Annotated in this window: 44 protein-coding genes and 7 pseudogenes; 21 read left to right on the plus strand and 30 right to left on the minus strand. The window is 72.5% G+C overall.

Features of this window, described 5'->3' with window-relative positions:
- The first annotated feature begins 95 nt into the window (after window positions 1-95).
- The 3 genes and pseudogenes from BM536_RS20745 to BM536_RS20755 all read left to right on the plus strand — a co-directional run bounded on the left by BM536_RS20745 (window position 96) and on the right by BM536_RS20755 (window position 5,129).
- Window positions 96-1,827, plus strand: a pseudogene (locus BM536_RS20745) (tetratricopeptide repeat protein).
- Window positions 1,824-3,449 (plus strand): HoxN/HupN/NixA family nickel/cobalt transporter, encoded by a 1,626-nt coding sequence (locus BM536_RS20750; protein WP_094103317.1) that lies wholly within the window; start codon window positions 1,824-1,826, stop codon window positions 3,447-3,449. Before BM536_RS20745 ends, BM536_RS20750 begins: the two are co-directional and overlap by 4 nt.
- Before the next feature lie 39 nt (window positions 3,450-3,488).
- Window positions 3,489-5,129, plus strand: a complete 1,641-nt coding sequence (locus BM536_RS20755) for a serine/threonine-protein kinase (RefSeq protein ID WP_170109937.1) — start codon at window positions 3,489-3,491, stop codon at window positions 5,127-5,129.
- Between the two features lie 4 nt (window positions 5,130-5,133).
- Here BM536_RS20755 and BM536_RS20760 read toward each other — a convergent pair whose 3' ends face one another.
- Window positions 5,134-5,940 carry an SGNH/GDSL hydrolase family protein gene (locus BM536_RS20760; protein ID WP_073494561.1) on the minus strand — a complete coding sequence of 269 codons (807 nt, stop codon included), beginning with the start codon at window positions 5,938-5,940 and terminating at the stop codon, window positions 5,134-5,136.
- A gap of 307 nt (window positions 5,941-6,247) precedes the next feature.
- Between BM536_RS20760 and BM536_RS20765 the strand changes: the two genes are divergently transcribed.
- From BM536_RS20765 to BM536_RS20790, 6 genes are all read left to right on the plus strand, one after another.
- Window positions 6,248-7,453 (plus strand): S8 family peptidase, encoded by a 1,206-nt coding sequence (locus tag BM536_RS20765; RefSeq protein WP_073494563.1) that lies wholly within the window; start codon window positions 6,248-6,250, stop codon window positions 7,451-7,453.
- Window positions 7,454-8,003: 550 nt separating this feature from the next.
- Window positions 8,004-8,834, plus strand: a complete 831-nt coding sequence (locus BM536_RS20770) for a glycosyltransferase family 2 protein (RefSeq protein WP_073494565.1) — start codon at window positions 8,004-8,006, stop codon at window positions 8,832-8,834.
- A gap of 47 nt (window positions 8,835-8,881) precedes the next feature.
- Entirely contained in the window at window positions 8,882-9,898 is a 1,017-nt protein-coding gene (locus BM536_RS20775) for a glycosyltransferase family 2 protein (RefSeq protein WP_073494595.1), read from the plus strand.
- Window positions 9,895-10,695: a polysaccharide deacetylase family protein gene (locus tag BM536_RS20780; protein WP_211362917.1), complete on the plus strand. Its 801-nt coding sequence runs from the start codon at window positions 9,895-9,897 to the stop codon at window positions 10,693-10,695. The genes BM536_RS20775 and BM536_RS20780 overlap by 4 nt, the downstream gene beginning before the upstream one ends.
- Before the next feature lie 152 nt (window positions 10,696-10,847).
- Window positions 10,848-11,942: a DUF5925 domain-containing protein gene (locus tag BM536_RS20785; protein WP_094103504.1), complete on the plus strand. Its 1,095-nt coding sequence runs from the start codon at window positions 10,848-10,850 to the stop codon at window positions 11,940-11,942.
- 15 nt (window positions 11,943-11,957) lie between these two features.
- Complete coding sequence (locus BM536_RS20790) at window positions 11,958-12,725, plus strand: DUF72 domain-containing protein (RefSeq protein ID WP_094103318.1); 768 nt, start codon at window positions 11,958-11,960, stop codon at window positions 12,723-12,725.
- A gap of 58 nt (window positions 12,726-12,783) precedes the next feature.
- On the opposite strand, the gene BM536_RS20795 is transcribed toward BM536_RS20790, so the two are convergent.
- Window positions 12,784-13,149 (minus strand): GntR family transcriptional regulator, encoded by a 366-nt coding sequence (locus tag BM536_RS20795; RefSeq protein WP_170109938.1) that lies wholly within the window; start codon window positions 13,147-13,149, stop codon window positions 12,784-12,786.
- Between the two features lie 70 nt (window positions 13,150-13,219).
- Between BM536_RS20795 and BM536_RS20800 the strand changes: the two genes are divergently transcribed.
- Both BM536_RS20800 and BM536_RS20805 read left to right on the plus strand, forming a co-directional pair.
- On the plus strand, window positions 13,220-14,149 hold the full coding sequence (locus tag BM536_RS20800) for a GNAT family N-acetyltransferase (RefSeq protein ID WP_073494571.1): 930 nt from the start codon (window positions 13,220-13,222) through the stop codon (window positions 14,147-14,149).
- Window positions 14,130-14,633, plus strand: coding sequence for a ribonuclease FAU-1 family protein (locus tag BM536_RS20805; protein WP_073494573.1), 504 nt, complete (start codon window positions 14,130-14,132; stop codon window positions 14,631-14,633). Before BM536_RS20800 ends, BM536_RS20805 begins: the two co-directional genes overlap by 20 nt.
- Window positions 14,634-14,673: 40 nt before the next feature.
- Here the strand turns inward: BM536_RS20805 and BM536_RS20810 are convergent, their stop codons facing one another.
- Window positions 14,674-15,288, minus strand: a complete 615-nt coding sequence (locus BM536_RS20810; protein WP_094103319.1) for a class I SAM-dependent methyltransferase — start codon at window positions 15,286-15,288, stop codon at window positions 14,674-14,676.
- Window positions 15,289-15,428: 140 nt separating this feature from the next.
- Between BM536_RS20810 and BM536_RS44005 the strand changes: the two genes are divergently transcribed.
- The gene (locus tag BM536_RS44005) at window positions 15,429-15,563 is read left to right on the plus strand and encodes a hypothetical protein (protein WP_094103320.1); all 135 of its coding nucleotides are present in this window, start codon (window positions 15,429-15,431) and stop codon (window positions 15,561-15,563) included.
- A 19-nt stretch (window positions 15,564-15,582) separates the two neighbouring features.
- Here BM536_RS44005 and BM536_RS20820 read toward each other — a convergent pair whose 3' ends face one another.
- Window positions 15,583-16,056 (minus strand): GNAT family N-acetyltransferase, encoded by a 474-nt coding sequence (locus tag BM536_RS20820; RefSeq protein WP_073494599.1) that lies wholly within the window; start codon window positions 16,054-16,056, stop codon window positions 15,583-15,585.
- 141 nt (window positions 16,057-16,197) lie between these two features.
- Here BM536_RS20820 and BM536_RS20825 point away from each other — a divergent pair, with 141 nt between their 5' ends.
- Window positions 16,198-17,229, plus strand: a complete 1,032-nt coding sequence (locus tag BM536_RS20825) for a lytic polysaccharide monooxygenase auxiliary activity family 9 protein (RefSeq protein WP_094103321.1) — start codon at window positions 16,198-16,200, stop codon at window positions 17,227-17,229.
- Between the two features lie 65 nt (window positions 17,230-17,294).
- On the opposite strand, the gene BM536_RS20830 is transcribed toward BM536_RS20825, so the two are convergent.
- On the minus strand, window positions 17,295-18,164 hold the full coding sequence (locus tag BM536_RS20830; protein WP_073494575.1) for an esterase/lipase family protein: 870 nt from the start codon (window positions 18,162-18,164) through the stop codon (window positions 17,295-17,297).
- A gap of 172 nt (window positions 18,165-18,336) precedes the next feature.
- On the minus strand, window positions 18,337-18,780 hold the full coding sequence (locus BM536_RS20835) for a MarR family winged helix-turn-helix transcriptional regulator (RefSeq protein WP_073494577.1): 444 nt from the start codon (window positions 18,778-18,780) through the stop codon (window positions 18,337-18,339).
- A 98-nt stretch (window positions 18,781-18,878) separates the two neighbouring features.
- Between BM536_RS20835 and BM536_RS20840 the strand changes: the two are divergent.
- Window positions 18,879-19,252: pseudogene (locus tag BM536_RS20840) on the plus strand (cupin domain-containing protein).
- 143 nt (window positions 19,253-19,395) lie between these two features.
- Here the strand turns inward: BM536_RS20840 and BM536_RS20845 are convergent.
- Both BM536_RS20845 and BM536_RS20850 read right to left on the minus strand, forming a co-directional pair.
- Window positions 19,396-20,394, minus strand: coding sequence for a DNA polymerase Y family protein (locus BM536_RS20845; protein WP_073494579.1), 999 nt, complete (start codon window positions 20,392-20,394; stop codon window positions 19,396-19,398).
- Window positions 20,391-23,857, minus strand: a pseudogene (locus BM536_RS20850) (DNA polymerase III subunit alpha). Before BM536_RS20850 ends, BM536_RS20845 begins: the two are co-directional and overlap by 4 nt.
- A gap of 186 nt (window positions 23,858-24,043) precedes the next feature.
- On the opposite strand from BM536_RS20850, the gene BM536_RS20855 reads away from it, so the two are divergent.
- A complete protein-coding gene (locus BM536_RS20855) occupies window positions 24,044-25,075 on the plus strand; it encodes an ABC transporter permease (RefSeq protein WP_073494582.1) in 1,032 nt (343 codons plus the stop codon).
- A 121-nt stretch (window positions 25,076-25,196) separates the two neighbouring features.
- Here the strand turns inward: BM536_RS20855 and BM536_RS20860 are convergent, their stop codons facing one another.
- The 6 genes from BM536_RS20860 to BM536_RS20885 all read right to left on the minus strand — a co-directional run bounded on the left by BM536_RS20860 (window position 25,197) and on the right by BM536_RS20885 (window position 32,222).
- Window positions 25,197-26,279 carry a S1 family peptidase gene (locus BM536_RS20860; RefSeq protein ID WP_073494583.1) on the minus strand — a complete coding sequence of 361 codons (1,083 nt, stop codon included), beginning with the start codon at window positions 26,277-26,279 and terminating at the stop codon, window positions 25,197-25,199.
- 300 nt (window positions 26,280-26,579) lie between these two features.
- Window positions 26,580-27,485: a S1 family peptidase gene (locus tag BM536_RS20865; protein WP_073494585.1), complete on the minus strand. Its 906-nt coding sequence runs from the start codon at window positions 27,483-27,485 to the stop codon at window positions 26,580-26,582.
- A gap of 392 nt (window positions 27,486-27,877) precedes the next feature.
- Complete coding sequence (locus BM536_RS20870) at window positions 27,878-28,753, minus strand: LLM class flavin-dependent oxidoreductase (protein WP_094103505.1); 876 nt, start codon at window positions 28,751-28,753, stop codon at window positions 27,878-27,880.
- A gap of 52 nt (window positions 28,754-28,805) precedes the next feature.
- A complete protein-coding gene (locus BM536_RS20875; RefSeq protein WP_094103322.1) occupies window positions 28,806-29,567 on the minus strand; it encodes an amino acid ABC transporter ATP-binding protein in 762 nt (253 codons plus the stop codon).
- 43 nt (window positions 29,568-29,610) lie between these two features.
- Entirely contained in the window at window positions 29,611-31,368 is a 1,758-nt protein-coding gene (locus BM536_RS20880; RefSeq protein ID WP_094103323.1) for an FAD/NAD(P)-binding protein, read from the minus strand.
- Entirely contained in the window at window positions 31,365-32,222 is an 858-nt protein-coding gene (locus tag BM536_RS20885) for an amino acid ABC transporter permease (RefSeq protein WP_073494587.1), read from the minus strand. The genes BM536_RS20880 and BM536_RS20885 overlap by 4 nt, the downstream gene beginning before the upstream one ends.
- A gap of 412 nt (window positions 32,223-32,634) precedes the next feature.
- On the opposite strand from BM536_RS20885, the gene BM536_RS20890 reads away from it, so the two are divergent.
- Window positions 32,635-33,591, plus strand: a complete 957-nt coding sequence (locus BM536_RS20890) for an ABC transporter substrate-binding protein (protein WP_073494589.1) — start codon at window positions 32,635-32,637, stop codon at window positions 33,589-33,591.
- 233 nt (window positions 33,592-33,824) lie between these two features.
- On the opposite strand, the pseudogene BM536_RS43035 reads toward BM536_RS20890, so the two are convergent.
- Window positions 33,825-35,014: pseudogene (locus tag BM536_RS43035) on the minus strand (DUF5685 family protein).
- A 345-nt stretch (window positions 35,015-35,359) separates the two neighbouring features.
- Between BM536_RS43035 and BM536_RS20900 the strand changes: the two are divergent.
- Window positions 35,360-35,800, plus strand: coding sequence for a cell division protein SepF (locus BM536_RS20900; protein ID WP_073494593.1), 441 nt, complete (start codon window positions 35,360-35,362; stop codon window positions 35,798-35,800).
- 36 nt (window positions 35,801-35,836) lie between these two features.
- Here the strand turns inward: BM536_RS20900 and BM536_RS20905 are convergent.
- Both BM536_RS20905 and BM536_RS20910 read right to left on the minus strand, forming a co-directional pair.
- Window positions 35,837-37,032: pseudogene (locus tag BM536_RS20905) on the minus strand (acyl-CoA dehydrogenase family protein).
- A 218-nt stretch (window positions 37,033-37,250) separates the two neighbouring features.
- Window positions 37,251-38,846, minus strand: coding sequence for an MFS transporter (locus tag BM536_RS20910; protein WP_094103324.1), 1,596 nt, complete (start codon window positions 38,844-38,846; stop codon window positions 37,251-37,253).
- A gap of 257 nt (window positions 38,847-39,103) precedes the next feature.
- On the opposite strand from BM536_RS20910, the gene BM536_RS20915 reads away from it, so the two are divergent.
- Both BM536_RS20915 and BM536_RS20920 read left to right on the plus strand, forming a co-directional pair.
- The gene (locus BM536_RS20915; RefSeq protein ID WP_073499982.1) at window positions 39,104-40,270 is read left to right on the plus strand and encodes a glycosyltransferase family 39 protein; all 1,167 of its coding nucleotides are present in this window, start codon (window positions 39,104-39,106) and stop codon (window positions 40,268-40,270) included.
- A gap of 238 nt (window positions 40,271-40,508) precedes the next feature.
- Complete coding sequence (locus BM536_RS20920; RefSeq protein WP_094103325.1) at window positions 40,509-41,507, plus strand: phosphatase PAP2 family protein; 999 nt, start codon at window positions 40,509-40,511, stop codon at window positions 41,505-41,507.
- A gap of 49 nt (window positions 41,508-41,556) precedes the next feature.
- Here the strand turns inward: BM536_RS20920 and BM536_RS20925 are convergent, their stop codons facing one another.
- Window positions 41,557-41,772: an I78 family peptidase inhibitor gene (locus BM536_RS20925; protein WP_073497842.1), complete on the minus strand. Its 216-nt coding sequence runs from the start codon at window positions 41,770-41,772 to the stop codon at window positions 41,557-41,559.
- 553 nt (window positions 41,773-42,325) lie between these two features.
- Window positions 42,326-43,039 carry a LysM peptidoglycan-binding domain-containing protein gene (locus BM536_RS20930; RefSeq protein WP_073497844.1) on the minus strand — a complete coding sequence of 238 codons (714 nt, stop codon included), beginning with the start codon at window positions 43,037-43,039 and terminating at the stop codon, window positions 42,326-42,328.
- A 515-nt stretch (window positions 43,040-43,554) separates the two neighbouring features.
- Here BM536_RS20930 and BM536_RS20935 point away from each other — a divergent pair.
- A complete protein-coding gene (locus BM536_RS20935; RefSeq protein WP_073497846.1) occupies window positions 43,555-44,337 on the plus strand; it encodes a hypothetical protein in 783 nt (260 codons plus the stop codon).
- A 432-nt stretch (window positions 44,338-44,769) separates the two neighbouring features.
- Here the strand turns inward: BM536_RS20935 and der are convergent, their stop codons facing one another.
- The 5 genes and pseudogenes from der to aroH form a co-directional block, all read right to left on the minus strand.
- Entirely contained in the window at window positions 44,770-46,275 is a 1,506-nt protein-coding gene (der, locus tag BM536_RS20945) for a ribosome biogenesis GTPase Der (RefSeq protein ID WP_342748831.1), read from the minus strand.
- 124 nt (window positions 46,276-46,399) lie between these two features.
- On the minus strand, window positions 46,400-47,062 hold the full coding sequence (locus BM536_RS20950; protein ID WP_073497852.1) for a lysophospholipid acyltransferase family protein: 663 nt from the start codon (window positions 47,060-47,062) through the stop codon (window positions 46,400-46,402).
- The gene (gene cmk / locus BM536_RS20955) at window positions 47,059-47,745 is read right to left on the minus strand and encodes a (d)CMP kinase (RefSeq protein ID WP_073497854.1); all 687 of its coding nucleotides are present in this window, start codon (window positions 47,743-47,745) and stop codon (window positions 47,059-47,061) included. The genes BM536_RS20950 and cmk overlap by 4 nt, the downstream gene beginning before the upstream one ends.
- Window positions 47,746-47,902: 157 nt before the next feature.
- Window positions 47,903-48,987, minus strand: a pseudogene (locus tag BM536_RS20960) (prephenate dehydrogenase).
- Window positions 48,984-49,346: a chorismate mutase gene (aroH, locus tag BM536_RS20965; protein WP_073497856.1), complete on the minus strand. Its 363-nt coding sequence runs from the start codon at window positions 49,344-49,346 to the stop codon at window positions 48,984-48,986. Before aroH ends, BM536_RS20960 begins: the two are co-directional and overlap by 4 nt.
- 221 nt (window positions 49,347-49,567) lie before the next feature.
- Here aroH and BM536_RS20970 point away from each other — a divergent pair, with 221 nt between their 5' ends.
- Window positions 49,568-49,972, plus strand: coding sequence for a Rieske (2Fe-2S) protein (locus tag BM536_RS20970; RefSeq protein WP_073497858.1), 405 nt, complete (start codon window positions 49,568-49,570; stop codon window positions 49,970-49,972).
- A 6-nt stretch (window positions 49,973-49,978) separates the two neighbouring features.
- Here the strand turns inward: BM536_RS20970 and BM536_RS20975 are convergent, their stop codons facing one another.
- From BM536_RS20975 to BM536_RS21000, 6 genes and pseudogenes are all read right to left on the minus strand, one after another.
- Window positions 49,979-51,001 carry an ADP-ribosylglycohydrolase family protein gene (locus tag BM536_RS20975; protein WP_073497860.1) on the minus strand — a complete coding sequence of 341 codons (1,023 nt, stop codon included), beginning with the start codon at window positions 50,999-51,001 and terminating at the stop codon, window positions 49,979-49,981.
- Window positions 50,998-51,720, minus strand: a complete 723-nt coding sequence (locus BM536_RS20980) for an NUDIX hydrolase (protein WP_073497862.1) — start codon at window positions 51,718-51,720, stop codon at window positions 50,998-51,000. Before BM536_RS20980 ends, BM536_RS20975 begins: the two co-directional genes overlap by 4 nt.
- Window positions 51,721-51,828: 108 nt before the next feature.
- Window positions 51,829-52,961 (minus strand): annotated as a pseudogene (locus BM536_RS20985) (pseudouridine synthase).
- The gene (gene scpB / locus BM536_RS20990) at window positions 52,961-53,626 is read right to left on the minus strand and encodes an SMC-Scp complex subunit ScpB (RefSeq protein WP_073497863.1); all 666 of its coding nucleotides are present in this window, start codon (window positions 53,624-53,626) and stop codon (window positions 52,961-52,963) included. Before scpB ends, BM536_RS20985 begins: the two are co-directional and overlap by 1 nt.
- The gene (locus tag BM536_RS20995; protein WP_094103326.1) at window positions 53,623-54,669 is read right to left on the minus strand and encodes a segregation and condensation protein A; all 1,047 of its coding nucleotides are present in this window, start codon (window positions 54,667-54,669) and stop codon (window positions 53,623-53,625) included. Before BM536_RS20995 ends, scpB begins: the two co-directional genes overlap by 4 nt.
- A gap of 18 nt (window positions 54,670-54,687) precedes the next feature.
- Window positions 54,688-55,129 (minus strand): hypothetical protein (locus BM536_RS21000; RefSeq protein ID WP_094103327.1); only part of this gene is annotated, 442 nt, incomplete at its 5' end.

The following is a 55,129-nucleotide window of genomic DNA, read 5'->3' on the forward strand; positions in this document are numbered from 1 at the left end:
TGGCGCGGCCCGCGTACTCATCCCCCACGGCGCGGGCCGCGCCACCCCCACGCACCTGAGCAGGACGATCCACCCCAGGCGACCGAGGAGAGGGCATGTCCCCGCGTACGAACGACGGCGAACCGGAGCGTGAGCGGCCGGCCTCCGGGACCGGGACCGCAGCCCCGGCAGAGGAAACGGCGTCCGGGGAAGCCGCGGGCCCGCCCACGGACCGGCCAGAGGCGACCGACGAGATCGAGGACACCGGGACGATCTTCGCGGAGGGCGCGGAGGGCGCGGACGATGCGGACGGCGCGACCGGTGCCGACGGCGCAGACGGCACGGGCGGCGCGACTGGTGCCGACGGCGCAGACGGTGCGGACGGCGCCGACGGCGCAGAGCATGCGACCGGCGCGGACGGCACGACCAGTGTCGACGGTGTCGACCATGCGACCGGTGCCGACGGTGCGGGGGGCGACCGGGTCGCCGCCGTCCGGCCGGGTCGCCGCCGCGGGCCGCCGCTGGCGGTCCGTGCAGCTCGGGGCCTGCGCCGCGATGCTGGCCGTCGGCCTCACCGCCGGGGCGATCGCGCTCGGCGCGGTGCGGGACGGCGGGGACACTCCCGTCGTCGCGGGCGCCGCGGTCTCCCCGGGTCTGCTCGCGAGCGCCGACCTGAGTACCGGCATCGCCTCGCTCCAGGCCCATCTGCGCGACCAGCCGAGGGACTTCGGCGGCTGGGCCACCCTCGGCCTCGCCTACGTCGAGCAGGCCCGCACCCAGGGTGACCCCTCCCGCTACCCGCAGGCCGAGCAGGCCCTCAGGCGCTCCCTCGCCCTGCGCCCGGACAACGACCAGGCCCTGTCCGGCCGTGCCGCGCTCGCCGCGGCCCGCCACGAGTTCGGCACCGCGCTCGCGTACGCCGACCGGGCCCTGAAGCAGAACCCCTACAACGAACGCGCCCTGTGTTCCCGTATCGACGCGCTCGTCGAGCTGGGCCGGTACGAGGAGGCGGCCGGAGCCGCCCGCACGGCCGACGAACGGCGTCCCGGCATACCGGTGTTCACCCGCTACGCGTACGTCCACGAGCTGCGCGGTGACGTCGGCACCGCCCGCCGGGTCCTGGCCCAGGCCCTGGCCGCCTCGACCACGCCCGGCGACATCGCCTACGTGGCCACACAGCTCGGCCAACTGGCCTGGAACCAGGGCGACGACGACACCGCCCTCACCCACTACGCCCGTGCCCTCGCCGCCGACGAGAACTACCTCCCGGCGCTGGAGGGCCGTGCCCGCGCCCAGGCGGCGAGCGGGCGCCGCGCCGAGGCGATCAAGGGCCTGGAGAACGTGGTCGCCCGCTTCCCGCTGCCCGGTCCTCTCGTCGAACTCGGCGAGCTGTACGAAGCCCGCGGCGGCGAGGGCGACGCGGCGAGGGCCGAGGCCCAGTACCGGCTCGTCGACGCCTGGACGGCGCTCGCCCGTGCCAACGGCGTCAACGCCGACCTCGACACCGCGCTCGCGGCGGCCGACCACGGGGACAAGGCGGCGGCACTGCGCGCGGCCCGCGCCGAGTGGGACCGCCGCCGGACCGTGCACACCGCGGACGCCCTCGCCTGGGCCCTGCACGTCAACGGCAGGGACGCCGAGGCGCTCCGCTACGCCCGGCAGGCCACGGCAACCGGTTACCGCAACGCGGCTCTCCTCTACCACCGGGGCGTGATCGAGGACGCCACGGGCCACCCGGACGACGCCCGCACCCACCTCACCGCGGCCCTGGCGCTCAACCCCGGCTTCTCGGTCCTCGGTGCCCGCGAGGCCCGTGCCGCACTCAAGACGCTGGAGGCGGCCGAGTGACGCTCCGCCGTGTGTCCGCCTCCTGCGCGGCCGTCCTGACGGCCGGGTGCGCGCTCGCCCTGATCCCTTCCGCCAGTGCGAGCGCGCACCCCCTGGGCAACTTCACCGTCAACCGCTACGACGGTCTCGTCGCCGCCCCCGGGCAACTGCGCGTCGACCATGTGGAGGACCTCGCCGAGATCCCGGCGACCCAGGCGAAGCCGGACGTCGAGCGGCTCGGTCTCGCCGAGTGGGCCCGGCGGCGGTGTGCCACGGCCGCCGAGGACAGCCGCCTCACCGTGGACGGCCGTACGGTCGCCCTCGCGGCCGGTGCCGCCACGGCGGACCTGCGGCCCGGTCAGGCGGGGCTCGACACCCTGCGCGTGGAGTGCCGGCTGACCGCTCCGCTGCCCGAGGACGCCTCGGTCTCCCTCTCCTTCCGGAGTGCGGGGGCCTCCTCCGGGCCCGGCTGGCGCGAGATCACCGCGCGCGGCGACCGGACGACGCTCACCGACTCGGACGTACCGCAGGAGTCGTTGTCGGACGAACTCAGCGACTACCCGGCCGAGTTGCTGTCCTCCCCCGCCGACACCCCGGCCGCGTCCCTGCGGGTGCGGCCCGGTGGCCCGGCACTGGCCGAGGCGGACGGCGACGCGCCTGCCGCGTCCGTGCTGCCCCGCGGCGCGGACCGCTGGACGCGGGCCCTGGACAGCCTGGTCGCCCGGCAGCACCTCACCCTCGGCTTCGCCGCGCTGGCCCTGGTCCTCGCGGTCGGCCTCGGCGCGATGCACGCCCTCGCGCCGGGCCACGGCAAGACCCTGATGGCCGCGACGGCGGCCGCCCGCGGCAAACGGGCCCGTCTCAAGGACGTCCTGCCGCTGGCCGCGTCGGTCACCGTCACCCACACCCTCGGCGTGGTCGCCCTCGGCCTCCTGGTCACCGCCGGCTCGGCCGCCGCGCCCTCGGTGGTCGCGTGGCTGGGCCTGGCCAGCGGCGCCCTGGTCCTGTTCGCGGGCGCGACCCTCGTACGACGGGCCTGGCACCACCGGGGCCACGGCCCAGGACACGGACACCCGCACCCCCACCCGCACGAGCCGGTGAAGCCGCCCGCCCGTCGGCCGGCCCTCGTCGGCGCGCCCACGGAGCACGCGCACCAGGCCCACGAGCACCCGCGCGACCACGACCCCGGCCACGATCACGACCACCACGATCATGATCACCATCACGATCACAGTCACGATCACGGGCACATCCACACTCACACCCACGGCGGCGTGCCCCACTCCCACCCCACCGCCCCGACCCTGCGCGGCACGATCCTGCTCGGCTTCGCCGGGGGGCTGGTCCCCAGCCCCTCCGCCGTCGTCGTGCTGGTCGGCGCGGCGGCGCTCGGGCACGCCTGGTTCGGGCTGCTGCTCGTCGTCGCGTACGGGGTCGGGCTGGCGCTCACCCTGACGGCCGCCGGGTTCGCCGTCGTCAGGCTGGGCGCGGGCGCGGCCCGGCTGCTGGACCGGGGACCGCGATGGACCCGCCGTCCCGCCGTGGCGCTGGTCCGCCGCAACCTGCCCCTGTGGTCGGCGCTGGTGGTCGTGGCCCTCGGCGCGGCACTGCTGCTCAAGGGAGCCGCATCCGTACTGGTCTGAGCTACGTTGGGGAGGTATTCACCTGGATGCGAAGGGGGAATGGGGTGCACGGTGACCGAAGAACCGGGCAGTGAGCGTCTGATCGCGGGCCGCTACCGTCTGCTGTCCCCGCTCGGTGAGGGCGGTATGGGCACGGTGTGGCGGGCCCTGGACGAGGTGCTGCACCGTGAGGTCGCCGTCAAGGAGGTCCGTGCCCCGGCCGGGCTGCCGGACTCGGACGTCGAGCGGCTGTACGCCCGGCTGGAGCGTGAGGCCTGGGCCGCGGCCCGGGTCGCGAACCGCAATGTCGTGACGGTGTACGACGTGGCCATGCAGGACGGCCGGCCGTGGATCGTCATGGAGCTGGTGCGCGGCATCTCGCTCGCCGAACTGCTGGACGCGGAAGGCCCGTTGGAACCTGCCCGGGCCGCGCACATCGGAGCCGAGGTGCTGGCCGCGCTGCGGACGGCGCACGAGGTGGGCGTGCTGCACCGCGACGTGAAACCGGCCAACGTGCTGATGTCCAACGACGGCCGCGTGGTGCTCACCGACTTCGGCATCGCCTCCGTCGAGGGCACGTCGGCGCTCACCATGACCGGCGAGGTCATCGGCTCGCCCGAGTTCCTCGCGCCGGAGCGGGCGCTGGGCCGCACACCGGGTCCCGAGTCGGACCTGTGGTCGCTGGGCGTGCTGCTGTACGCGGCGGTCGAGGGCAACTCCCCCTTCCGTCACGACACGCCGTTGAGCACCCTGCGCGCGATCGTCGACGAGGAACTGCCGCCGCCGCGCCGGGCGGGCGCGCTGGCCCCCGTGATCGAGGGGCTGCTGCGCAAGGATCCGGCCGAGCGGGTGCCGGCCGAGGTGGCCGAGCGGGACCTGCGGGTCGTCGCCTCGGGCGGGACCGCCCGGTCCGGCGCGCTCCGGGCGACGTCGCCGTATCCACCGACGGGCGCCGGGCGTCCGGCGGCCTCGCGCACCGAGCCGGTTCCGGCGCCGGTCCCGGACCCGGCCGCGTCCTGGTCGGGCCCGCAGGGGGCCACCGGCCGGACCGGGCCCGGTCGTGACCGGCGTACCGCCGGGGTGCTGATCGCCGGCGTGGCGGCGCTGGCTCTGGCGGTGGGCGGGCTGACGTACGCGCTGCTCGACACGGGGGAGGGCGGGGGGCGACGGCGGCGACGGGGGGTGTCGCCGACGGCCAGTCGCAGGGGGGTGACTCCGTCGGCGACGCCGCGGGAGAGCGAGACCGAGGGGAGCGAGGAGCCCTCGACGAGCGCGAGCCCGAGTGCGGGTGAGAGCGCCACGAGCGAGGCTCCGCCGCAGTCCGTCGCGGTCACGGTCACCGGATCCCACACGGACTACTCGGGGTCCTGCCCGCCGCCGGACGCGGAGGCTCCCACCTTCACGGTGACCATCACGGTGGGCCGGCTGCCCGCACAGGTGTCCTACCGGTGGGTGTCGGAGGAAGGCGGACTCGTGGACTCGGACTGGAGGACGCTGGACCTTCCGGCGGGCGGCGGGAAGTCGGGACAGGACCGGGTGGTCGTGACCACACCCGCCGAGAGCGGGACGTACCGCAACGCGCTCGGTGTCGAGGTGCGTGAGCCGGGTCGTGCGACGTCGAACTCGGTGCCGTTCTCGGTGACGTGCGAGACGGAGGCCCCGTCGGGCGAGGCCTCCCCCTCCGCGTCACCCTCGGAGTGACGGCTCAGGCGGCGCTGTTGAGGACCGGCAGGTAGCCGCCCGACTGCCCGGCGGCGGTCGGGTGGTAGGACTCGCCGATGTTGAGCCAGTTGACGCTGTGCAGCCATGAGCTGCCGGAGCAGATCTCGTGGCCGGTGAAGGTGGTGCGGACGTCGCCGAAGGCGAACCCGTGGGCGGCGGCGCGTTTGGCCAGGGCGGTGTTGAGGTGGTCGGAGGCGTTGTTGATGGCGATGCGCTTGGTCTCGGACAGGCCCAGGCAGGTCGTGCCGACCTTGTAGAAGCGGGGGTAGCCGATGACGACGACGTGGGCGGTGGGCGCCTTGGAGCGGATCGCCGAGTAGACGCTGTCGAGCTTGCCGGGGAGCGTGGAGTCGACGTAGGCGCGGGCGGTGTTGATGCGGCTGACGCAGGTGCTGTCGGAGCCGGTGACGCAGGTGGTCATGACGTCGGCGAAGCCGGCGTCGTTGCCGCCGACGGTGATGGAGACGAGGCCGGTGGACGAGTTGAGCGGGGCGAGCTGCCCGGCGAGAACATCACCCGTTCGAGCGCCCGAGCAAGCGGCGAACGAGAACGAGGTGGGGGTGTGGGCGGCGTTCCAGAGGTACGGAAACGCCTTCGTGCTGCGCTTGCAGTCGCCGCTCGAGCTGATGTAGCCGCCGGCTCCGACGCCTGAGGAGTAGGAGTCACCGAGGGCCACATAGCCTCCCTCCGCGGCGAGTTGGGCTCCGTGCGCCGAGCCCGCCCCGGTGAGGGCGGCGCCGGCGGCGAGGAGGAACGAGCTGACGAAGACGGCAATTCGGGAACGTCTCATGGAACCTCCCTTAGCAGGATCTCTGCCACAACCGTCGTAGCAACTACGCGTGTTGACGGGAAGTGTCCATGCCAAATCTTTTCGGCTTGTCAGGCCATTAATCACCCCACCTTTGTTACGTGGCCATGCCAAATTTGTTGACTGTCCTTCAACACCCTTGTTCTACGCAGGTAGATGGCGGAGGCTTTACCCCGGCCGAGAGCGGCACGCCGCGACGCTCGACGCCGTGTGCGCAAACTCCCGCGCGCACACCCCCACTGACGCGCGCACCACCCCGCGCGCGCCGCCTGAGGAGGACTCCCTCGTAATGGCACACCTTCGCAGCAACAAGGTCCGCGTCTCCGCCGCCGCCACCGTCGCGGCCGCCGCCCTCGTCGGCGGGCTCACCGCGCTTCCCGCCCAGGCCGCCCCGGCCGAGGGCAGGGTCCTCGCGGCCGGCTCCCCCACCGCCGTCAAGGACAGCTACATCGTCACCCTGAAGCAGGACGCCGGCTTCAAGGCGTCCTCGGCGACCGGCAAGGACCTCATCAAGAGCTACGGCGGTGCGGTGAAGAAGACGTTCGGCGCCGCGCTGAACGGCTACACCGCGACCCTGTCCGCCACCGAGGCGAAGAGACTGGCCGCCGACCCGGCGGTCGCCGCGGTGGAGCAGAACCAGACCGTCCACGTGGACGCCACGCAGTCCAACGCCCCCTGGGGCCTGGACCGCATCGACCAGACCTCACTGCCGCTGTCCGGCACCTACACCTACCCGGACACCGCCGGCGGCGGTGTGACGGCCTACGTGATCGACACCGGCGTGCGCATCACGCACTCCCAGATCAGCGGCCGGGCCGTCAACGGCTACGACGCCGTCGACGGCGACAACGTCGCCCAGGACGGCAACGGCCACGGCACCCACGTGGCCACCACGATCGCGGGCACCACGTACGGCGTGGCCAAGAAGGCGAAGATCGTGGCCGTCCGGGTGCTGAACAACGCCGGCTCCGGCACCACGGCCGGTGTGATCGCGGGCATCGACTGGGTGACCGCGAACCACTCCGGCCCCTCGGTCGCCAACATGTCCCTCGGCGGCGGCGTCTCCACCACCCTGGACGCGGCCGTGCGCCGCTCCATAGCCAGCGGCGTCACCTACGCCGTCGCGGCGGGCAACAGCAGCACCACCGCCACCTCGTCGTCCCCGGCCCGGGTCACCGAGGCCATCACGGTCGGCGCCACCACCAGCACCGACGCCAAGGCCAGCTACTCCAACTACGGTTCGGTCCTGGACATCTTCGCCCCCGGCTCGTCCATCACGGCGGGCTGGTACACCAGCGACACCGCCACGAACACCATCTCCGGTACGTCGATGGCGACCCCGCACGTCGCGGGCGCCGCCGCGATCTACCTGGCGGGCCACACCTCGGCCACCCCGGCCCAGGTCGCCACGGCGCTCATCAACGGCTCGACCACCGGCAAGGTCACCAGCGCGGGCACCGGCTCCCCGAACCGTCTGCTGAAGATCGTCCCGTGATCCGGCGCCGCTGACACGGCAACCGGTTCCACCCCGTTCCCCGGAGGCACACACCGCCTCCGGGGAACGTTTGTGTCAGGTCCCTGATCACGAATGTCCGTCTCGCTCACGGGACGACCCGTTGTGTAACGGTCAAACGAACAAAAAGGTGAGGCCTCGTTCCAGGTCTTGCCATACGGGTGTATTCGTCAATACCGTCAGACATCTCACCCGCATCGGACCGTCGGTAAGCGGCTCTAGGGGAGGGCTCAAGGACCGCGATGGATTCCGGCGCGGGGCGCGGTAGGGGGGTGCCGTGCCCGGTGGCCGCACATGGCCGACCGGGTCGTGCCGCGCAGTCGGCTGCCGTCTTCTTCCGGTGACCGGCCAGCTTTGCCAGCTCACCCGGCGTGCGCGGAGAGGTCTTCCGCCGTGCCGAGTCGCAGGGTCCGCGGAGAGGTCTTCCGTCATGCCGTGCGGCCGGGGTGACAAAACAACCCCCCTTTCGAACCGGACTTACATCCGGGCCGCCCGGGGGTGGGCGGTCCACCGGACGAGAGGGACCAGACTCATGAGTTCCGTTCTTCAACCGGCGACACCGGGCCAGGAGCGTCAGGCTCCGTCGACCGCCGGAAAGTACCGGCCCATCTCCTCTCACCTGGCCATCACGCCACCGGTGAGCGTCGTCATCCCGGCGATGAACGAGGCCGAGAACCTTCCTTACGTCTTCAAGACCCTGCCGGACTGGATCCACGAAGTGGTGCTGGTCGACGGCAACTCCACCGACGACACCGTCGCGGTCGCGCGGGACCTGTGGCCCGGCGTCAAGGTCGTCGGACAGCAGGGCCGGGGCAAGGGCGACGCCCTGATCACCGGCTTCGAGGCATGCAGCGGCGACATCATCGTGATGGTCGACGCGGACGGCTCGGCCGACGGCAACGAGATCGTCTCGTACGTCTCCGCCCTCGTCTCGGGCGCGGACTTCGCCAAGGGCTCCCGCTTCGCCAACGGCGGCGGCACAGACGACATGACCTTCATCCGCTGGCTGGGCAACCGCGTCCTGTGCGCCATCGTCAACCGCAAGTTCGGCGCCCGTTACACCGACCTGTGCTACGGCTACAACGCGTTCTGGCGGCACTGCCTGGACAAGATCGAGCTGGACTGCACCGGCTTCGAGGTCGAGACGCTGATGAACATCCGGGTCGTCAAGGCCGGGCTGAAGGTGCAGGAGATCCCCAGCCACGAGTACCTGCGCATCCACGGCGTCAGCAACCTGCGCGCCGTACGCGACGGCCTGCGGGTGCTGCGGGTGATCCTCAGCGAACGGTCCAACCGGCGGGCTCTGCGGCGCGGCGGGCGCCGCTCGCCGATGCTCGACTCGGTCCGGGGAGAGGTGTCTTGAGCACGAGCGACGCCTCGGCCGGTGCTCCCGCCGCTGCCTGCGCGGGGATCGCCGCCGGTGTCCCCGTCCGCGTCTCCGTCGTCGTCTGCGTCTACACCGAGGACCGCTGGGAGGACATCCTCGCGGCGGTCTCCTCGGTGCGCGCGCAGAGCAGGCCGGCGTTGGAGACCCTGCTGGTCGTCGACCACAACCCGGTGCTCCTGGACCGGCTGACGAGGGAGTACCAGGAGGTCGCCGAGGTGCGGGTGCTGCCGAACGCGGGCCCGCGCGGCCTGTCGGCCGGCCGCAACACCGGCATCACGGCCTCCCGCGGCGAGGTCGTCGCCTTCCTCGACGACGACGCCGTCGCCGAAAGCGACTGGCTGAGCCGGTTCGCCGCCGCCTACGACGACCCGCGGGTCATGGCCGTCGGCGGCCGGACCGAGCCGGTGTGGGCGTCCGGGCGGCGGCCCGACTGGTTCCCCGACGAGTTCGACTGGGTGGTGGGCTGCTCCTACCGGGGCCTGCCGGCCGGCCTGGTCCGGGTGCGCAACATCCTCGGTGGCAACGCCTCGTTCCGGCGGACGGCGTTCGACCTCGCGGGCGGTTTCGCCACCGGCATCGGCCGCGACGGCGACAGACGGCCGCTGGGCGGCGAGGAGACCGAGCTGTGCATCCGGCTCAGCCGCGCCAGACCCGAGGCGATCCTGCTCGTCGACGACCGCGCGGTCATCCACCACAAGGTGCCCGAGGCGCGTGAGCGGTTCGCGTACTTCCGCACCCGCACCTACGCCGAGGGCCTGTCCAAGGCGCTCGTCGCCCGCAGTGTCGGCGCCGGCAAGGGCCTGGAGTCCGAACGCCGTTACGCCACACGCGTGTTGCCCGCCGGGGTGGCCCGGGGGTTGCGCGACCAGGTGCTGGCCCGCCGCGGCGGAGCCCGGCGCGCGGGCGCGATCGTCGCCGGGGTGCTCACGGCCGCGGGCGGGTACGTGGTGGGCAGCGTGCGGGCGCGGCGCGACGGGACGACGTTCTCAGTCGTACGGATCGACGCGCCCGCGCAGGCGGACCGGGAAGCCGCCGCATGACGGAGGCGCGGATCCCGATCCTCATGTACCACGCGGTCGCCGCCGACCCGAACGACGCGACGCGTGACCTCTCCGTCTCCCCCCAGGCGTTCGCCGAGCAGATGGCGCTGATCGCCGACCGGGGTCTCACCCCGCTCACCATCGCGGACCTCGCGGCCCGCTGGCGCTCCGGCCGGCCGCTGCCCGCCCTGCCCGTCCTGATCACCTTCGACGACGGCTACGAGGGCGTGCACCGCCACGCCCTGCCCGCCCTGGCCGAGCACGGCTTGTCGGCCACCCTGTTCGTGACCACCGGCTGGCTCCGGGGCGCGTACGACACCGGTGGCGGCCTGGACACCATGCTGGGCTGGCGGCAGGTGCGCGAACTGGCCGACGCGGGCGTCGAGATCGGCGGCCACAGCCACTCCCACCCGCAGCTCGACCAACTCGGCGACAGCGCGCTGCGCGCCGAGCTGACCCGCTGCCGGGACATCGTCGCCGGCGAGCTGGGCGCCCCGCCCGTGTCGTTCGCCTACCCGTACGGCTACTCCAGCAGACGGGTGCGCACCGCCGTACGGGAGAACGGGTTCGCCCAGGCGCTGGCGGTCGGCAACGCTCTGGCCCGGCGCGCGCAGGGGCCGTACGCCCTGCGACGGGTGACCGTGCGGCGCGGCACCGGCGCCGAGGAGTTCGAGCGGCTGCTCGACGGCCGCGCGGTCGCCCGCACCTTCGCGCGCGACCGCGCCCTCACCAAGGGGTACGCGGTGGTCCGCGGGACCCGGCGCTTGCACCGCAGGGCCGTCGGGGCCCTGGTCTGAGCCGGAGGGCGCGGGCGGGGTACGTGGCCGGGGGCCCGCTCGCCCCGGCCGCGCACCCCGGCCCCGCCCCGCCGACCGGACAGATCCGACACACCGGCGCGCAGTGCGGAAACCGGGTGCAGACGGGCCGCCGGTGCCGGATCATGGCGGGCATGTCCGCGCACCCACACGACGCCCTGCCGATGCGGCTCAACGTCGACGACTCCGACTCCCCGTCCGACGTCGTCGACGCGCTGTTCCTCGGCCGCTTCGCGACGGGCGAGCAACCGTACTCGCACGCGGTGAACATCGACCGCGTCCGCTCCGGCGCCAACCTGGTCCCGCCCCACGCGCGCGTGCTGCGCGTCGCCCGCGACGACGACCGCAGCGCCACCCTCGCCGAGGGCGACGGCTGGACGCTGCTGGTCTCCCGCTGGAACCGCGGCGCGGACGTCACCGTCACCGCGACCAGCGCCGAACTCGCCGCGAAGGTCCTCGACGAGGCGACCGACGGCGCGGCGGACGAGCCCGAACCCCAGCCGGAGAACGTGACCATGGGCTTCTGGTACGTCTCCCCGCGGCGCGGCCCGCACCGCACCACCCGCCAGATCTCCGCCGGCACCTGGGACGAGATCCGCCCCAACTACACGGCCCCCGTCGCCGAGGCGATGGACCACCTGATGGGGACGACCCCCGACACCATCGCCGGCCGGCTGCTCCTGCTGCACGGCCCGCCCGGCACCGGCAAGACCTCCGCGCTGCGCACCCTGGCCCGCTCCTGGCGGGACTGGTGCCAGGTCGACTGCGTCCTGGACCCCGAGCGTCTGTTCTCCGACGTCGGCTACCTGATGGACATCGCGATCGGCGAGGAGGACGGCCCCGGCAAGGGCCGCTGGCGGCTGCTCCTGCTGGAGGACTGCGACGAGCTGATCCGCGGCGAGGCCAAGCACACCGCGGGCCAGGCCCTCTCCCGGCTGCTCAACCTCACCGACGGCCTGCTCGGCCAGGGGCGCAACGTCCTGGTCGGGGTGACCACCAACGAGGACCTGGAGCGGCTCCACCCCGCGGTCGTGCGGCCCGGCCGCTGCCTGGCCCGGATCGAGGTCGGCCCGCTGACCCGGCGGGAATCGGTGGACTGGCTCGGCACCGAGGAGGGTGTCGGCCGCGAGGGCGCGACCCTGGCCGAGCTGTACGCACTGCGCCGGGGCACCTCCCCGACCTCGCTGCCGGAGCCCCGCGGCGGAGTCGACGCGGGGCTCTACCTGTAGTGCTTTGATGGAGGCATGACCCTGTTCGTCGGCACGTCGGGCTGGCAGTACAAGGACTGGAGGGGCGTCCTGTACCCGGCCGACGTGCCCGTGCGGCGGTGGCTGGAGGAGTACACGGCGCACTTCGCCACCGTCGAGATCAACAACGCGTTCTACCGGCTGCCCTCGCGGGAGACCTTCACGTCCTGGGCCGAGCGGGTCCCGCCGGACTTCGTCGTCGCGGTCAAGGCGAGCCGCTACCTCACGCACATCAAGCGGCTCCGGGAGCCCGAGGAGCCGGTGCAGCGCCTGATGAGCCACGCGGCCGGGCTCGGCGACCGTCTCGGCCCGGTCCTGCTCCAGCTGCCGCCGACCCTGCGCGCCGACCCGGACCTGCTGGACACCTGCCTCGCCCGCTTCCCCTCCGGGACCCGGGTCGCCGTCGAACCCCGCCACGACTCCTGGTGGACCGCGCGGGTCCGCACGGTCCTGGAGCGCCGGGGCGCCGCCCTGTGCTGGGCCGACGCCCGCTCCCGCCCGGTGACCCCGCTGTGGCGGACCACGGACTGGGGCTACGTCCGCTTCCACCAGGGCCGCGCCCAGCCCTGGCCGCACTACGGCAGACGCGCGCTGGAGACCTGGATCGACCGCATCGCCACGACCTGGCCGGCCGACGCCGACGTGTACGCCTACTTCAACAACGACCCCGGCGGCGCGGCGGTGGAGAACGCGGTCCTGTTCGCCGGACTCGCGGACCGGGCGGGCCTGAGCCCGACGCGGGCGGTCGCGGTGACGGCGGGCTGAGGAGTGGGGGACGCCGGGTCGCGGTGGTCGGTCGGGCCGGTGCGGTCGCGTGTGGTGGTCAGCCGTTGGCTGCCCGTAGGGCGTCCCGGACCGCTGCCAGGGCCTGTTCCTCGTCCAGGCCCAGCCGTCGGGCGCGCTCCGCGTAGGCCTGCGCGGCGGCGGCGAGTTCCCGCTCCGCCGCCGAGCCCGCGGCGGCGACGAACGTGCCGTTGCGCCCGCGGGTCTCGATCACGCCGTCCGTCTCCAGCGCCCGGTAGGCCTTGGCGACCGTGTTCGCCGCCAGGCCCAGTGACTCGGCCAGCCCCCGCACGGTGGGCAGCCGGTAGCCCACGGGCAGCGTTCCCGACCGGGCCTGCTCGGCGATCTGCGCCCTCACCTGTTCGTAAGGCGCGACGCCCTCAACGATGTCGATCTTCAAGGTCACCGCCCGATTGTCCCGCACCCACCGGATAATGGGAGGCATCCCGGCGGGCCGGACGCATAACGTGCGCCGCATGACCGTCATCGTGCGCGATCTGCGCCCCGAGGTGCCGTCGGACGTCGAGGGCTTCGTCCGGGTACGGCGAGCCGCCCTGCCCTTCATGGTGTTCACCCCGGAGTCCGTGGTCCACGACCTCACCCGCACCCACCCCGACGCCCGCTTCCGGCAGCTCCTCGCCGAGGCGGACGGCGAGATCGTCGGCACGGCCCAGGTGGGCCTCGCCCATGACAGCCCGGAGCCCGGCCAGGGCTTCGTCAACGTGTACGTGGATCCCGGGCGCCTGCGCCGCGGGACCGGATCGCTGCTGGCCCGCGTGGGCGAGGAACACCTGGCCGCGCACGGGGCGACACGGGTGCTGGCCTGGGTCCTGGACGAGCCGGACAACCGCGGCTTCGCCGAACGGCGCGGCTACCGGGCGAGCCGCTCCGCCCACTTCCTCCGCCTGGACCTGGTGAACGGCACGCTGCCGCCGCTCCAGGACCCGCCGCCCGGCGTCGAACTGCGCACCGCCGCCGACTTCGCCGACGACCCCCGCCCCTTGTTCGCGCTGGACGCCGAGGCGACCGCGGACGAACCCAGCGACCTCGACGCCGAGTTCACCGACTACGAGGCGTGGCTGGAGGAGACCTGGCGGCACCCGCTGCTCGACCTGGGCCTCACCACGGTCGCCGTCGTCGACGGCCGTCCCGCCGCGTTCACCGCGGCCCGCACGGACGGCGTGACCCGCTACACCACGGGCATGACCGGCACGGCCCGCGCCCACCGCGGCCGGGGCCTGGCCAAACTCGCCAAGAACGCCTCGCTGCACCGCGCCCGCGCCGCGGGGTACCGGGAGGCGTTCACCGGCAACGACACGGGCAACGGCCCGATGCTCGCCGTGAACAAGTGGTTCGGCTACGAGATCTGTGCGACAGAGGTGCGCTATGCCCGTGCAATCGGCTGACCCCGCCCGGCTCGTGGACGTCGTCCTCGTCAAGGGCGGCCGGACGAAGATCCGTTACCCCGCCGAGCTGCTCGCCGACGACGGCACCAGGATCGCCGTCCGCGCCCCCTGGGCGGGCGAGGGCGTACGGGACTTCGGCTTCGTGCGGTTCGAGCCCGGTGACGTCTTCACGGAGTACTACTGGCGCGACCGCTGGTACTCCGTGAAGGAGGTCCGGGGCGCGTCCGGCGCGCTGAAGGGCTGGTACTGCGACATCACCCGCCCGGCGACGCTCACCGGCACCGAGCTGGTCGTCGAGGATCTCGACCTGGACCTGTGGCGCTCCGCCGACGGCGGCGACGTACGGCGGCTGGACGAGGACGAGTTCGCGGAGAGCGGGCTGGCCGAGCGGGACCCGGGGGCGGCGGCCGCCGCGGTGACCGCGCTCGACGAGCTGGAGGTGATCGCCACCGTCGAGGGCGGACTGGAGGCCCTGCTGGAGTGAGTGAACGGACCGGCCGGCGGGCTCACCCCCGGGCGGTCCCTCAGACCGTCGCCACCACCGCGTACCGCTCGTCCGCCACCTCTTCGCCCCACAGCCGCGGGTCGTCCGACAGCCGCTCCACGCGCGTGTGCCCGGCGAGCGGGGTCAGCAGGGCGGTGAGCCGGTCCGCCGGTATGCCGACGGGGCTGACGGTGCCCCACACGCCCTCGACGAGGACGAGCCGGCCTCCGGGGCGCAGCAGGTCGCGCCAGTGCCGCAGGGCGCGGCCGGGGTCGGGCAGGGTCCACAGCACATGCCGTACTAGCACGGTGTCGAAGCGCTCCTCCCCCACCGGGGGTGCCGCCGCGTCACCGACGAGGAACACCGCGTGACGTCCGGCGGGTTTGGTGCGGGCCCGGTCGACCATCGCCGGGGAGAGATCGACGCCGGTGACGCGGTGTCCGCCCTCGGCGGCGAGGAGCGACAGGCTGCCGGTGCCGCAGCCCAGGTCGAGCAGGTCACCGGGCCGGTCCGGAAGCCAGTCGCGCAGCCGGTCCGCCCAGGCCGCGCGCACGTCGGGGTCGCGCAGCCCGTGGTCCGGTTCCTCGTCGAAGGAGGCGGCCCGCGCGTCCCAGTCGACACGCACCGGAGTCGTTCCGTCACGGTGGTTCGTCATACCCGCAAGAGTGACACCCACCACTGACAACCGAATCGTGACAGCCGCCACTGACAGAACGGGTGTCGATGAGGAACTCTCCCTGAACGGGTCTACCTCCGTGAGAACGCGGAACTCGGTGGAACCTGAAGGAGGCAGCCATGCGCCGTACGACCGTGCAGAAGCCCCTGAAGAAGACGGAATCCCGCCGGGTCCGTGAAGAGACCGACGAGCGTCCCGCCGGGCGTCCCGAGGTGCGCAAGGACATCGCCCGCACCTGGTGGCCGGAGGGGTGAGGCCCGCCCACGGCCCCGGTCAGCCGAGCCGTCTGCGGTAGTGGACGCGGTCGTAGGGTCCGTCGACCCGGCGTTCCACGACCTCGTAGCCGTACTTGGCGTAGATCCGCTGGTTCTCCCACATCAGCGCGTTCGTATAGAGCCTGACCTCGCGCAGGCCGAGCGCACGCGCGCGTGCCTCGACGAAGCGCAGCAGCCGCCGCCCCACGCCCGTGCCATGGGCGTCGGGGTGCACGGCGATGCTGTCGAGCAGCAGATGACTCGGGACCTCGTCCACCACGGAGTCCCGGAACTCCTCGACCACCACCAGGCCGACGACGGGATCGCCCGTGACGAACACCTTCCCGGCCGTCACGTCCACGGCGTGATCCGCCTCCATGGGCTGCGGCACGACGCCGATGCGCTCGATGTAGTGCCGGTACGCGGCATCGGTCACGCTCTTCACGGCCGGTACGTCGGCCTCTGTCGCGGGCCGGATCTCGTCGCTGGTCATGCCGCGCACGTTAGCTACCTGATCCCCGTCTCAGCACGTCCTTAAGGGGACCCTAAAGATCGCCGGAGGCGGTCTCCGGCAGGCGTTTTCGGGGTTTCTTGGTTCCGGCACACATCAGCACCGGTTCCGAGGAGATTCCCCATGCCCGCACGCCGCAAGGCCGCCGCCGTCGCCGCCCTGGGCCTGACCCCGCTGGCCCTGACCGCGCTGTCCGCGAACCCCGCGGCCGCACACGGCTCGATGGGCGACCCGGTCAGTCGTGTCGCCCAGTGCTTCGCGGAGGGCCCCGAGAGCCCGGAGTCGGACGCCTGCAAGGCCGCGGTCGCGGCGGGCGGGACGCAGGCGCTGTACGACTGGAACGGCATCCGCATCGGTGACGCCGGCGGCCGGCACCAGGAGCTGATCCCGGACGGCAAGCTGTGCAGCGCGAACAACGCCGCGTTCAAGGGGCTCGACCTGACGCGCGCGGACTGGCCGGCGACGAGCGTGCGCGGCGGGTCGTACACCTTCAAGTACCGGGTGACCGCGCCGCACAAGGGCACCTTCAAGGTGTACGTCACCAAGCCCGGTTACGACCCGGCGCAGCCGCTGGCCTGGTCCGACCTGGATCTGGAGCAGCCGGTGGCGACGGTCACCGACCCGGTCGCGGCAGGCGGCTTCTACTCGTTCTCCGGGGCGCTGCCCGAGCGTTCGGGGCGGCATGTGCTGTACGCGGTGTGGCAGCGCTCGGACAGCCCGGAGGCGTTCTACTCCTGCTCGGACGTCACCTTCGGCGGGGCGGAGAGCGGTTCGGCCGGCGGCTCCGCCCCGGTGCCCTCCTCGCCGTCCTCGCCGTCCTCGCCGTCCTCGCCGTCCGTCCCGTCCGCCTCCGCGCCGTCCGAGGAGCAGATCGAGGACGGTGCCGACAGGTCGACGGTCGAGCACCACGGTCACGGCGACGACGACCCCGCCACCACGACGGACCCGACGTCGGAGGCCACGAAGGGCCCGGCCCCCGCCGAGGCCAACGAGCCGAAGGCGGCCGGGGCCGGTGAGAGCCTCGCCGAGACCGGCGGCGACGGCAGCACGCCGTATCTCGCGGTCGGCGGTGCGGCCGTACTGGCGCTGGGTGCGGGCCTGCTGTTCGCGTCGGTGCGGCGGCGCGCGGTGGGCGGTGGCCGGGGCGGTCACTGACCCCGACGGACTCCGGGGCCTGACCGGCGGCTCAGGCCGGACAGGCCCCGGCACAACCGCCTCCGTCAGCTGAAGACGGAGGCGCAGGTGGTGGCGGTGGCGCGGGCCGGGTCGAGCGCGTTGGCCACCTCGTGGAAGGCGATCCGGTCGGTGAGTCCGAGCAGAGCGTGCTCGGAGAGGTCGAGCGGGCAGAGGTCCTGGATGAGGATGTTCCTGACGTTCGCCCCGCTCAGGTACTGCGTCCGATGCGGTGTCACCACCTCGTCGTAGCGGGTCGCGATGACCGTGTAGCGGACGCCGGGGACGGTGTCGCCACCCTCGTTCAGCTTCGTCATGAAGTCGGAGCCGACGACCTGCTGGGCGAGGGCGGGGGTGGCGGCGGTGAGGAGGTCCTCGGCGCCGGGGAAGAAGGGCAGCAGGTTGGTGAGCCCGGCGAGGGTGGTGCCGTGGTTGTTGGGGGCGATGCCGACGAGGGCGTTCACCTTGGCGGCTCCGCCGAGGAACTTGAGGTAGTAGCGGGGCATCATGCCGCCCTGCGAGTGGCCGACGAGATCGGCCTTGGTGGCGCCGGTCGCGGCGAGCACCCTGTCGACGTAGGCGGACAGTTGCTCCGCCGACCTCTCGATGGGCCCGAGGGCGTGGAAGAAGGGGACTCCGGGCAACTGGCCGTAGTCGAGGGAGAAGACGCAGTACCCGCGGTGCTTCAGATAGGGCGCGAGACCCAGCCAGTTGTCGACGGAGTTGCCGAGGGTGCCGTGGACGAGGACGACGGGGCGGGGGTGCGCGGCGGAGGGCTTGCAGTCGTAGTCGTTCCAGCCACTGCTCGTGGCGGCGGCGGTGGTGGCGTGGGCGGCGGTCGCGGCGGGGACGACAGTGGCCGAGATCGCCAGCAACAGGGCGGCGATCGGTCTGAGCAGGCGTTTCCAGGGCAGCATCGTGCGATCTCCTTGCGGCTCAAGGGAGGTTCGACGGCCTTACGCCTGGTGATCCGGATCACGAGGATGCTGTTCACTCGTCAAGTTACGGGCGAGTAGCTGAACTGTGAAGTTACGCGTCGGTAAAAACTTCCAGTGGTAGTCGGCGACGACCGGGGCACATGACACAGGGTCACCAGGTGGGTCTGAGGGGGCCGTAGGGGGCGATTCGCGCCAAACGGTCACAGAGAACGCGCACCTCTCCCTCCCCGAGGACCTCGACCCACGCCCGTACGGCGTCGGCGGCGGCCTCCTCCGCGGCACGGGTGCACTTCCGGCCACGCTCGGTGAGGACGACCAGCCGGGCCCGCGCGTCCACGGGATGCGCCCGCCGCTCGGCGTACCCCTTGCGGACCAGCTCGTCGACGAGCTGACTGGCCGCCTGCTTGGTGACCCCGAGGTGCGCGGCCAGCTCGGTGACGGTGGCGCCGTCCGGGGCGAGCCGCGCGAAGGCGAAGCCGTAGGCGGGCCGCCCCTCGAACCCGCGGGCCTGAACGCCGTCGTTGATGCGCTGCGTGAGGTCACCGGCGGCGGCGAGCAGGGCGGCGGTCAGGGCCAGGGCTTCGGAGTTCTGCACGCCTGCATTGAAACACCCTTGACGTATTGGTCAAGTTGCTTGACCATCATCACAGCCCAACTAGTCAAGCAGCTTGACCAAATCCTCAGGAGGCACCCATGCCGGTCATCCGCTCCTCCGACGCCGTGACCCACGAGATCCACGGCGCCCGCTTCGTCTCGTACGCCGCTCCCCGCACCGGCAGCAAGGAGCTGGCCGCCTGGCGGGGTGAAATCCCGCCGGGGACGCGGGCTCCCGCGCACACCGTGAGCCGGGAGGAGATCCTCCACGTCCTCGTCGGCGAGCTGGTCCTCACGCTCGACGGCCGCACCGAGCGGGTCGGCACGGGCGACACCGTGATCGTCGGCGCCGGGTCGACCCTGAGCGTCGAGAACCCGACGGATCACACCGCGATCACCTGGGTCACCACCTCCGTCGGCCTGACGGCGGAACTGGCCGACGAACCGTGATCACTCCCCCGTGGGCGAACTGATCCCGTAGGCGAACTGCCCCCGTGGGCGAACTGATCCCGTCGGCGAGCAGCTCGGAGCGTGCCAGTTCCGGCGGCGGCCCGGCCGGTCGCGGCCCTTGTCGTCGCGGGCGGTCCTCCGCCGTACAAGAGCTGGGTGGTGCCCCTCACGCCGCCAGCGCCCCCGGCATCACCGCCCTCGGGCCGAACTTCGCCCGCGCGCGGTCGGCGACCTCCTCGACGCGGCGGGCCTTCTCGTCGGCGGGATCGAAGGTGAGCTGGTGGGAGGCCTGTTCGGCGGGGGTGAGGCCCTCGGCGCGCAGGGCGATCGCGCGGACGCGGGCGCGTTGCAGGCCGAGGGCCTCGTACAGGCCGTACGCGGTCCTCGTCAGGTCCGCCGAGTGCGCGGTCGGCTCCCCCAGGGTGCGGCTGCGGGTGGTGGAGGAGCGGTCGGCGTAGCGGACGGTGAGGGTGAGGGAGCGGCAGACCTTCTCCACGGCGCGCAGCCGGGAGCCCAGTTCCTCGGCGGCCGACAGCAGCGCCCTGCGGTGCCGTCGGGGATCCAACTCGTCCCGGTCGAAGAGGCGATCGGTGGCGAGGAGGGGGGTCCCCCCGCTCGAGCGAAGCCGGAAGTGGGAGACGGCGTTGGGGACGACCCGGCCGCGGTCGACGCCGTTCGCCTTCTCGTGGAGTTCGCGGCCCGCCTTCGCGCCGACCAGCCGCTGGAGGGTGGCGAGCGGCGCGGCGGCGACCCGGCCGAGGGTGTCGAGGCCGTACTCGCACAGGGTGCGGGCGGTCGCGGTGCCGACGCCGGGGAGCGCGGCGACGGGCTTCGCGTCGAGGAACTCCCGTACCCCGTCCTCGGTCACGGCGCAGGTCACTCCGGGCCGGGCGTCCCGCAGCGCCATGCGGGCCAGCATCGGGCCCGGTCCGGCGCCGATCATGCAGTCGACCCCGTGCAGGGCGAGCGACCGCACCCGGATCACGGACGCCAGCTCGACCGCGCTGCGCCCGAAGTACCGCTCGGCGCCCCGCACATCGATCAGCGCCCCGTCCGGTGGCAGCGCCTCGACGACGGGGGTGAACTCCTCCAGGAGGTCGAGCAGCCCCGGCAGGGCGGCCTCGTACATCGGAGGCAGCTGGAAACGTACGCAGAGGATGGTCATCCCGCACTCCCCGGACTCTGGTGCCACAACTTCCTCACTGTCGAAGGCCCTTGCGAGGCCTCCTGGCCCGCGGGGCGCAGATCCGCCCACGGGTGCATCTGATAGCCGGTGGGCAGGTGGATGCGCCGCCCGTGGGCCGGATCGCCGCCCTGCCCGTCCGGGCCTTCCGCTCTCTTCGGGTCTTCCGGTGCGGGCGGCGGTTCCGCGAGCCGTGCCGCGACCTCGTCGAGGCCTCCCTCGGCGCGGAGTTCGACGAGTTCGGCGAGGTTCCAGGCGGCGGCGCCCACCACGCTGAGGCTGCGCGGCCCGCGCCGCTGCACCACTCCGCGCACCAGCAGCAGCCAGGAGTGGAAGACGGTGTGGGCGCAGGCGTCGTGGGAGTCGTCGAAGAAGGCGAGGTCGACCAGCCCGGTGCCGTCGTCCAGGGTGGAGAAGATGACCCGCTTGCCGGAGCGGATCGGCGGGGTCTGGGTGGCCGCCTTGGCGCCCGCGACCAGCACCGTCTCGCCGTGCCGGGTCTCGCGCAGCCGCCGCGCCGACACCACGCCCAGCTCGTTCAGGAACTCCCGGTGGTCGTCCATCAGATTGCGCGAGGCGTCCATCGACAGCACCCCCAGCTCGGCGCTGAGCCGCTCCGCCGAGGAGAGGTCGGGCAGCCCGGCGGGAGCGGTCTTCCGGCCTCCCGCCAGGGGGAGTTGGCCACCGCCTCCGCCCCGCGAGCCCCGGTGGAGCTCCGTGAGATGCAGTTGCAGGTCACGCCGGTTGGCGCCGAAGGCGTCCAACGCACCTACCTGGGCGAGCCGTTGCGCCAGCGGACGGCTGGGCCGGGCCCGTTCCCAGAAGTCGAGCAGCGAGGCGTACGGCTGGCCGTCCGCGATCCGCTTCGCCTCGGCCCCACTGATGCCGTGCACATCGGAGAGGGCGAGCCGCAGCCCCCAGAGGGCCGACGCCCCCGATTCAGACACCAGTTCGATACGGTGGGCGACGCCCGACCGGTTCACGTCCAACGGCAGGACCGGCACCCCGCGCCGCCGCGCGTCCGCCAGCAGCAGCCGCTTCGGGTACATCCCGGGGTCGTGCGTGAGCAGCCCGGCGTAGAAGGCGGCCGGGTGGTGCGCCTTCAGCCAGGCCGACTGGTACGTCGGTACGGCGAAGGCGACCGCGTGCGCCTTGCAGAAGCCGTAGGACCCGAAGGCCTCGACGATCTCCCAGGTCCGCCGGATCGTTTCCGCGTCATAGCCGTTCTCCGCCGCCCGCTGCCCGAACCACACCTTGATCCGCCCCTGCGACTCCGGGTCGGACAGCCCCCGCCGGATCCGGTCGGCCTCGCCGCGCCCGCAACCGGTCATGATCGAGACGATGTCGATGATCTGCTCGTGGAAGACGACGACCCCGTACGTCCCCTTCAGCGGTTCCGCCAGGTCCGGGTGCGGGTAGCGGACGGGCGCCCGCCCGTGCCGCGCCTCGATGAACGGCCGCACCATGTCGGCGGCGACCGGCCCCGGACGGAACAGGGAGATGTCGACGACCAGGTCGTGGAAGGTGGCCGGCTGGAGCCGTCCGACCAGATCGCGTTGCCCCGGCGACTCGATCTGGAAGCAGCCCAGCGTCTCGGTGGAGCGGATGAGCCGGTACGTCGCCGGGTCGCCGGGGGGCACCGCGTCCAGGTCGATCCGCTCCCCCGTCGCGCGCTCCACCTCCGTGACCGCGTGTGCCATCGCCGACTGCATCCGCACCCCGAGCACGTCCAGTTTGAGCAGCCCGAGGTCCTCGACGTCGTCCTTGTCGAACTGCGCCATCGGGAACCCCTCGCCACTGGTCGGCATGACCGGCGTACGGGAGAGGAGGGAGGCGTCGGAGAGCAGGACCCCGCAGGGGTGCATGGCGACTCCGCGCGGGAGGGCGTCGAGGGCCTCGACCAGCTCCCACAGCTTTCCGTACCTCTCCTGCTCCGCCGCGAGCGGCTTCAGCTCGGGCAACTCCGCCAGGGCCGCGCGGGCGTCCCGCGCCCGGATGTGCGGGAAGGACTTGGCGACGCGGTCGATCTCGGCGGGGTCCATGGACAGGGCCGCGCGACGTCCCGGATCGCGTGCCGGACCCGGTACGTCTCCGGCATCGCGACCGTCGCGACCCGCTCGGTGCCGAACCGGCCGATGATCGCGCGGTAGACCTCCAGCCGGCGCGCGGACTCCACGTCGATGTCGATGTCGGGCAGCACCACCCGTTCCCTGGACAGGAAGCGTTCCATCAGCAGCCCGTGCTCGACCGGGTCGGCGTGGGCGATGCCGAGGAGGTGGTTGACCAGCGAGCCCGCGCCGGAGCCGCGCGCGGCGACCCGGATGCCCATGTCCCGTACGTCGTCCACCACCTGGGCGACCGTCAGGAAGTAGGAGGCGAAGCCGTGGTGGGCGATGATGTCCAGCTCGCGGTGCATCCGCTCCCAGTAGTCGCGCCGCCCGCCGTAGCCGCGCCGGACCATTCCCGCCGTCGCCCGCGAGGCCAGCGTCCGCTGGGCGGTGCGGCGGCCGGCGCCGACGAGGTGCGGTTCGGGGAAGTGGACGGTGCCGATGCCGAGGTCGTCCTCCGGGTCGACCAGGCACTCGGCGGCTGCCGCCCGGGTCTGCTCCAGCAGTCGGTGGGCGGTGTCCCGCCGGAAGCCCGCGGCCTCCACGACCCGCTCGGCGGCGCGCAGCATGGCGTCCGGGTCCTTCAGCCAGGCCTCGCCGGAGTCCAGTTCCTTGGCCGGGTCGACGGGCACCAGACGGCGGGCCGCGTCCAGGACGTCGGCGACCGGGCCCTGGCCGGGGTCGGCGTACCGGACGGCGTTGCTGAGCACCGGGCGGATCCGCTGTTCGGCGGCGAACTCCACGGTACGGGCGGCGAGGCGCAGGGAGCCGGGTCCGGTGCCCGTCCGGCCGTGCCAGACGGCCTCCAGGCGCAGGGCGTCGCCATAGGTCTCCCGCCAGGGGACGAGCAGCCGGGCCGCGCGGTCCGGTCGGCCGGCGGCGAGGGCGCGGCCGACGTCGGAGGCGGGTCCGAGCAGTACGGTCAGACCGTCTCCGCGGTTGTCCTCCCAGGTCAGCAGGGGGGTGTCCGGGGCGGTGTGGGCGGCGCTGACGATGCGGCACAGGTCGGCCCAGCCCCGGGCGCCGTCGCGGGCGAGGAAGGTGACACGGGGTGTCGACTCGTCGACGAAGGCGCCTCCGCGGACCGGGGTGCGGCGCCTCTCCTTGCGCACCGGCTCGGGGGCGGCCACCGCCAGGTCCACCCCGAACAGCGGACGTACGCCCGCCTTCGCGCAGGCCTTGGCGAAGCGGACCGTACCGGCGAGGGTGTCGCGGTCGGTGAGGGCGAGGGCGTCCATGCCCCGCTCGCAGGCCCGCTCGGCGAGCCGCTCCGGGTGGGAGGCGCCGTAGCGCAGGGAGAACCCTGAGACGGTGTGCAGATGCGGGAAACCCGGCATACGCACCTCCCGCACTCGTGAGTCCGAACGAGCCCGTCGGGTCCGGGTGCCTCCCGGAAACAGGCTCTCGAACGTTTGTTCCCAACTTGCTCACCCCCACCATAGACCAAATTCCGAACGTATGTACGACATCCGTTCGGACGCCTCCCACCTGCGCAAACGTCCCCGGCACCGGACGGTGGGGGCATGTCACAGGCCGTCGGCGAACCCCACCGTTCCTTCCTCGCGGAGGTGAAGGACGCGGTCACCCCGCGTGCCACCCTGCTGGTCATCGGCGTGCTCGCCCTCCACCTGCTCTTCATCGCCTCCTACGTGGGCGCGTTGCACGACCCGAAGCCCAAGGACGTGCCCTTCGGCGTCGTCGCGCCAGGACCGGCGGCCGAGCGGACGGTCACCCGGCTGGAGCGGCTCCCGGGCAAGCCGCTGGATCCGCGCACGGTGGCCGACCGGACGACGGCACGCGAGCAGATCCTGGACCGGAAGATCGACGGCGCGCTGGTCGTCGACCAAGCCGGCACCACCGACACCCTCCTGGTCGCCACCGGCGGCGGCCGGGTGCTGGCCACCACCCTGGAGGCACTCACCACCCGCGTGGAGAAGTCCGAGGGCCGCACAGTACGGACCGTCGACGTGGCCCCGGCCGACACCGGCGACGCCAACGGCCTGTCGTCCTTCTATGTGACCGTGGGCTGGTGCGTGGGCGGCTACCTCTGCGCCTCGATCATGACGATCAGCGCGGGCGCCGCCCGTTCCACGCCGAGACGGGCGGTCATCCGGCTCATCGCCATGGTCCTCGTCGCACTCGTCGGCGGACTCGGCGGCGCCCTGATCGTCGGGCCGGTCCTGGGCGCGCTGCCCGGCAGCTTCCCGGCCCTCTGGGGGCTCGGCACCCTGATCATCTTCGCCGTCGGCGCGGCCACGCTCGCCTGCCAGGCCCTCTTCGGACTGGCCGGCATCGGCCTGGTCATCCTGATCGTGGTGATCCTGGGCAACCCGAGCGCGGGCGGCGCCCTCCCGCCCCCGCTGCTCCCGCCCTTCTGGCAGGCGATCGGCCCGGCCCTGCCGCCGGGCGCGGGAACCTGGGCCGCACGCTCGATCGCGTACTTCGAGGGCAACGCCGTCACGGCCGCCCTGCTGGTCCTGTCGGCGTGGGCGGTCGCCGGAACCGCGATCACCCTGCTGGCGACGGCACTGCGCACACGGCGGGCCGCCGCCTAGCCCGCCTCTGCACGACACGCGGGAGTCCCGCCCCTCGCGCGGGGCGGGACTCCTGGTGGCCGAGGGCCGAGCGCCGAAGACCGAAGACCGAGGCCAAGGCCTCAGCCGATCCGGGTGCCCGTCAGCCGATCCGGGTGCCCGTCGCCGACAGCGCCTCCGTCACCGGCTGGAAGAACGTCTCCCCGCCCGAGGTGCAGTCGCCGCTGCCGCCGGAGGTGAGGCCGATCGCGCTGCTGCCCGAGAAGAGGGAGCCGCCGCTGTCACCGGGCTCGGCGCAGACGTCGGTCTGGATGAGGCCGTTGACGATGTCGCCGTTGCCGTAGTTCACGGTGGCGTCCAGGCCGGTGACCGTGCCGTCGTGCACCTGGGTCGTCGAGCCGCTGCGGGTGACCTTCATGCCGACGGTGGCCTCGGCGGCGCCACTGATCGCCTGGGCGGAGCCGTTGTAGAGGTTCACCTCGCTCGGGTGGTCGACCCCGGCCGTGTACTTGACCAGGCCGTAGTCGTCGCCGGGGAAGCTGGAGGTCTCGTTGGTGCCGATCTCGGCGCCGGAGGAGTCCGACCAGGTGGAGACTGACTCGGTGCAGTGACCGGCGGTCAGGAAGTACGGCTCGCCCGCCCTGACCACGTTGAAGCCGAGCGAGCAGCGCCCGCCGCCGCCGGTGATCGCGTCGCCGCCCGCCGCGAGGGGCTTGAACTCCCCCTTGCCGCGCCGGAGTTCCGCCTTGGCGCCGAGCCCCTCGACGACCTCGGTGAGTTCGGCCCACTCGGCGGCGGAGACCGTGCGGTCGGCGGTGACGACGACCTTGTTGGCGGTCGGGTCCGTCACCCAGGCGGTGCCCGGGATGGCCGCGTCCTTCCTCAGCGTCGTACGGGCGCTGGTCAGCTCGGCGAGGGAGTTCTCCACGAGTCTGGCCCGGGCGCCGGCCGCCTCGACGGTCTTCGCGGCGGCCTCGTCGAGCACGTTCACCACGAGGCTCCTGCTCCGCGCGTCGTAGTAGACGCCGGCCGCGTCGGCGCCGAGGTCCTCGCCGAGCGTCGAACCGAGCTTTCCGGCCGCGAGGGCGGAGAGGAGCCGGGGCTCAGGGGTGTCGGGGGTCTCGCTGGCGTTCGCAGTCTGGAAGGTGACTCCCGCGGCCACGAGAGCGGCCACGCCCGCTCCCGTCATGACGGCCCGTCGCCTGGGTATGCGTCGGTGCTGCAACTCGGATCCTCCTGTGGGGGGCGGACCGGACGGCTGTGGGGGCCGTCGCGGCCCGGAAGGCTGGGTTGACGGGCGTTCACTCTTCCGAACCGCACAGGGCGCACACAAGGTCGAACGGAGGACGCGCACAGGGTGAGCACCGCGCGCCCTCCGCACCTTCACCACCCCGGCAGTCAACACGGAAGCATTCGCCGATAGTTCGCTCTGCAAACGCCACGAGGGTCACAGGGACGGCGGGGCGGGCACGCGAGAGCCCCCGCACGCCGATCGCGTGCGGGGGCTCCTGCGGGACGGAAAGGGCTAGAACACGCTGACGCCGTACGCGTTCAGCGCCTCCACCACGGGCTGGAAGAACGTCGTGCCGCCGGTGCTGCAGTTGCCGCTGCCGCCGGAGGTCAGACCGTAGGCCACGCCGTTGCTGCCGTAGAGCGAGCCGCCGGAGTCGCCGCCCTCGGCACAGACGTTGGTCTGGATCATGCCGTAGACGACGTCGCCGCCACCGTAGTTGACGGTCGCGTTGAGCGCGGTGACCCGTCCGCTGTGGGTGCCGGTGGTCGAACCGTCACGGTAGACGGTGGTGCCCACGGTCGGGTTGGCCGCGCGGGTGATGTCCACACCGCCGGCGGTGCCCGCCTTGGCGACCGAGGTGTTGGTGTACCGGACGATGCCGTAGTCGTTCGTCGGGAAGCTCGAGCCCGACGTGGTGCCGAGCGTCGTGGTGTGGGCCGAGTTGGACCACCACGTGCCGGCGCCGTCGGTGCAGTGACCGGCGGTCAGGAAGTAGTAGTTGCCCGCGCTGTCACGGACGTTGAAGCCGAGGGAGCAGCGCCAGCTACTCGCATAGATGGCGTCGCCACCTTGGATGTACTTCTGGAACTTGCCCTCGGTCCGCTTGATCGTCAGGGCGTCGGCGTCACCGCCGGCCTCCTTCTTGATCTTCGCGATCTCGGCCTGCGACACCGTGCTGTCGACGGTGACGACGAGCCGGTTGGTCTTGCTGTCGACCGCCCAGGCCGTGCCCGGGACGTCGGCCTTGAGCACCGAGTTGCCGGCGCTCCTGAGTTCCGCGGCGCTGAAGGGGGTGGTGTCCGCGGCGCTCGCGTGGGGGATGGCGATGGCGGCGGCGGCCACGAGGCCGGTGGAGACGGCGATCAGCCGGGTGCGTCTCGTGATGCCGCTGGTGGCGGTGGTGCGCTTGATCCTCACGTTTCGTTCCCTCCCAGGGGAATTCGGGGGGCCCGCGTGGGGTCGGGGCCCGTGAGGCGCAGTCGGGAGACACAGGTGTCCGGGTTCCGGACACGCCATGCTCCTGACAAGCGCTGAGAGGGAGTATTCGGCCGAACGGCCGGTCGACACAAGGGCACCTTTCGGCCGTCAAACTTTGCACCACCTGTGCGGGCCGGGCACCGACGCCTCGCCGGGGAAGCGGTATGCCGTACGGCGAGAAGCACCCGGTACGGACCAGGACGAGCCGTGCGCGTGTCGTCGGCACCCCGGAACCGGGGGCCTCGCACCTCACCCCCGCACCTTCGGCCACCCGAGCCCCGGGATGTCCGGAAGTCGCCCCTCCGGAACCTCACACCGGTCCCCCCGGAACCTCACACCGGTCCTCCCGCGACCTGCCCGACCGGCCGGGCCAGGCCCAGGTGCTCCCGCAGGGTGCTGCCCGGATAGAAGGTGCGGAACAGACCCCGGTGCTGGAGAAGCGCCACCGTGCCGTTGACCAGCCGCTCCAGATCCCGGCGCGGTTCGACCGGGGTGAGGTGGAAGCCGTCGACGGCACCCTCCCGGTGCCAGGAGGCGATCAGGTCGGCGAGGTCGACGGGACCGCCCCGGTAGAGCGGGCCCCGTGCGCTCGGACGGGGCCCGCCCCCGCCGTGACCGGGATCGGCGGCGTGCTCGCCGTCGCCGAGGTCGATCAGCAGCGCCGCCAGCACCCGCGGGGAATCGGGCGCCCGGCCGAACCCGGCCGCCTCGGACCGCAGTTGCTCGCGCACCGACCGGGCCTGCGCACGGCTCGTCACCGGCGCCAGGACGACGTCGGCGTACCGGGCGGCGGTACGGCGGGCGGGTCCGTCGATGGCGTCGGCCACGCGCACGGGGTGCCACTGCGGGGAAGGCACGGCGTGAAGAGGCGTCTCGCCGCCCGACACGTCGATCCGCCGGCCGGCCCGCCCCCGGCCGACCCGGTCCAGGGCGGCGACCGCGGACTCGACGTCGACGGAACCGGTGTGCGGGCCGGTGACCCTGGGCACCAGGCCGACGCGGTGCGTGGCGGGCGCCGCCCGCGACAGCACGGCCACCGCGTCGAGACCCGGTCCGGGTCCCGCGGGGCGGTCGTCCAGGGTGACGAAGTCGAGCCCGCCACGCTCGGCGAGCCGGATCAGCTCGACGTGGGCACCGACGTCGTACACCCCCGGCAGATCGACGGCGGCCGCCAGATGCGGCAGCCCCCGCACGGACGATGCCGTCATCGCCACACCCGCCTCCCCCGGCACGCGAAGCCGCGGCCCACCGGACCCCGCCTCACAGCACCTTGGAGAGGAACAGCCGCGTCCGCTCCTCCCTCGGCCGCTCCAGCACCTCCGTCGGCGGCCCCTGCTCGACGATCCGGCCGTCGTCCATGAACACGACCGTGTCGGCGACCTCGCGTGCGAAGCCGATCTCGTGCGTGACGACGATCATCGTCCTGCCCTGGAGCGCCAGGTCGCGGATCACGTCGAGGACTTCGCCCACCAGCTCCGGGTCGAGCGCGGACGTCGGCTCGTCGAACAGCAGCAGCCCGGGTTCCAGCGCGAGCGCCCGCGCGATGGCGACCCGCTGCTGCTGACCGCCGGACAGCTGCCTCGGGTAGGCGTCGGCCCTGTCGGCGAGCCCGACCCGCTCGAGCAGCCGGCGCGCCGCCTCCACCGCCTCCCCGCGCGGCCGCTTCAGCGCGGACACCGGTGCCTCGATGACGTTGTCGAGGACGGTGAGGTGCGGGAACAGGTTGAAGTTCTGGAAGACGAACCCGATCCGGGTGCGCCGGCGCAGCACCTCCCGCTCGGGCAGCTCGTACAGCCGGTTGCCGGACCGCCGGTAGCCGACGAGCACGCCGTCCACGGTGATCGCGCCCCGGTCCACCTTCTCCAGGTGGTTGATGGTGCGCAGCAGCGTCGACTTGCCGGAGCCGGAGGGGCCGAGGACGACGGTGACCTCTCCGGCGCGCACCGACAGGTCGATGCCCTTGAGGACCTCCAGCGAGCCGAAGCTCTTGTGGACCGACCTGATGTCGACCATGACACTCATGGCGTGAATCCTTCGTGTGAGGGTGGGTTGACGGGCGCGTGGGTCAGCCGACGGCGGAACAGCCCAGGTCGCGCAGGAAGACCAGGGCGGCCCGCGCGGTGGCGTCGTTCTGCCGGAACGCGGGCCCGCCCGTGCGCGGCCGGGTGAACGCGCCCGGCGTCCGCCCGTCGGTGTGCGGCCCGAGCGCGAAGCGCCGGGGATGCGGCTCACCGTTCCGGTCCAGGATCCGCCCGTCGACACGGTCCACCCGCAGCAGCCCGTCCGGGGTCTCGGCGACGCCCTCCTGGTGCAGTGCGCGCAGCAGCGGGTCCCGGGCGCGCCGGACCGTCGGCCCGGGCAGCCGGGCCTCGACCAGCGCCCGAGCCTCGACCGTGCACCCGGGCACGGTGGGACTCGACGCCCGGAACACGCCGTCCTCGGCCCGTACGGCCATGTCGGCGCCGACGAAGTTCAGCACCCCCGCCCGGGACAGCGCGAGCAGTTGCCGCAGCCGGGGGCCGGGCGGACCGGAGGCCAGGTGGCTGAAGAAGCCGTGCCACCAGGACCCGGTGTCCCCGAGCCGCACGAGTTGCCCGTAGACGGACAGCAGCCCGAGGAAGACGGCCAGGTCGGGACTGTGGCGTGGATCATGACGGCGGCTCAGATCGGCCTCGACGTACGCCCGCAGCCCTTCCTGGAACTCCTCGGAGGACCCGTACCGCACCCCGTCCAGCGGCCGGTCGAGTGCGGCCAGGTCGAGCCGGTCGCCCGGATCGGGCACGGCGGACGCCACGAGGGTCTCCCGCTCGGCGGCGTCCCCGGCGGCGGCGTACTTCTCCTCGAAGTCGGTCCAGGCGATCGCCGTGCGCTCGGGGTGGGCGGCGAACAGCCGGTGGTAGTGGGCGAACCCCAGCTCCTTCTCGACGAGCGGCCACACGTCCCGCCGGAAGTCGAACCCCTGGGGCCTGGCGAGCAGTTCCGCGGTCTCGGCGGAGCCGAGGAACCTCGGCAACGGCGGCCGTTCCCCGCTCCAGTCGTACCCGATCTTCGCGTGGTACGGCACTCCGCGCCGCGAGCCGACGTGCAGCACCGGTTCCCGCCCCGAGGGGACGTAGGTGTCGCCCTCGTAGCGTCCGCCGCGGCCCTCGGTGAGCAGCACCATCAGGTCGACGAAGGCGAGGCCGAAGCCGCGGACCAGGACGGGTTCGCCGGGCCGCAGCGCGGACAGGTCGCTGTCGGCGGTGAAGTCCGGCGGGAGGTGCACCAGCCCGTGCTCGACCGCGTACGCCGTCAACGCCCGCTGCTCGTGGTCGGGTTCCGCGTCGAGATGGCCGAGGGCGAGGACGACGAGGTCGGCCGGGAGCGGCCGGGGGTGGTCCTCCAGCCACACCTGCTGGCGGCCCGCGCGCGGTCCGCCGACCCGCAGGGCGCGGCACGGGTGGTGGTGGACCGTGACGGACGGGGGCAGCGCGGCCACCGCCCGCTCGTGCACCCAGCGCAGATAGCCGCCCTGGAGCTGCCGGTCGGCGAAGGTACGGCCGTCGATGCCGGCCCACTCGTGCAGGGTGGGCCCCTCGCGGACGGGTCCGGCCATGTCCACCGTGTCGTCGGTGAACATGGTGACGTCCTCGGCGTGCGAGTTCATCCACAGCAGCGGTGACTGCGCGGCCCGCCAGACGCGTCCGGCGCCCGGCGGATGGGGGTCGACGAGATGGATGTCGAGGCCCGGACCGCCGTACAGCTCAGGTGCGTTGGCGGCGATCCGCTCGATGAGACCGGTCCCCCGCGGTCCGGCCCCGACGATCACCAGGGAGTGTCTCATCGGGCGCGCTCCGAACCGCGCGCGTAGTACTTCTCCACGTAGTGCTGGCCGACGCCGAGCAGCGAGGTGACGACCGTGTACCAGACGGTGGCCACCATCAGCAGCGGGATCACCTGGTAGGTGCGGTGGTAGACGAGCTGTACCGAGAACAGCAGGTCCTGGACGGCGATGACGCTGACGATGGAGGTGCCCTTGAGGGTGCCGATCAGCATGTTCCCGGCCGGCGGCACGATGGAGCGCATGGCCTGCGGCAGCACGATCCGCCACCAGCGGCGCCACCGGCTGAGCCCGAGCGCCTGCGCGGCCTCGATCTGCCCGCGGTCGACGGAGAGGATCCCGCCACGCACCACCTCGGCCGCGTAGGCGGCCTCGTGCAGGGTGAGTCCGATGATCGCGACGGCGACGGGGGTGAACAGGTTCACCGTCCTCACCCCGAACAGCTGCGGGTACAGCGCCCCGATGTTGAACCACAGCAGCAGCTGCACCAGGATCGGGATCGACCGGAACAGCCAGACGTATCCCCAACTGACCGAACGCAGAACGGGGTTGGCGGACAGCCGGCCCGCGGCGAGCAGCGTGCCGAGGGCGAAGCCGAGCACCATCACCACCGCCGTCAGCCAGAGCGTGAGCCACAGTCCGCGCAACACGGAGTCGGAGGTGAAGTAGTCCGCGACGAGGTCCCAGCGGAACGCCTCGTTGCGCAGGACGGAGTTGACGGCGAGGCCGAGCAGGACCAGGACGGCGGCTGCGGCCGTCCACTGTCCGAGACGGCGGTGCGGGACGATCCGCAGGGCGTCCGCGTGCTCCGGCACGTCCGGTGCGGCGGAGGCTTTGGCGAGGGTGTCGGAAGACATGCGAAGGCTCCGTGACTTCGAGTCGAACACGGGTGGGTGCCTTCACACCGATGCGCCGCGCGGCGCCGTACGGCCGAGCCCCTCAGCGAGGCCGTCCACCGAGAGTACGGCGGCGTTTCCCCCCGCTGTCAAGGTCGTCCACACTGTGAGCCGTACATCTCAAGCCAGTTGACGCACCACCGGATGCCTGTTCCACTTGGCCCATGCATCCACAGCAGTGGCTGGTCACGCGCTCCCACATCGACTTCGGTCGAGTGTGGTCCTCTTCCTGTTGAGCTGACCCCCTGCGTGCCCTGGTTCCAGGGCACCCCTTTTCGCGTTCTCCCCTCCCCCAGCTCTGCCTTCACCCGCGCCCCCTCCCCTCGGCCCGCGCCTCCCTCCTCCCTTTCCGCTGTCTTGGAGACCGCACACGATGCGTACGTCCACGCGCTCACACAGGCGCATTTTCGCCCCCTTTGCCCTGATCACGTCGGTGACCCTGCTGCTCACCGCCTGCGGCTCCGGTTCGGACGGCAGTAGGTCCGGCGGCACGGCCCAGGCCGCCGCCGAGTCCGGCGCGATCCCCACCGAGGACGTCGTGTCCGCCATCCCCAAGGATGTGAAGGCCGCGGCGCTGCTGCCCCCCGGGGTGAGCGGCGTGACCGTCGCCGTGACCGTCGGCGGCACCCCACCGGGCACCAGCTACCTGGACGACGGCAGGACCCTGGCCGGCCAGGACATCGACTTCGCCCAGGCCGTCGCCAAGGTGCTGGGGCTCGAACTGCGCACCCAGAAGGCGAGCTTCGAGGCGATCCTGCCCGCGCTCGGCAGCGGCAAGTACGACGTCGGCATCGGCAACTTCGGCGTCACCACCGAGCGCCTGCGGACCATCGACTTCGTCACCTACATCAACGACGGCCAGGGCTTCGCCACCCGCGAGGACAGCAAGCTCACGAAGGTGACCGACCTGAGGCAACTGTGCGGCCTGAACATCGCCACCGGCGCGGGCACCACGTTCGAGGCCACCCTGGAGGACAACAAGCACGTCTGCGCGGACGCCGGGAAGAAGGCGTACAAGGTACAGACGTACAGCGAGCAGGGCGCGGTCTGGTCGTCGGTCCAGCAGGGCCGCAGCGACGTCGTGATGTCCACCATCAACGGACTGCGCTACGCCGTCGCCCAGCAGGACGGCCTGAAGTTCCTCAACGAGTTCCGCCGTCTCGACGTCGGCTTCGCCTTCGAGAAGGGCACGAAGCTGGCCCCCGCCTTCCGGGCGGCCGTCGACAGACTCATCGCCGACGGCACCTACGCCAGGATCCTCGAGAAGTGGGGCACGACGGGCTCGGCGATCGAGAAGTCGCGGATCTCCCCGCCCGAACTGAAGGACTGAGGACGGTCAGGGGCCGGACCGGGAGGGACCGACCGGAGAAGGGCCGGACCAGAGCCTGTCGTTTGGCTCACGCCGCAGACGCGGGGTCCGGCACGCGCATCTTCCGCGTCGTCGTCGGTTGCCGACGCTCCGCGTCGACACCCTCCTCCGCCTTGCGGCCGCACGCACCGGACCCGCCCACCGGCACTGCACAGCGCCGTCGACTTCCTGCGACCTGATCCGAACGACAGGCCCTAGCAGTCGCAGCCGCAGCCGTCGCAACAGCAGCCGTCGCAGCACTTCCCGCAACAGTCACAGCCCTCGCAGCAGTCATCGCATTCGCAGCGCTGGCACAGACCCTCCTTGGGTTCCCGGGTCCACGGGTCCTCGTACGTGCCGCAGCACATCTGGCACGTACAGGCGAGGCCGGCCCACACCAGGCACCCGGTGAGGAGGCCGCGCCGGTCACGGTGCGGTGGCTGCGGGGGCGGCGGTGGACTGCCGGGACCGGACGGGGCGTACGGGTTGCCCGGCGGCGGCCCGTACAGGTCCGGCCCGTGCTGCTCCACCGTCTGCGCATGTCCGCACGAGACGGTGCCGAAGGCCCGGTCCACCGAGGTGCGCAGCTCGTGCACGAGCAGCACATGGGCGAGCCGGGCGTCCGTGAACTCGGCGTCGCGCAGCGCCAGGCGAATGCCGTGCACGGCGTCGTCGGCGAGCGCCGGGCCTCCACGAGGGAGGTCCCGGTGGCCGTGAGCGGGTTCCAGGCGCCCGAGGCGGCGTCGGTCTCCCGGTCCTCCACCGCGTCGAGGAGATGAGCGAGCCGGCCGAAGAGACGGCCGGCCTCGGCGAGCGGCTGGGCGTTGCCGGGCCGGCCCGCCAGGATCGCGGTGTGCGCGAAGGCCGCGGCGGTGGCCGTCTCGGTCGGCTCGGTGACGGTCAGCAGCGGCGTGCCGGGCCCGGCGAGGCCCTCGATGCCGACCTGCCGGTCCACGGCGTCCACCAGGACCGCCGTGTCGAATCCGACGGCGGACCCGCCGCGCGCACCGGCCCGCCCCCAGCTCGTGGCCACGCGACGCGCGGCCAGGGCGACCGGACGGCGGGCCAGCAGCCCGTCGCCGTCGGCGACATGGTCACGCACCTTGGCGGCGGCCAGCACCAGCGAGACGGCCGCCGCGAGACGGGCCCCCTCACCCTGGGCGACGGACGCGGAGCGCATACCGCGCAGCGGACAGGGTCCGGCCGTACGCCGCCATCCGTCGGCCCGCTCGGCCTGAGCCTCCGTCAGGACCGAGACGAGCAGGCCGTCGTAGTTGGTGACGATCCGCGCGAACTGGCCGTGGTCGCGCCGCAGGGCGAGGCAGAGCCCGCACAGGTGCGCCATCCACTGGGTCTTGAGCCCTTCGCCGAGCCGGTGCCGGCACGGCCTCACTATCCCGAACATGTCTGATCCCCCGTGATTTTCCGTTGATGCCCACGACATCGAGCGGCGTCGACACCGCCATGGGCTGCCGCATCGTATCGACCGATTGTCACGCGGGAATGGCTCGCCCGTTCACCCGTCCGCACCACCGCTCACCCGTACGCCGCGAACAATCATATTTCACTCACAGTCAGCAGCCGTGTAGGTCTCGACCCTTGGGGCACATGGACTCTCGACGGATCGACTGTGCACCAGTACCGTCACAAACCCCCCGCGCGGCGTCTAACCACTTGGCGCGACATCCGCATCATGGACGACCATGGGGAATGCGGAAAGCAAGAATGACCGCTGTGAGAGGAGGCGTCCATGGGATCGGTACGCAAGGCAAGTGCCTGGCTTGGCCTCGTCGACGACAACAACGATGACGAGCGTTACTACGACGACGACTATTCCGAGGGGACCGACTCCGGGGACGCCTGGGTGACCGACCCGCGGGTCAAGGTCGCCAACGACGCGGCCGAGCAGAAGGGCCGCCGGATCGGCACCGTGACCCCGGACAGCTTCCGGGACGCACGGGCGATCGGCGAACTGTTCCGTGACGGCGTCCCGGTCATCATGAACCTCACCGCCATGGAGGCCGGCGACGCCAAGCGCGTCGTCGACTTCGCGGCCGGGCTGATCTTCGGCCTGCGTGGTTCCATCGAGCGGGTCTCGACCCGCGTGTTCCTGCTCAGCCCCGCCAACACCGAGATCGTCAGCGGGGACCCGGCCGCGCACCGCGCGGACGGCTTCTTCAACCAGAGCTGAGGCAGGGCCGCTCGCCGGCCCTGCCCCCTCCCGGGGTCAGCGGAAGGCGTCGAGTCCGGTGAGCGCCTTGCCCAGCACGAGCTGGTGCATCTCGACGGTGCCCTCGTAGGTCAGCACCGACTCCAGGTTGGTCGCGTGCCGCATGACGGGGTATTCGAGGGAGATCCCGTTGGCCCCGAGGATCGTCCGCGCCGTACGGCAGATCTCGATCGCCTCCCGCACGTTGTTGAGCTTGCCGAAACTGACCTGCTCGGGACGCAGGCGGCCGGCGTCCATGCGCCGCCCCAGGTGGTGGGCGAGCAGAATCCCCTTGTGCAGTTCCACCGCCATGTCGGCGAGTTTGGCCTGGGTGAGCTGGAAGCCACCGATCGGCCGCCCGAACTGCTCACGTGACTTCGCGTAGTCGACGGCGGTCTCGAAGCAGGCCCGTGCCGCCCCCATCGCGCCCCAGACGATCCCGTACCGGGCGTGCGACAGACAGCTGAGCGGACCCTTGAGGCCGACGACCTCCGGCAGCACGGCGTCGGCGGGCAGCCGTACGCCGTCCAGCACGAGTTCGCTGGTGACACTGGCCCGCAGGGACCACTTGTGCTTGATCTCGGGCGCGGAGAACCCGGGGGCGTCGGTGGGCACGACGAAGCCCCTGATGCCGTCCTCCGTCCGGGCCCACACCACGGCGACGCCCGCGACGGACCCGTTGGTGATCCACATCTTGCGTCCGTCGAGGACCCAGTCCGAGCCGTCCTTCTTGGCCCGGGTCCGCATGCCGGCCGGATCGGAGCCGTGGTCGGGCTCGGTCAGGCCGAAGCAGCCGATGACCTCGCCGGCGGCCATGCGCGGCAGCCAGGTCTGCTTCTGCTCCTCGCTGCCGAACCGGTGGATGGCGTACATCGCGAGGGAGCCCTGGACGGAGACGAGGGAGCGGATCCCGGAGTCGGCGGCCTCCAGCTCCAGACAGGCCAGCCCGTACTGCACCGCACTGGCCCCGGCGCAGCCGTATCCCGTGAGGGACATGCCGAGCGCTCCGATCCCGCCCAGCTCCCGCGCCAGCTCCCGGATCCCCGGCAGCTCGCCCTTCTCGTACCACTCGGCGACGTACGGCAGCACCCGGTCGCGGCCCAGCCGCGCACCGTGTCCCGCACGGCGAGGTCCTCGTCACTCAGGAGATCGTCGATCCCCAGGGGGTCGGACGGATCGAACGGAGGCAGCACGGACCCCGGGGACGACGACATGATTCCCTCCGAAACCAGAAAACTAGCACCGCTAGTCACGCGACTCCCCCGACGTTACGACGCCCGGCGAACCCCGTCCAGCCCCCACCCACGCCCCACCCCCGCCACGCCCCACTCCTCCGTCCAGCCCTCCACTCCTCGACAAGCGCGCAGAGCCGCCGACGACGCCGAACCCCGCGGCGGTCACGCGCGGTGCCGGGGCGGGAGTCGGCCGGCCGTCAGGCCGATACGCGCGACGGCACGGCTTCGCGCGGCGACGGCAGCTCCACCGCAGCCGCCTCGCACTGCATCTCCCGCGGCAGGCGCAGCGCCATCACCGCGCCGAGCAGCAGCAGCCCCGCGCTCACCATCAGCGTCACATGCAGTCCGTGCACGAAACAGTCCCGCGCCGTCTGCCGCAGGACCTCCCCGGCCGGCCCCCCGAGCCGCCCGGCGACCTGGTAGGCCTCGCCCAGCGAGTTCCCCGCCGCGGCCGACGCCTCGGCCGGCACCCCCGGCACCGACGACAGCCCCGGCGCGTAGGCCGCGTTCATCACACTGCCCAGCAGCGCGATCCCGATCCCGGCGCCCAGCTGGTACGACGTCTCCCCGATCGCCGCCGCCCCGCCCGCCTGCTCCGGCGGAGCCTCGCTCAGCATCGACTCGTACGCCCCGAACAGCGTCGTCTCCAGCCCGAACCCCAGCAACAGGAACCCGGCCAGCAGCAGCCCCGCGTTGTCCGTCCCGCCCATCGAGGTGAGCATGACGACCGCGGCGGCCGTGAGGCAGAACCCGGCGCACACCGTCCGCCGTGGCCCGAAGCGCCGCAGCAGCCGCGCCCCGGCGAGCCCGGCGGCCATCGCCGCGAAGGTCAGCGGCAGCAGTCGCAGGCCCGTCTCCAGCGGGGACAGGTCCAGCACCAGCTGGAGGTACTGCGCCGCGATCAGTTCCAGACCGACCAGCGCCAGCATCGCCAGCACGATGCACCCCACCGCCGTACTGAACGCGGGCCGCGCGAACATCCGCAGGTCCACCAGGGGATGCCGGCGCCGTCGCTGACGCCGTACGAACAACACGATCAGCAGCGCGCCCACCGCCAGCGGCACCAGGGTGAACGGACCCAGTTCGCCACCGCCCAGCCGCTTCACGCCCAGGACGGCGCCGAACAGGCCGGCGGCGGCCATCAGCGCGCCCATGACGTCCCACGGCCCCTCGCCCGAGCCCTTCGACTCGGGCAGCAGCAGCCGCCCCACCGGCAGGCTGACCAGCATCAGGGGGATGTTGACGAGGAAGACCGAGCCCCACCAGAAGTGCTCCAGCAGGAAGCCGCCGAGCAGCGGGCCGACCGCGGCGCCGACCGCGGCCACCGCACTCCAGACGCCGATCGCGAGCGCCCTCTCCCGCCGGTCGGGGAAGACCTGGCGCAGGATCGACAGCGTGGCGGGCATGATCATCGCGCCGCCGACACCGAGCAGCGCCCGCGCGACGATGAGCACCTCGGCGGTGCCGGCGAACGCCGCCATCGCGGAGGCCACGCCGAACAGCATGTAACCGAGCAGCAGGACCCTTCTGCGGCCGACCCGGTCGCCGAGCGTGCCGAAGAGGATCAGCAGCGAGGCGCAGACCAGGGGATAGGTGTCGACGATCCAGAGCAGCTCGATGCCGCCGGGCCGGAGGTCCTCGGTGACGGCGGGCACCGCCACGTGCAGCACGGTCGCGTCGACGGCGACCAGGAGCAGGCTGACGCACAGCACCACCAGTACGACCCAGCGGTTGGCACCGGCCCCGGCCGCCCGACGGCGCAGCCGAACGGCGGCCGTGGTCGTCCCGGACATGAACGTACCTCCCAGAGTTTCCTCGGGTTCGGCGGGCTCGCGGGGTGGGGACTCCCCGGGGCTCGGCCGGAGAGAAGCGGTGGTCTCCGGCCCGCGCAGCGAACGACGAGTGACACGCAGCGTACGCGAGTTCGCGCGTCGTCCACGTGGCGGACCTCTCACAGCCCATGGACAACCATGTGGCGTACGCCACTCCCCTCACGGCCCGTCGCACCCCGGCGCACCCTCCGCTTCCGGGCCCCGCCGATAATCGCTCCGTGACCGATCTCGAGACCCGCGCGGCGCCACCCCGCCCAGCGACCCTGCGCCGGGCGGCCCCCGCCCTCCTGGGGTACGCGGCCGTGCGCGTCCTGGGGCTGCTGGCCCTCGCCGCGTGGAGCGCCGCGCGGGACAAGAGCGCGTACACCTTGTTGACGGCCCGCTGGGATTCCCTGTGGTACGGCCGGGTCGCCGAGCTGGGTTACGGCTACGAGGTGCGTCTGCCGAACGGTGACGTCCACTCCGACCTGGCCTTCTTCCCGCTGCTGCCGTGGCTGGAGCGCCTGGGGGCGGCGGTGACCCCGCTGTCGTACGCCGACGCCGGTTTCGCCGTCTCCCTCTTCGCCTCGCTCGCCGCGGCCTGGGGGATCTTCGCGGTCGCCGACCGCCTGTACGGGCGCCGGGCGGGAGTGTGCGCGGTCCTGCTGTGGGCGGTGCTGCCGGTCGGCATCGTGCAGTCGATGGCGTACAGCGAGTCGCTGTTCACCGCGTTGGCCGCCTGGTCGCTGTACGCGGTCCTCACCGGGCGCTGGGTGGTCGCCGGTCTGCTGGCGTCACTGGCCGGCCTGACCCGCCCGGTGGGACTCGCCGTGGTGGCCGCGGTGTGGGTGGCGGGCGTGGTCTCGTTCGGGCGCGAGCGGAGCACGGCGGACGCGGGGGGCGCTCACGTCGCCTCACGTGCCCTCGGTCTCCTCCTCGCGCCCCTGGGCGCGGCAGGCTACGTCCTCTGGGTCGGCCACCGCACCGGGAAGGGCCCTCTCGGCTATCTCGACGTCCAGGCAGGCTGGCGCAACGGTTTCGACGGCGGTTACGCCTTCGCCCGCTTCATCATGGACAAGTTCACGTCAATTCCGTCGGCCCTCGCCGGCCTGGCCCTGATCATCGGCGTCGCCCTGCTGATCCGGCTGTACGTCGCCGGGGTGCGCGGGCGCCAACCGCTCCCCCTGCTGGTGTACACGGGAACCGTCCTCGCCCTGGCGCTGTGCGCGTCGAGCTACTTCGGCTCGAAGCCGCGGCTGCTGCTGCCCGCCTTCCCCGCGCTGTTCCCCCTCGCCCTGGCCCTCGCCCGGCTGCGGCCCTGGCGATCGGCGCTGGTCGTGGGCGGTGTCGCGGTGGCGTCGGCGCTGTACGGCGCGTGGTGGCTGAACGGCTCGGGTCCGCCCTGACCACTCCGGGCGGCCGGGTGAGCGGACGGGGAATGGCGGCCATGCATTCGGTGAACGCATTCAAAAGTCAGCTAAAACTGCCCTCCGGAATGATCAAAGGAATTGAACGGAACAGCGTTCGGGGATTGCGGATTCCGGTGGAATAAGCGCCCTTCTGAGAGCAATCCCACATCACATCGTCATCACAAAGCCGTGGATTCGGCGGGGAACTGCACTCACCCGCTGTAACGTCGATTGGGTGCGTACCGAACAAAACCTCACCCGTCTGGACCGGGTGTTCGCAAGGCTGGACCGTGAGCCGGAACGGCCGGCCCACATCGACGTGCCGCGGATGAGCAGGCACCGGGTCGCGCTGTTCTCGGCGACCCTGGCCTTCTACCTGGCCATCGTGTGGCTCGTGGTGATCACCTCGTGGCTGGTCCGCCTCGACTGGCAGGTCATGTTCTTCCGGCCGTACCAGCAGTGGTCCGAAATCCACTGGTTCGTCGACTACTACGTGGTCCTCGGCCAGCGCGGCCCCACCGCCGTCATGATCTGCGCCTGGCTCGGCTGGAGATCCTGGCGCCAGCACACCCTGCGGCCGCTGCTCACGCTCGGTGCGTCGCTGCTGCTGCTGAACATCACGGTCGGCGCCGCCAAGATCGGCATGGGCCGTCTCGGCCCTCACTACGCCACCACCATCGGCTCGAACGAGATGGGTCTGGGCGGCGATATATTTCCCAGCGGCCACACCGCCAACGCGGTCGTGACCTGGGGCATCCTGGCGTATCTGGCCTCCACCCCGCGAGCCCGCCGCTGGCTGTCGGCCCTCTCCGCGGTGACCTCGCTCGGCGTCGGTCTCGCCACGGTCTACCTCGGTACGCACTGGCTGAGCGACGTGGTCCTCGGCTGGGCCGCCGGTCTGCTGATCCTGCTGGCACTGCCCTGGTGCGAGCCGCTGATCGCCCGCACCGAGGCCTGGATCTTCACGCTGCGCGACCGCTGGCGCGCCCGCCGCACGGGTACGGCGCCCGCGCCGACCCCGGTCCCGGTGGCCGTGCCGCTCAAGCAGCGCGCCCCGGCCGGCCGGCGACCGGTGCCGCTGTCGTCCCCCGGCCCGCACACGGCCCGCTCGGACCGTGCCCCCGTCACCCCGGTCGGCAGCCGCCGCCCGCCGCACGCGGACCGGCTTGCGCACGGCCCGAACACCCCGCACGGCCCGAACACCCCGGCCGCCCGCCCCTTGAGCGGCGGCTGACCCGCTTCGCGCGGGGCCACCGGTACGCACAGACCCGGCCCCGCGCGCCTCAGCCCTTCCAGGCCCGCGTCACCCGGCCCTCGCGCACCTCGAAGTTCAGCCGCCCCACCCGGTACTCCATGGTGATGATCGTCCCGGGTGCCAGCGAGCGCACCGTCGACCATCCCCGCTCACGGGCGAGCCGCTCGGCCCGGTCGTTCTCGAGGCCGACATATCCGTCCGGACTGTCCTGGGGCTCCGCAGGCGGAGTGGGAATCGGTGCCATACCCGTAACGCTAGGCCGGACCCGCCGTTCCGGGAACCCCGGACGGGAGATGTGGATCACCTCGGTCACACTTCTGTCACAGGACCACGACACGCGTTTGGGTTCTGCCCCATCACACGAACGGGCGGTTCCGTACGCCTTTCGCAGGTATTCGATCGGCATTTCCGCGTGTCGTGCCGACCCCTTCAATTGCCCGGCGAAAACCGGCGAAAAGTTCCCGGAGAACCGCTCCCGGACCTGTTCCATTCCGATTCCGCAGGGTGCAGCAGGAGCCTGACCCTCATAGGAAATACACGGCTTCCCCACACAACCTCCGTACGCTCCCGCCGGGCGGCGCGGGGCGGCGCGAGCATCATGGCGACAGCTCGCCGACACCCGTGCGGTGCGGGCGAAGCGGGGCCCCTGAGGGCTTCGGACGCTCCCCGAAGTGGACGACCTCCCCGGCCCGCCGTCCGGGCACAGCGCTGGCGGAGGAACCACCAGGCGGAGTCGCGTGCACACCGGGCGGCCCCGCCCGGTGTGCACGCCGGACGGGGCGCGGGGCCCGCTCGCGTCAGAAGTTCAGGCGCAGGCCGGGCATGATCAGGTCGGGGTTACCGCCGATGGCCGCCTTGTTCGCGGCGTAGACGCGCTGCCAGGTGGTTCCGTGGCGCGCGGCGATCGTGCCGAGCGTGTCGCCCCTGCGGACGGTGTGCTCCCCGTCGCCACGGGCGGACGTGTCGTGGGAGCCGTGCCCGGTGGAACGCTCGGCGGCGTCGGCCGCCTTCGGGGAGCCGCTCGTGGCCGAACCGTTCGTGGACGAGCCGCTCTTCGTCGACCCGCTCGCGGACGAGCCGCTCTCCGAGGAGCCGCCACCGACCGAACCACCGTCGACCGCGGGAGCGCTGCCGGAGGCCCCGGCGCGTGTCGAGCAGGTCGGCCACGCGCCCCAGCCCTGGGAGCGCTGGACCTTGGTGGCGACGGCGATCTGCTGCTCCCTGGTGGCCCGGTCGGCGGTCGGCGCGTAGGCCGTGCCGCCGTAGGCGCGCCATGTGGACGGGGAGAACTGGAGCCCGCCGTAGTAGCCGTTGCCGGTGTCGATGTGCCAGTTGCCGCCGCTCTCGCACCGGGCGATGCGGTCCCACACTCCGGCGTCCGCCGCGGCGGCGTCTCCGCCGGTGGCCAGCAGTCCGAGGGGGGCGAGAAGCGCCGCCCCGGCGAGGACCGCTGTCGTACGCGCCTTGGCGGCGCGACCGTCGACGCGGGTGTTGTCGGCACATTCGGACATGTGGACCCCTCTCTACGAACCCGGGCTCCCCCTGAGCGGAGCACGACGTCCGCGCGGGAACGCGGTCGTCGTGCTCCGCCCCGTCCGTCGGCGGTGGTGCTGGCGCCGTCCGGCTCTGCGCGGCCGACGGACGTACCCGGGCGGTGCTCGCTGCACACGGCCGAGCAATCTAGGTCTCCGACAGCCCGTTATCAATCAACTCCCGGTCTCCCCAGGCCAGTTCGCCGTTACCGGCGGTATCAGCGAGATCCGGACACCCACTTCATTTCCCGATTTCGGGATTTGTCGACCGCCCTCCCGGCGACCCTGTGCCCCACCTCACACACCCAACCTCCGTGACCCTCTCGTTACTTGACGTTGAGTGGCCGATTCCGCACGTCAGGTGACCCTGCGCGCAGGCCGGTTCGATTCGCTTCGCCGTGCAGCGTGACCCCCACCACAACTCGCCCGTTGTCTTCTGCATGAGCCGGGGAGCCACCCGGCCCGCCCACGCACCGCATCCGAGGGAGTCACCCGTGCCGCGCATGCTCGACGTCAGCGACGAGGTACGCGCCGAGATCGGCGCCGAAGAAGCCGACCGGCTGCTCGCCGGAGAGAACGCCCCGGGCAGTTACGACTGCACGTCCTGCCGCACCCCGGGCGACTCCGAGCACGAGCGCACCAGCACCGTCCTGTTCATCGGGGACGAGACCGCCGTCCTCGCCTTCGCCCACTCCTCCTGCCTGCCCTCCCAGGTCGTCCAGGTCACCGAGGAGCAGCTCCAGGGCGCCGTCCGCTCGATCAGCGGCGACACCGTCGACCTGGACGCCGACAAGGTCGTGCCCGAGCAGGCCGTGCTCGGCGTGACGAGCGGACTCGTCCTGATCGCCGGGGAACTGCACCCGGCCCTGGTCGTGGAGCCGACCGCGCCCATCGTGCGGCCCGGCGCCACCGACATCGGCGACGACTTCCTGCCCCTGCTCATCGAGCAGGGCTTCATGCCGCTGTCCGAGCTGACCGAGGCACCGCCCGTGCAGCACGGCTGGTCCGTGCTGCTGGCGATGGGCCAGCTGCACGCGGTGCTCCAGCCCTCGGTCAACGGCGGCCAGCCGGTGGCCTGGTGGCAGGCCCACCAGCCGTTGCAGGTGACGGAGGGCTGGCGGGCCGCCGCCAACAAGCACCAGCAGGTGCTGATGTTCGCGGCACCGGTGGGGTCGATCGGTCGCCAGCCCAGGGAGGACCTGCTGCGGGACGCGCTGGACAAGGCGGCGGCGAACGGAAAGCTGGTCGGGGCGGCGCTGCCCCTCGCCGGAACCTGAGCCCGGAGGGCGGGGACGCGGCCGTACCGCCGCGCCCCCGAAGGCCGTCCACCGGCCGCATCCCTTGACCTCACGCGTCGTTTGGACATACGTGCACACCTACGACGTTCCCCGCCGCCAGTCCTACCCGATCCCGTCCGCGCGACCGGCCCAGGACTCCCATGGCGGCCCTTCGGCCACGCCGATCTACGACGCGCTCTACGCCGAGTACGTCAAGTCGTTCCGCTCGCTGCCGGGTGACCGCAGCGGCGAGGACGAGCTGGGGTTCACCGCCTTCGGGAACATCCCGTACAGCACGGGGTCGTACTCGGTGCCGCGGCCGGGGTCGTTCAGCAGTTCGTACAGCGCCTACAGCGCGGGCGCGCAGAGCGCCCGGCTCGGACAGCCGTCGCAGGAACAGTCTCAGGCACAGGCACAGGCACAGGCACAGCCTCAGTCGCAGTGGCAGCGGGTCGGCCCGCTGGGGCAGGCCGGGCAGGCCGGCCGGCAGCACACGCCCACCGGGATGCACCACGTCCCGGCTCTGCCCCCGGCACCCCGGCGGAGCGGCTGAGGCAGACAGGCGCAAGGCGTGACACGGCCGGAGGCGAACAGCACGAACCGCGGCGGCTTGGTGCCGGCCTGGGTGCCGAAGAGGATGCGCGGCTGCTTGCCGCCCCGGATCGGGTGCGGGTGGGCCGAGACCAGCTCACCGAGGAAGGCGTTCAGCCGGCCCGTGGGGACGCGGGTCTCCCAGCCGGCCAGGGCGGTCTCGATCGCCGGGACCAGCTTCTCCATGTGCCGTCCGGTGCGCGCCGAGACGTTCACCCGCGGCGCCCACGCCACCTGGGCCAGCTCGGTCTCGATCTCCCGCTCCAGGTAGTAGCGGCGCTCCTCGTCGAGGGTGTCCCACTTGTTGAAGGCGAGGACGAGCGCGCGGCCCGCGTCCACCGCCATGGTGACGATCCGCTGGTCCTGCACGGAGATCGACTCGGAGGCGTCGATCAGGATGACCGCCACCTCGGCCTTCTCCACCGCGGCCGCGGTGCGCAGCGAGGCGTAGTAGTCGGCGCCCTGCTGGAGGTGGACCCGCTTGCGGATGCCGGCCGTGTCGACGAACTTCCAGATGACACCGCCCAGTTCGATCAACTCGTCGACCGGGTCACGGGTGGTGCCCGCGATCTCGTTGACGACGACGCGCTCCTCGCCGGCCACCTTGTTCAGCAGCGAGGACTTGCCGACGTTCGGGCGGCCGATGAGGGCGATGCGGCGGGGGCCGCCGACCGCTGTGCCGAAGGTCTGCTCGGGCGCCTCCGGCAGCGCCTCCAGGACGGCGTCCAGCATGTCGCCGGTGCCGCGGCCGTGCAGTGCGGAGACGGGGTGCGGCTCGCCGAGGCCCAGGGACCACAGGTAGGCCGCGTCCGCCTCGCCGCTCAGGCCGTCCACCTTGTTGGCGGCCAGCACGACGGGCTTGGCGGCCTTGCGCAACAGCCGTACGACCGCCTCGTCGGTGTCGGTCGCGCCGACCTTGGCGTCGACGACGAAGACGACCGCGTCGGCGGCCTCGATCGCGTACTCGGCCTGGGCGGCCACGGAGGCGTCGATGCCGAGGACGTCCTGCTCCCAGCCGCCGGTGTCGACGACCTTGAAGCGGCGGCCCGCCCACTCGGCCTCGTAGGTCACGCGGTCGCGGGTGACGCCCGGCTTGTCCTCGACGACGGCCTCGCGCCGCCCGATGATCCGGTTGACGAGGGTCGACTTGCCGACATTGGGGCGGCCGACGACGGCGAGGACCGGCAGCGGCCCGTGTCCGGCGGCCTCGATCGCTCCCTCGACGTCCTCGATGTCGAAGCCCTCTACCGCGGCGAGCTCCATGAACTCCGCGTACTCGGCGTCGCCGAGTGCCCCGTGGTCGTGCTCGAAGGAGTCCGAGCCGTCGGGCTGGATGTGGTCGTTCATGAAGTCCGTACCTCTGCGTTCATTCGTGGTGATCGGTGGAGCACCCGTTTTCGGCGGTTTGATCCACTACTCAGTGTCGCCCAGCGTCCGCCCGGACGCCCGGCGTTTTCGTTCCGCTGTGCCGCTATCCCGCGTCCGCCGGCCGGCCGGTGAGCCGTCTGGCGTGATCCAGGTGTGCGGCCAGTTGCTTCTGGATGCGCTCGGTGGCCTCGTCCAGCGCCCTGCGCGTACGCCGCCCGCTGCCGTCGCCCGCCTCGAACGGGTCGCCGAAGACGACGTCGACACGGGACCGCAGCGGGGGCAGCCCCTTGAACAACCGTCCGCGCCGCTCGGTGCTTCCCAGTACGGCCACGGGGACGATCGCCGCCCCGCTGCGCACCGCGAAATAGGCGAGCCCCGCGCGCAGTGAGGCGAAGTCGCCCTCGCCCCGCGTGCCCTCCGGAAAGATACCGAGTACGCCGCCGGCCTCCAGCACGCCGAGCGCGCGGGTGATCGCCTTGCGGTCGGTGGTGTCCCGGTCGACCTTGAGCTGCCCGATCCCGGTCAGGAATGGGTCGAGGGGGCCGATGAACGCTTCCTTCTTGATCAGGAAGTGCGTCGGCCGGGGCGCCACGCCCATGACCATCGGCCCGTCGATGTTGTGGGAGTGGTTGACGGCGAAGATCACGGGCCCGGTCGCCGGTACTTTCCAGGCGCCCAGCACCCGCGGCTTCCAGAACCCGTACATCAGGCCGACGCCGATGCGCCGCCCGACCTCCGCGCCCCGCTCCGAGGGCAGTTCTCTCACTTCGCCGCCCGCTTCTCCCCGACGAGGGTGACCACACACTCGATGACCTGGGTCAGCGTCAGCTCGGTGGTGTCCACCTCGACGGCGTCGTCCGCCTTGGCGAGCGGGGAGGTCTTGCGCGAGGAGTCGGCCGCGTCCCGCTTGATCAGCGCCTCGCGGGTGCTCTGCACGTCCGCGCCCTTCAGCTCACCGCTGCGGCGGGCGGCCCGGGCCTCCGGCGAGGCGGTGAGGAAGATCTTCAGATCGGCGTCGGGCAGCACGGTCGTCCCGATGTCACGCCCCTCGACGACGATGCCCCGCTCGGCGGAGGCCGCCAGCGACCGCTGTAGCTCGGTGATCCGCGCCCGCACCTCCGGTACGGCGCTCACCGCACTGACCTTGGAGGTGACCTCCTGGGTGCGGATCGGGCCGGCCACGTCGGTGCCGTCGACCGTGATCGTCGGGTCGGCCGGGTCGGTGCCGGAGACGATCTCGGGCTTCCCGGCGACGGCGGCGATCGCCGTGGGGTCCTCGATGTCGATCCCGTTGCTGACCATCCACCACGTGATCGCCCGGTACTGGGCGCCGGTGTCCAGGTAGCTCAGCCCGAGCTGGGCGGCCACGGCCTTGGACGTGCTCGACTTGCCCGTGCCGGAGGGACCGTCGATGGCGACGATCACGGGCTGGGCGGCGCCGTTTTCCACGGGAGGACACCTTCCTGGTGCGAGGCGGTGGGCTGCAGGACGGGAATGCGCCCCGCACAAGGTTACTGGGTACGGGTCACTCATCCGGCCGACGGCCACCGGGAGGGCCTTTCCCGGTCCCCGCGGCCCCGGCGGCACCCACCCCGACGCCGGGTACCTACTGCCGCAGCGCCCACCCCCGCTCCCGCAGCGCGCGCCCAGCATGTCCACCGCCTTGGGCTCGACCATCAACTGCACCAGGCCCGCCTGCTGTCCCGTCGCGTGCTCGATGCGTACGTCCTCGATGTTGACGCCCGCCCGCCCGGCATCGGCGAAGATGCGGGCGAGCTGCCCCGGCTGGTCGTCGATGAGCACCGCCACGACCTCGTACGCATGCGGAGCGGACCCGTGCTTGCCGGGGACCCGGACCTGACCGGCGTTCCCGCGCCGCAGGACGTCCTCGATGCCGTCGGCGCCCTCGCGGCGCTTGCCCTCGTCGGAGGACTGCAGGGCCCGCAGCGCCCGGACCGTCTCGTCGAGGTCGTCGGCGACGTCGCCGAGCAGGTCGGCGACCGGCCCGGGGTTCGCGGAGAGGATGTCGATCCACATGCGGGGGTCGGAGGCGGCGATCCGGGTGACGTCCCGGATGCCCTGTCCGCACAGCCGTACGGCGGCCTCCTCGGCGTTCTGGAGGCGTGCGGCGACCATGCTGGAGACCAGGTGGGGCATGTGGGAGACGAGCGCCACGGCCCGGTCGTGGGCGTCCGCGTCCATGACCACGGGGACGGCACGGCAGTGCGAGACCAGCTCCAGGGCGAGGTTGAGCACCTCGGTGTCGGTGTCGCGGGTCGGCGTGAGCACCCAGGGGCGGCCCTCGAAGAGGTCGGCGGTCGCGGCCAGCGGCCCGGACTTCTCGCGGCCGGACATGGGGTGGGTGCCGAGGTAGGCCGACAGGTCGAGGCCGAGCGCCTCCAGTTCCCGGCGCGGTCCGCCCTTGACGCTGGCCACGTCGAGGTAGCCGCGGGCCACACCCCGGCGCATGGCGTCGGCGAGCACGGCGGCCACATGGGCGGGCGGGGCGGCGACGACGGCGACGTCGACCGGGCTCTGGGGGGCCTCGTCGATTCCGGCGCCGAGCGCCGCCGCCGTACGGGCCTGCTCGGGGTCGTGGTCCTCCAGGTGGACGACGACGCCCCGCCGGGCGAGGGCGAGGGCCGCGGAGGTGCCGATGAGTCCGGTTCCGATGACGAGGGCGGTTCTCACTGGGCGATGTCCTTGCGCAGGGCGGCCGCGGCGCCGAGGTAGACGTGGTTGATCTCCGAGCGGGGCCGGTCCGACTCGATGTGCGCGAGGAGGCGGACGACCCTGGGCAGGGCGCCCTGGATGTCGAGTTCCTGGGCGCAGATCAGCGGCACGTCGACGATGCCCAGCTTGCGCGCGGCGGCGGCCGGGAAGTCGCTGTGCAGATCGGGTGTGGCGGTGAACCAGATGCTGATCAGGTCGTCGGCGCCGAGGGAGTTGCGCTCCATGACGGCGGTGAGCAGCGCCCCGACCTGCTCGTCCATGTGTCCGGCCTCGTCCCTGTCCAGCTGGACGGCTCCCCGGACCGCTCGTACCGCCACGGCGCTGCTCCTCGCTGACGTAGGTGACGACTTGCTCAGTCGGTGTTCGCCGTCCAGCGTAGTCAGCCCGGACCGGCCCGGAACACGGTGCCCGCCCGCTGAGACGGGTCCCGTACCCGCTCTGCCGCCGTCGGTCACGGTCGGGCGTTCTGTGTCACTCTGTCCTCCGGACCCATCGTCTGCCTCTTCCCCTGCTTCTCGCGCACTTTCGGAGTGACGACATGACCCTTCCCGCCTCTCGCCGGACGGTTCTCCTCGCGACGGGCGCGGCGGCGCTCGCCGTCGGCTGTGGTGATCAGGACGACGGCGGCGACCCCGGTACGTCGTCCTCCTCCCCCGGTCAGGAGCTGGCGAAGACGGCCGACATCCCGGTCGGCGGCGGCAAGATCTTCAAGGACGAGAAGCTCGTGGTGACGCAGCCGACGCAGGGCGACTTCAAGGCCTTCTCGGCGATCTGCACCCATCAGCGCTGCGTGGTGGCGACCGTCGCCGACGGCACCGTCAACTGCGCCTGCCACAGGAGCAGCTTCGACATCGCCGACGGCGCGGTGACGGGCGGCCCGGCGACCGAGCCGCTGCCCGCGCGGCGGATCACGGTGAAGGGCGACGCCATCACGCTGGCGTGAGCGGGCTCAGTGGTCCCACAGCGCCCCGAGGGTGACCAGCTCGCTCCGGTGCTCGATCCGGTCCACCCACTCCGTCGGCCAGGCGTCGGAACCGGCGTACGCGCCCGCGAAGGCGCCGGCCAGGCAGGCGATGGAGTCGGAGTCGCCGGCGGAGCAGGCGGCCCGGCGCAGCGCGGTGACCGGTTCGTCGGGGAAGAGCAGGAAACACAGCAGCCCGGTAACCAGCGCCTCCTCGGCGATCCAGCCCTCCCCGGTGGCCAGGCACGGGTCCGTCTCCGGTGAGGGGCTGCGCAGAGCCTCCTGGAGCCGCTCCAGGACACCCAGGCAGTCGTCCCAGCCCCGCGCGATGAAGTGTTCCGGCGTCGGGTCCTGGGAGCGGGTCCACAGGTCGCCGAGCCAGCGGTGGTGGTAGCGGGTGCGGTTGTCGAGGGCGTAGGACCGCAGCAGCCCGACCAGGCCCGTCGGTTCGGCGCCCTCCGCGAGCAGCCGTACGGCGTGGGCGGTGAGGTCCGAGGCGGCGAGCGCGGTGGGGTGGCCGTGGGTGAGGCCGGACTGGAGCTGGGCGGCACCGGCCCGCTGTTCGTCGCTGAGGCCGGGGGCGAGGCCGAGGGGCGCCACGCGCATGTTGGCGCCGCAGCCCTTGGAACCGATCTGTCCGGCGTCCTGCCACAGCCGCCCGTCGTCCTCCAGCAGGTCGCAGGCGGTCAGGCAGGTCCGGCCGGGGGCGCGGTTGTTCTCGGGCGACCGGTACCAGTCCACGAACTCCTCGCGCAGCGGCCGCTCCAGCCGGTCCGGCACGAGCAGCCCGCGGTCCATGGCCGTACGCAGGGCCCGCGCGACGGCCAGCGTCATCTGGGTGTCGTCGGAGACGAAGGCACGCCTGGGCAGCTCCATCTCCCGCCAGGGCCCGCACTTGGCGAGGATGGAGGGGACGTCGTCGAACTCGGTCGGAAACCCGAGCGCGTCCCCCAGCGCGAGGCCCAGCAGGGCCCCCGTCGCGGCGCGCTTCCTGACGGTCGTGGTGGTCATGCGGAACGTCCTTCCCGGGGCGGTCGCAGCAGGGGTGGGTGCAGGGTGGTGGCGGTGCCCGCGCGGTAGAGGGCGGCCGGTTTGCCGCGGCCTCCGGTCAGTCGCGCGCCGCCGCCGGGGACGGGCTCGACGAAGCCGGGGGTGGCGAGCACCTTGCGGCGGAAGTTGGGCCGGTCCAGGCCGGTGCCCCAGACCGTCTCGTAGACCTGCTGCAGCTCGCCGAGGGTGAACTCGGGCGGACAGAAGGCCGTGGCGAGGCAGGTGTACTCGAGCTTGGCGCCGACCCGGTCGTGGGCGTCGGCGAGGATCCGGTCGTGGTCGAAGGCGAGCGGCTGGGCGCCGTCGTACGGCAGCCAGCGCGCCTGGGCCGCGTCGCCGCCGCCGCGCGGTTCGGGCGCGTCGGGGAGCAGGGCGGCGAAGGCGACGGAGACGACCCGCATCCGGGGGTCGCGGTCGGGTTCGCTGTAGGTGCGCAGTTGTTCCAGGTGGAGTCCGGAGACGTCGGCGAGGCCGGTCTCCTCGGCCAGTTCGCGCCGGGCGGCGGTCTCGGCGGACTCGTTGGGCAGCACGAACCCGCCGGGCAGCGCCCAGTGGCCGAGGTACGGCTCCTGCCCGCGCTCCACGAGCAGGACGTGCAGGGCGCCCGCGCGCAGGGTGAGGACGGCGAGGTCCACGGTGACGGCGAAGGGTTCGAAGGCGTACTTGTCGTAGCCCCGCATCCACCCACCCCCCTTTAATGGTCGTACCGACTATAAACCTGCCCGGTGTCCGGGCACAAGAAAGCGGCCGGCCCGGAAATCCGGAACCGGCCGCTCCCGCAAGGCGCCCTAGAGGTCGACCTCCTGCATCAGCATGCCGACCTCGGTGTTCGACAGCCGGCGCAGCCAGCCCGACTTCTGGTCGCCCAGGGTGATCGGGCCGAAGGCCGTGCGCACCAGCTTGTCGACCGGGAAACCGGCCTCCGCGAGCATCCGGCGCACGATGTGCTTGCGGCCCTCGTGGAGGGTGACCTCGACGAGGTAGTTCTTGCCGGTCTGCTCGACCACCCGGAAGTGGTCCGCCTTCGCGTACCCGTCCTCCAGCTGGATGCCGTCCTTGAGCCGCTTGCCCAGGTCACGCGGGATCGGGCCCACGATGTGCGCGAGGTAGACCTTCTTCACGCCGTACTTGGGGTGCGTCAGCCGGTGTGCCAGCTCACCGTGGTTGGTGAGCAGGATGACGCCCTCGGTCTCGGTGTCGAGCCGCCCGACGTGGAACAGCCGGGTCTCGCGGTTGGTGACGTAGTCGCCGAGGCACTGCCGGCCCTCGTTGTCCTCCATCGTGGAGACGACACCGGCGGGCTTGTTCAGCGAGAAGAACTGGTACGACTGCGTCGCCACGGTCAGGCCGTCGACCTTGACCTCGTCCTTCTCCGGGTCGACCCGCTTGCCCTGCTCCAGGACGATCTCGCCGTTGACCTCGACCCGCGCCTGCTCGATCAGCTCCTCGCAGGCCCGCCGGGAGCCGTAGCCCGCGCGCGCGAGGATCTTCTGGAGCCGCTCGCCCTCCTGCTCGGCGCCCGGGAAGGTCTTGGGCAGCTTGATGTCCTTCTTGTCCGCGTACCGCTCGCGGTTGCGCTCCTCGGCCCGCGTCTCGTACTCGCGCGAGGTCGCCGGGACCGACGGCCCGCGCTGCTGGGGCTTCTTCGGACCGCCCTTGGCACCGCCGCGGCCGCGCCGCCGCGACCCGCCTTCGGACCCTCATGAGACGCGCCGGGGCCCACGTCGTAGCGGCGCTCCTCGGGGCGGGGCCTGCTGGGCCGGCCCGGGGCCTCGCCCTGGCCGCCCCGACCGCCCTGTCCACGGCCCTGACCCTGACCCTGCCCCCGGCCCTGGCCCTGCTTCTGGCCCCTGTTGTTGCCGGCGCCGCGGGGGTTGCCGCGCCCACCGCTCTTGCCGCTACCGCTACCGCTGCTTCGCATCAGATTTCCGTCGTCGTCGTGTCCGTCGTGGGACCGTCGTCCGCATCCGGGGCGTCCGGATCGAACGACGGTACGGCTTCCTGGGTCTCGGCCTCGATCGCCTCCGCCTCCGGGAGGAAGGGCGCGAGCTCCGGGAGCTCGTCCAGACCGCGCAGGCCCATCCGCTCCAGGAAGTAGTTCGTCGTCCTGTACAGGATCGCACCTGTTTCGGGTTCCGTGCCCGCCTCCTCGACCAGACCGCGCTGGAGGAGGGTGCGCATCACGCCGTCGCAGTTCACTCCGCGCACCGCGGAGACCCTGCTGCGGCTGACCGGCTGACGGTAGGCGACCACCGCCAGGGTCTCCAGCGCCGCCTGCGTGAGCCGGGCCTGCTGTCCGTCCAGGACGTACCGTTCGACGGCCGGGGCGTACTCGCCTCGGGTGTAGAACCGCCAGCCGCCCGCGACGAACCGCAGCTCGAAGCCGCGCCCCTGCACGGTGTACTCGTCGGCCAGCTCCCGCAGCGCGTCCGCGACCTGGCGGCGCGGGCGCTCCACGATCTTCGCGAGATGCTCCTCGGTCGCCGGCTCGTCCACGACCATCAGGACGGCCTCCAGGGCGGGCTTGAGGTCGAGGCCGACGACGGTACGCGGCCCGCCCGGCGCCTCTGCGGTGTCCTCGCTCACGACTTCCTCTCCTCCTCGGTCCTCTCCGGCGGCCGGTCGAACTCGTCGGTCACCCTGGGCCGGTCCTCGTCCCCGCCCGTCCAGCGCACCAGCAGTTCCCCGAGGGCGGTCTCCTGGTCCAGGGCGACGGCCTTCTCCCGGTACAGCTCCAGCAGGGCCAGGAACCTCGCCACGACGGTGAGGGTGTCGTCGGTGTCCTCGACGAGTGTGCGGAAGCTGACCTCGCCGAGCTGCCGCAGCCGCGCGACCACGATCGCGGCCTGTTCCCGCACGCTGACCAGGGGGGCGTGGATGTGGTCGACGTAGACCTGCGGCTTGGGCCTCGGCTGCATCGCCTTGACCGCGAGCTTCGCGAAGCCCTCCGCGCCGATGCTGATGACGACCTCGGGCAGCAGCTCGGCGTGGTGCGGCTCCAGGCCGACGGTCCGCGGATAGCGGCGGGCCTCCACCTCCAGCCGCCCGTGGAGGATGTCGGCGATGCGCTTGTACGCGCGGTACTGCAACAGCCGGGCGAAGAGCAGGTCACGGGCCTCGAAGAGGGCCAGGTCCGCCTCGTCCTCGACCTCCGCGGCGGGCAGCAGGCGGGCCGCCTTCAGATCGAGCAGCGTCGCGGCGACGACGAGGAACTCGGTCGTCTGGTCCAGGTCCCAGTCGGGGCCCATCGCCCGGATGTGCCCCATGAACTCGTCGGTGACCTTCGACAGCGCGACCTCGGTGACGTCCAGCTTGTGCCTGGAGATCAACTGGAGCAGCAGGTCGAAGGGCCCCTCGAAATTGGCGAGCCGGACCTTGAAGACGCCGTCGGAGGGCTCGGCGGGGCCGTCGGCGGGGTCGGCGACCGGCACCGGCTCCGGAACGGGCTCCCGGTCCGCAGCGGGCTCTGGCGCGGGCTCCGGCACCCGCTCCCGGTCCGCAACGCGCTCCGGTACGACCGCCTCGGGCTGCTCATCCGGTTCCGGAGGTGCCGCGCCCGGCCCCCGTCCCAGTGCACGCCGACGGCCGGCTGGTGCGCCGGGGCCGGGGGCGGGATCGTTCGAGGTCATGGCCCCCGCAGGCTACCGCTACCGCCCGCGAAGCCGTCGTACGAGGATGCTGGCGTCTCCGCGGCTCTCCAGGTCGGCGAGGACGACGGCGACCGCCTCGCGGACGATGCGCCCGCGGTCGACCGCCAGTCCGTGTTCGCCGCGGAGCACCAGACGGGCGTGCTCCAGGTCCATCAGTTCCTCGGCGGACACGTACACGGTGATCTTCTCGTCGTGCCGCTCCCGGCCGCTGGGCCGACGGGCGGCGGCCCGTCCGCGCTTGCGCGACTGCGCGTCGTTCTGGGCGGCAGAACCTTCCTGCGCGCCCTGACGCGGACCGGAACGTTCCCCGCTGCCCCGGGTACCGCCCTGCTCGGCGCCGGCCGCCGCGTGTTCGGCGCCCTCGCCGTCCCCGCCCTGTGCGGGCACGGCGTGCGGCGCGTTCTCGGCGGAACCGGGCGCCGCACCGTCGCCGTCCCCC

The sequence above is a fragment of the Streptomyces phaeoluteigriseus genome (genome assembly GCF_001896135.2).
Taxonomy (GTDB): Bacteria; Actinomycetota; Actinomycetes; order Streptomycetales; family Streptomycetaceae; genus Streptomyces; species Streptomyces phaeoluteigriseus.

Excerpts from the sequence above, each read along its gene's own strand:
- BM536_RS20760 (WP_073494561.1), bottom strand. The coding sequence starts at position 5,940 with ATGAGACGTTCCCGAATTGCCGTCTTCGTCAGCTCGTTCCTCCTCGCC.
- BM536_RS20890 (WP_073494589.1), top strand. The coding sequence starts at position 32,635 with ATGCGTACGTCCACGCGCTCACACAGGCGCATTTTCGCCCCCTTTGCC.
- BM536_RS20845 (WP_073494579.1), bottom strand. The coding sequence starts at position 20,394 with ATGACCATCCTCTGCGTACGTTTCCAGCTGCCTCCGATGTACGAGGCC.
- BM536_RS20900 (WP_073494593.1), top strand. The coding sequence starts at position 35,360 with ATGGGATCGGTACGCAAGGCAAGTGCCTGGCTTGGCCTCGTCGACGAC.
- BM536_RS20830 (WP_073494575.1), bottom strand. The coding sequence starts at position 18,164 with ATGCTGCCCTGGAAACGCCTGCTCAGACCGATCGCCGCCCTGTTGCTG.
- BM536_RS20810 (WP_094103319.1), bottom strand. The coding sequence starts at position 15,288 with ATGACGAACCACCGTGACGGAACGACTCCGGTGCGTGTCGACTGGGAC.
- BM536_RS20995 (WP_094103326.1), bottom strand. The coding sequence starts at position 54,669 with ATGACCTCGAACGATCCCGCCCCCGGCCCCGGCGCACCAGCCGGCCGT.
- BM536_RS20770 (WP_073494565.1), top strand. The coding sequence starts at position 8,004 with ATGAGTTCCGTTCTTCAACCGGCGACACCGGGCCAGGAGCGTCAGGCT.
- BM536_RS20925 (WP_073497842.1), bottom strand. The coding sequence starts at position 41,772 with ATGGCACCGATTCCCACTCCGCCTGCGGAGCCCCAGGACAGTCCGGAC.
- BM536_RS20970 (WP_073497858.1), top strand. The coding sequence starts at position 49,568 with ATGACCCTTCCCGCCTCTCGCCGGACGGTTCTCCTCGCGACGGGCGCG.
- BM536_RS44005 (WP_094103320.1), top strand. The coding sequence starts at position 15,429 with ATGCGCCGTACGACCGTGCAGAAGCCCCTGAAGAAGACGGAATCCCGC.
- BM536_RS20765 (WP_073494563.1), top strand. The coding sequence starts at position 6,248 with ATGGCACACCTTCGCAGCAACAAGGTCCGCGTCTCCGCCGCCGCCACC.
- BM536_RS20755 (WP_170109937.1), top strand. The coding sequence starts at position 3,489 with ATGGGGTGCACGGTGACCGAAGAACCGGGCAGTGAGCGTCTGATCGCG.
- BM536_RS20825 (WP_094103321.1), top strand. The coding sequence starts at position 16,198 with ATGCCCGCACGCCGCAAGGCCGCCGCCGTCGCCGCCCTGGGCCTGACC.
- BM536_RS20820 (WP_073494599.1), bottom strand. The coding sequence starts at position 16,056 with ATGACCAGCGACGAGATCCGGCCCGCGACAGAGGCCGACGTACCGGCC.
- BM536_RS20805 (WP_073494573.1), top strand. The coding sequence starts at position 14,130 with ATGCCCGTGCAATCGGCTGACCCCGCCCGGCTCGTGGACGTCGTCCTC.
- BM536_RS20910 (WP_094103324.1), bottom strand. The coding sequence starts at position 38,846 with ATGTCCGGGACGACCACGGCCGCCGTTCGGCTGCGCCGTCGGGCGGCC.
- BM536_RS20885 (WP_073494587.1), bottom strand. The coding sequence starts at position 32,222 with ATGTCTTCCGACACCCTCGCCAAAGCCTCCGCCGCACCGGACGTGCCG.
- BM536_RS20930 (WP_073497844.1), bottom strand. The coding sequence starts at position 43,039 with ATGTCCGAATGTGCCGACAACACCCGCGTCGACGGTCGCGCCGCCAAG.
- BM536_RS20870 (WP_094103505.1), bottom strand. The coding sequence starts at position 28,753 with ATGACGGCATCGTCCGTGCGGGGGCTGCCGCATCTGGCGGCCGCCGTC.
- BM536_RS20875 (WP_094103322.1), bottom strand. The coding sequence starts at position 29,567 with ATGAGTGTCATGGTCGACATCAGGTCGGTCCACAAGAGCTTCGGCTCG.
- BM536_RS20980 (WP_073497862.1), bottom strand. The coding sequence starts at position 51,720 with ATGCGGGGCTACGACAAGTACGCCTTCGAACCCTTCGCCGTCACCGTG.
- BM536_RS20880 (WP_094103323.1), bottom strand. The coding sequence starts at position 31,368 with ATGAGACACTCCCTGGTGATCGTCGGGGCCGGACCGCGGGGGACCGGT.
- der (WP_342748831.1), bottom strand. The coding sequence starts at position 46,275 with ATGAACGACCACATCCAGCCCGACGGCTCGGACTCCTTCGAGCACGAC.
- BM536_RS20975 (WP_073497860.1), bottom strand. The coding sequence starts at position 51,001 with ATGACCACCACGACCGTCAGGAAGCGCGCCGCGACGGGGGCCCTGCTG.
- BM536_RS20800 (WP_073494571.1), top strand. The coding sequence starts at position 13,220 with ATGACCGTCATCGTGCGCGATCTGCGCCCCGAGGTGCCGTCGGACGTC.
- BM536_RS20855 (WP_073494582.1), top strand. The coding sequence starts at position 24,044 with ATGTCACAGGCCGTCGGCGAACCCCACCGTTCCTTCCTCGCGGAGGTG.
- BM536_RS20785 (WP_094103504.1), top strand. The coding sequence starts at position 10,848 with ATGTCCGCGCACCCACACGACGCCCTGCCGATGCGGCTCAACGTCGAC.
- BM536_RS20780 (WP_211362917.1), top strand. The coding sequence starts at position 9,895 with ATGACGGAGGCGCGGATCCCGATCCTCATGTACCACGCGGTCGCCGCC.
- BM536_RS20790 (WP_094103318.1), top strand. The coding sequence starts at position 11,958 with ATGACCCTGTTCGTCGGCACGTCGGGCTGGCAGTACAAGGACTGGAGG.